Origin of the sequence: Streptomyces sp. (assembly GCF_035645055.1) — a bacterium.
In the GTDB taxonomy this organism is placed as follows: domain Bacteria; phylum Actinomycetota; class Actinomycetes; order Streptomycetales; family Streptomycetaceae; genus Streptomyces.
Genome location: NZ_DASQNH010000049.1, coordinates 1 through 57,671 on the forward strand (window position 1 = coordinate 1; position 57,671 = coordinate 57,671).

The 57,671-nt window shown below is 72.3% G+C and carries 46 protein-coding genes (1 of these 46 running past the window's edge); 28 read left to right on the forward strand and 18 right to left on the reverse strand.

The features are described 5' to 3' along the window. A partial coding sequence (locus VE614_RS15995; protein WP_324936965.1) for an IS110 family transposase occupies window positions 1-732 on the reverse strand: 732 nt, incomplete at its 3' end. A gap of 262 nt (window positions 733-994) precedes the next feature. Continuing rightward, window positions 995-1,663 carry a DUF4097 family beta strand repeat-containing protein gene (locus tag VE614_RS16000; protein ID WP_324936967.1) on the reverse strand — a complete coding sequence of 223 codons (669 nt, stop codon included), beginning with the start codon at window positions 1,661-1,663 and terminating at the stop codon, window positions 995-997. Between the two features lie 259 nt (window positions 1,664-1,922). On the opposite strand from VE614_RS16000, the gene VE614_RS16005 reads away from it, so the two are divergent. Both VE614_RS16005 and VE614_RS16010 read left to right on the forward strand, forming a co-directional pair. Further along, window positions 1,923-2,723, forward strand: coding sequence for a GbsR/MarR family transcriptional regulator (locus VE614_RS16005; protein WP_324936968.1), 801 nt, complete (start codon window positions 1,923-1,925; stop codon window positions 2,721-2,723). A gap of 203 nt (window positions 2,724-2,926) precedes the next feature. Continuing rightward, entirely contained in the window at window positions 2,927-3,835 is a 909-nt protein-coding gene (locus VE614_RS16010; protein WP_324936970.1) for a DMT family transporter, read from the forward strand. Between the two features lie 181 nt (window positions 3,836-4,016). Here VE614_RS16010 and VE614_RS16015 read toward each other — a convergent pair whose 3' ends face one another. Further along, complete coding sequence (locus VE614_RS16015) at window positions 4,017-4,217, reverse strand: hypothetical protein (RefSeq protein ID WP_324936972.1); 201 nt, start codon at window positions 4,215-4,217, stop codon at window positions 4,017-4,019. A gap of 204 nt (window positions 4,218-4,421) precedes the next feature. Between VE614_RS16015 and VE614_RS16020 the strand changes: the two genes are divergently transcribed. From VE614_RS16020 to VE614_RS16030, 3 genes are all read left to right on the forward strand, one after another. Further along, window positions 4,422-5,687, forward strand: coding sequence for a sensor histidine kinase (locus tag VE614_RS16020; protein ID WP_324936973.1), 1,266 nt, complete (start codon window positions 4,422-4,424; stop codon window positions 5,685-5,687). Window positions 5,688-5,768: 81 nt separating this feature from the next. After that, complete coding sequence (locus VE614_RS16025) at window positions 5,769-6,467, forward strand: response regulator transcription factor (RefSeq protein ID WP_324936975.1); 699 nt, start codon at window positions 5,769-5,771, stop codon at window positions 6,465-6,467. A gap of 130 nt (window positions 6,468-6,597) precedes the next feature. Further along, complete coding sequence (locus VE614_RS16030; RefSeq protein ID WP_324936977.1) at window positions 6,598-7,779, forward strand: cytochrome P450; 1,182 nt, start codon at window positions 6,598-6,600, stop codon at window positions 7,777-7,779. A 613-nt stretch (window positions 7,780-8,392) separates the two neighbouring features. Here VE614_RS16030 and VE614_RS16035 read toward each other — a convergent pair. Then, window positions 8,393-9,415 (reverse strand): Gfo/Idh/MocA family protein, encoded by a 1,023-nt coding sequence (locus tag VE614_RS16035; protein WP_324936979.1) that lies wholly within the window; start codon window positions 9,413-9,415, stop codon window positions 8,393-8,395. Window positions 9,416-9,518: 103 nt separating this feature from the next. Here VE614_RS16035 and VE614_RS16040 point away from each other — a divergent pair, with 103 nt between their 5' ends. From VE614_RS16040 to VE614_RS16075, 8 genes are all read left to right on the forward strand, one after another. After that, window positions 9,519-10,283, forward strand: coding sequence for a GntR family transcriptional regulator (locus VE614_RS16040; RefSeq protein WP_324936981.1), 765 nt, complete (start codon window positions 9,519-9,521; stop codon window positions 10,281-10,283). 169 nt (window positions 10,284-10,452) lie between these two features. Continuing rightward, window positions 10,453-11,457, forward strand: coding sequence for a sugar ABC transporter substrate-binding protein (locus VE614_RS16045; RefSeq protein ID WP_324936983.1), 1,005 nt, complete (start codon window positions 10,453-10,455; stop codon window positions 11,455-11,457). After that, a complete protein-coding gene (locus tag VE614_RS16050) occupies window positions 11,454-12,485 on the forward strand; it encodes an ABC transporter permease (protein ID WP_324936985.1) in 1,032 nt (343 codons plus the stop codon). The genes VE614_RS16045 and VE614_RS16050 overlap by 4 nt, the downstream gene beginning before the upstream one ends. Continuing rightward, a complete protein-coding gene (locus VE614_RS16055; RefSeq protein WP_324936987.1) occupies window positions 12,482-13,282 on the forward strand; it encodes an ATP-binding cassette domain-containing protein in 801 nt (266 codons plus the stop codon). Before VE614_RS16050 ends, VE614_RS16055 begins: the two co-directional genes overlap by 4 nt. Before the next feature lie 106 nt (window positions 13,283-13,388). Next, entirely contained in the window at window positions 13,389-14,534 is a 1,146-nt protein-coding gene (locus VE614_RS16060) for an ROK family glucokinase (RefSeq protein WP_324936989.1), read from the forward strand. Then, window positions 14,531-15,127: a sugar kinase gene (locus VE614_RS16065; RefSeq protein ID WP_324936991.1), complete on the forward strand. Its 597-nt coding sequence runs from the start codon at window positions 14,531-14,533 to the stop codon at window positions 15,125-15,127. The genes VE614_RS16060 and VE614_RS16065 overlap by 4 nt, the downstream gene beginning before the upstream one ends. A 99-nt stretch (window positions 15,128-15,226) precedes the next feature. Then, on the forward strand, window positions 15,227-18,076 hold the full coding sequence (locus tag VE614_RS16070; protein ID WP_324936993.1) for a DEAD/DEAH box helicase: 2,850 nt from the start codon (window positions 15,227-15,229) through the stop codon (window positions 18,074-18,076). Next, window positions 18,073-20,112: an SWIM zinc finger family protein gene (locus tag VE614_RS16075; protein WP_324936996.1), complete on the forward strand. Its 2,040-nt coding sequence runs from the start codon at window positions 18,073-18,075 to the stop codon at window positions 20,110-20,112. The genes VE614_RS16070 and VE614_RS16075 overlap by 4 nt, the downstream gene beginning before the upstream one ends. Before the next feature lie 52 nt (window positions 20,113-20,164). Here VE614_RS16075 and VE614_RS16080 read toward each other — a convergent pair whose 3' ends face one another. From VE614_RS16080 to VE614_RS16110, 7 genes are all read right to left on the reverse strand, one after another. Then, window positions 20,165-20,695 carry a helix-turn-helix domain-containing protein gene (locus VE614_RS16080; protein WP_324936998.1) on the reverse strand — a complete coding sequence of 177 codons (531 nt, stop codon included), beginning with the start codon at window positions 20,693-20,695 and terminating at the stop codon, window positions 20,165-20,167. Between the two features lie 14 nt (window positions 20,696-20,709). Further along, the gene (locus tag VE614_RS16085) at window positions 20,710-20,859 is read right to left on the reverse strand and encodes a hypothetical protein (protein ID WP_324937000.1); all 150 of its coding nucleotides are present in this window, start codon (window positions 20,857-20,859) and stop codon (window positions 20,710-20,712) included. A gap of 22 nt (window positions 20,860-20,881) precedes the next feature. Further along, the gene (locus VE614_RS16090) at window positions 20,882-21,442 is read right to left on the reverse strand and encodes a flavin reductase family protein (protein ID WP_324937002.1); all 561 of its coding nucleotides are present in this window, start codon (window positions 21,440-21,442) and stop codon (window positions 20,882-20,884) included. 33 nt (window positions 21,443-21,475) lie between these two features. Further along, the gene (locus VE614_RS16095) at window positions 21,476-23,044 is read right to left on the reverse strand and encodes a tryptophan halogenase family protein (protein ID WP_324937005.1); all 1,569 of its coding nucleotides are present in this window, start codon (window positions 23,042-23,044) and stop codon (window positions 21,476-21,478) included. 64 nt (window positions 23,045-23,108) lie between these two features. After that, window positions 23,109-24,362: a pyridoxal phosphate-dependent aminotransferase gene (locus tag VE614_RS16100; RefSeq protein WP_324937007.1), complete on the reverse strand. Its 1,254-nt coding sequence runs from the start codon at window positions 24,360-24,362 to the stop codon at window positions 23,109-23,111. Between the two features lie 50 nt (window positions 24,363-24,412). Then, complete coding sequence (locus tag VE614_RS16105; protein WP_324937009.1) at window positions 24,413-25,159, reverse strand: SDR family oxidoreductase; 747 nt, start codon at window positions 25,157-25,159, stop codon at window positions 24,413-24,415. Continuing rightward, on the reverse strand, window positions 25,156-25,890 hold the full coding sequence (locus VE614_RS16110; RefSeq protein WP_324937011.1) for a thioesterase II family protein: 735 nt from the start codon (window positions 25,888-25,890) through the stop codon (window positions 25,156-25,158). The genes VE614_RS16105 and VE614_RS16110 overlap by 4 nt, the downstream gene beginning before the upstream one ends. Window positions 25,891-26,043: 153 nt before the next feature. On the opposite strand from VE614_RS16110, the gene VE614_RS16115 reads away from it, so the two are divergent. From VE614_RS16115 to VE614_RS16125, 3 genes are all read left to right on the forward strand, one after another. Further along, entirely contained in the window at window positions 26,044-27,678 is a 1,635-nt protein-coding gene (locus tag VE614_RS16115) for a (2,3-dihydroxybenzoyl)adenylate synthase (RefSeq protein WP_324937013.1), read from the forward strand. A 561-nt stretch (window positions 27,679-28,239) separates the two neighbouring features. Beyond that, window positions 28,240-28,452, forward strand: a complete 213-nt coding sequence (locus VE614_RS16120; RefSeq protein WP_324937015.1) for an MbtH family protein — start codon at window positions 28,240-28,242, stop codon at window positions 28,450-28,452. Window positions 28,453-28,656: 204 nt separating this feature from the next. Beyond that, window positions 28,657-29,058, forward strand: coding sequence for a winged helix-turn-helix domain-containing protein (locus VE614_RS16125; RefSeq protein ID WP_324937017.1), 402 nt, complete (start codon window positions 28,657-28,659; stop codon window positions 29,056-29,058). A 7-nt stretch (window positions 29,059-29,065) separates the two neighbouring features. Here the strand turns inward: VE614_RS16125 and VE614_RS16130 are convergent, their stop codons facing one another. Continuing rightward, the gene (locus VE614_RS16130; protein ID WP_414719577.1) at window positions 29,066-29,785 is read right to left on the reverse strand and encodes a tryptophan 2,3-dioxygenase family protein; all 720 of its coding nucleotides are present in this window, start codon (window positions 29,783-29,785) and stop codon (window positions 29,066-29,068) included. Between the two features lie 458 nt (window positions 29,786-30,243). Here VE614_RS16130 and VE614_RS16135 point away from each other — a divergent pair, with 458 nt between their 5' ends. The 12 genes from VE614_RS16135 (at window position 30,244) to VE614_RS16190 (ending at window position 52,755) form a co-directional block, all read left to right on the forward strand. After that, a complete protein-coding gene (locus VE614_RS16135; RefSeq protein WP_324937021.1) occupies window positions 30,244-32,025 on the forward strand; it encodes a non-ribosomal peptide synthetase in 1,782 nt (593 codons plus the stop codon). A gap of 100 nt (window positions 32,026-32,125) precedes the next feature. After that, window positions 32,126-36,745, forward strand: a complete 4,620-nt coding sequence (locus tag VE614_RS16140) for a non-ribosomal peptide synthetase (protein WP_324937023.1) — start codon at window positions 32,126-32,128, stop codon at window positions 36,743-36,745. After that, entirely contained in the window at window positions 36,742-41,100 is a 4,359-nt protein-coding gene (locus tag VE614_RS16145) for an amino acid adenylation domain-containing protein (protein WP_324937025.1), read from the forward strand. Before VE614_RS16140 ends, VE614_RS16145 begins: the two co-directional genes overlap by 4 nt. Beyond that, the gene (locus tag VE614_RS16150) at window positions 41,097-42,182 is read left to right on the forward strand and encodes a Gfo/Idh/MocA family oxidoreductase (RefSeq protein WP_324937027.1); all 1,086 of its coding nucleotides are present in this window, start codon (window positions 41,097-41,099) and stop codon (window positions 42,180-42,182) included. Before VE614_RS16145 ends, VE614_RS16150 begins: the two co-directional genes overlap by 4 nt. Before the next feature lie 200 nt (window positions 42,183-42,382). Continuing rightward, complete coding sequence (locus tag VE614_RS16155) at window positions 42,383-44,143, forward strand: ABC transporter ATP-binding protein (RefSeq protein WP_414719578.1); 1,761 nt, start codon at window positions 42,383-42,385, stop codon at window positions 44,141-44,143. Next, window positions 44,140-45,855 (forward strand): ABC transporter ATP-binding protein, encoded by a 1,716-nt coding sequence (locus tag VE614_RS16160; RefSeq protein ID WP_324937031.1) that lies wholly within the window; start codon window positions 44,140-44,142, stop codon window positions 45,853-45,855. Before VE614_RS16155 ends, VE614_RS16160 begins: the two co-directional genes overlap by 4 nt. A gap of 6 nt (window positions 45,856-45,861) precedes the next feature. Further along, window positions 45,862-46,659, forward strand: coding sequence for a thioesterase II family protein (locus VE614_RS16165; protein ID WP_324937033.1), 798 nt, complete (start codon window positions 45,862-45,864; stop codon window positions 46,657-46,659). Between the two features lie 144 nt (window positions 46,660-46,803). Next, window positions 46,804-47,418, forward strand: a complete 615-nt coding sequence (locus VE614_RS16170) for an MptD family putative ECF transporter S component (RefSeq protein ID WP_324937035.1) — start codon at window positions 46,804-46,806, stop codon at window positions 47,416-47,418. Beyond that, window positions 47,415-48,185 (forward strand): energy-coupling factor transporter transmembrane component T, encoded by a 771-nt coding sequence (locus VE614_RS16175; RefSeq protein ID WP_324937037.1) that lies wholly within the window; start codon window positions 47,415-47,417, stop codon window positions 48,183-48,185. The genes VE614_RS16170 and VE614_RS16175 overlap by 4 nt, the downstream gene beginning before the upstream one ends. Next, window positions 48,182-49,651, forward strand: coding sequence for an ABC transporter ATP-binding protein (locus tag VE614_RS16180; protein ID WP_324937039.1), 1,470 nt, complete (start codon window positions 48,182-48,184; stop codon window positions 49,649-49,651). The genes VE614_RS16175 and VE614_RS16180 overlap by 4 nt, the downstream gene beginning before the upstream one ends. A 253-nt stretch (window positions 49,652-49,904) precedes the next feature. Beyond that, complete coding sequence (gene asnB, locus VE614_RS16185; protein WP_324937042.1) at window positions 49,905-51,749, forward strand: asparagine synthase (glutamine-hydrolyzing); 1,845 nt, start codon at window positions 49,905-49,907, stop codon at window positions 51,747-51,749. 61 nt (window positions 51,750-51,810) lie between these two features. Continuing rightward, window positions 51,811-52,755: an alpha/beta hydrolase gene (locus tag VE614_RS16190; RefSeq protein ID WP_324937044.1), complete on the forward strand. Its 945-nt coding sequence runs from the start codon at window positions 51,811-51,813 to the stop codon at window positions 52,753-52,755. 34 nt (window positions 52,756-52,789) lie between these two features. Here the strand turns inward: VE614_RS16190 and VE614_RS16195 are convergent, their stop codons facing one another. The 6 genes in view from VE614_RS16195 to VE614_RS16220 are tightly spaced (at most 26 nt apart) and all read right to left on the reverse strand, a layout consistent with a single transcriptional unit that may run on beyond the window. Next, window positions 52,790-53,440: a LysR substrate-binding domain-containing protein gene (locus VE614_RS16195; RefSeq protein ID WP_324937046.1), complete on the reverse strand. Its 651-nt coding sequence runs from the start codon at window positions 53,438-53,440 to the stop codon at window positions 52,790-52,792. Beyond that, window positions 53,433-54,173 carry a DUF6182 family protein gene (locus VE614_RS16200; protein WP_324937048.1) on the reverse strand — a complete coding sequence of 247 codons (741 nt, stop codon included), beginning with the start codon at window positions 54,171-54,173 and terminating at the stop codon, window positions 53,433-53,435. Before VE614_RS16200 ends, VE614_RS16195 begins: the two co-directional genes overlap by 8 nt. Continuing rightward, window positions 54,173-55,333 (reverse strand): hypothetical protein, encoded by a 1,161-nt coding sequence (locus VE614_RS16205; RefSeq protein WP_324937109.1) that lies wholly within the window; start codon window positions 55,331-55,333, stop codon window positions 54,173-54,175. Before VE614_RS16205 ends, VE614_RS16200 begins: the two co-directional genes overlap by 1 nt. A 26-nt stretch (window positions 55,334-55,359) precedes the next feature. Beyond that, the gene (locus tag VE614_RS16210) at window positions 55,360-56,802 is read right to left on the reverse strand and encodes a hypothetical protein (protein ID WP_324937050.1); all 1,443 of its coding nucleotides are present in this window, start codon (window positions 56,800-56,802) and stop codon (window positions 55,360-55,362) included. Window position 56,803: 1 nt separating this feature from the next. Then, window positions 56,804-57,661 (reverse strand): SAM-dependent methyltransferase, encoded by an 858-nt coding sequence (locus VE614_RS16215; protein ID WP_324937052.1) that lies wholly within the window; start codon window positions 57,659-57,661, stop codon window positions 56,804-56,806. After that, window positions 57,658-57,671 carry the 3' end of a GH3 auxin-responsive promoter family protein gene (locus tag VE614_RS16220; protein WP_324937054.1) on the reverse strand. 1,687 nt of this gene lie beyond the right edge of the window, so 14 of the gene's 1,701 nt are visible here — the last part of the coding sequence; the start codon falls outside the window, past its right edge — the gene reads right to left on this strand; the stop codon is at window positions 57,658-57,660. Before VE614_RS16220 ends, VE614_RS16215 begins: the two co-directional genes overlap by 4 nt.

The following is a 57,671-nucleotide window of genomic DNA, read 5'->3' on the forward strand; positions in this document are numbered from 1 at the left end:
CGACGGGACGATCACGTCGAGCGTGCCGGTGCCCGGGACGACGACGGTCTGCTCGTCGAGCGCGTCGAAGATGTCGTCGACCAGCCGTTCGGCCATGCGCAGGGCCCTGGGGCGGACGACCTCGACGAGCCTTCGGCGGCCCGCCTTGCGCAGGGCCTGCGGGGATCCGTAACGCTCGAGGAGCCAGGTGACGGCCGGGTGGTCCAGGCGGGGACCGAGGACGCGTTCCAGGCTGGGGTGGAACTGGGTGAGCAGGCCCCGGACGCGGTTGGAGGTGCGGTTGGCCTCGCCGGCGAGGTCCCGGTCGAAGCCGACGAGCATGGTCAGCTCCGCGGTGACCTCGTCGGTGAGGTCAAGGGTGCGCAGGGTGTGGGGCATGGTGCGGGCGGCGTCCGCGATGACGGCTGCGTCTTTCGCGTCGGTCTTGGCCTCGCCGGGGTAGAGATCGGCGATCCGCCGCATCGCCAGTCCGGGCAGGTAGGCGACCTGGCAGCCGGCGTCCCGGGCGACCGTGAGTGGGAGGGCGCCGATGGAGGCGGGCTGGTCCACGATCACCAGGACGGTGCCGAACTTGGCCCTGAGTTTGTCGAAGACGGCCCGCAGTTTCGGTTCGCTGTTCGGCAGAGGCTTGTCGAAGACCGTCTTCCCGGCCGGGGTCAGGCCGTGGCCGTGATGCGTTGCCTTGCCGACGTCCAGGCCCAGGAAGACGCCCACCGCGTCGATGTCGACCATCGTGCCCCCACATGTGTCGATGCGTGCCAGCCTCGGCGGTCGGGGCCGTTCGCGCGCATCCGCGTTATGCAGACCTGCCGCCCGCGAGCGGCCGGGCATTGCGCCTGGCCAGGCGGTGGTCGGGCCTCTGATCAGAGTCTCCGAGGCACCCCTCGGACCCGGTGACACCACCCCCAGGTCATCCGATCGACAGGGGGCAACAGTCATTCCGGGCCCGGAGGCCAGCGGCCCTCTTGCAGGACCGCGAAGAAGATAACGGGGGCTACAGGCTGCGGGCGGAGATGTCGCCGTAGGCGGTGGTCGCCTGGATGGCCAGGCCGGCGGCGCCGTCGGAGTTCCTGAGCGCGTTGCTGATCCGGCCGTAGGCGGTGCCGGCGTCCAGTGAGGCGGCAACACCCCGGGCGGCGCCGACCGAGATGTCGCCGTGCTCGGTGCGCAGCGTGACCGTGCCGCCCACCGCCTCGGCGATGCGCAGGTCGCCCTTCTGCGTGCTGATCTCCGCCGGGCCGCCCAGACGGCCGACCGAGACGTCACCCGCGGCCAGGGTGAGGCGGGCGCTCGCGGTCTCGTCGAGCTTGACCGAGCCGTGCGCACCCTCGAAGACGACGTCGCCGAGCCGCCCGACACCCCGCAGCTCGCTGCTCGCGGCCTTGGCCTCGACACGGGAGCCGGCGGGCAACTGGACGGTCACCTCGACGGATCCCGAGTTGCCGAGGATCCGGTTCTTCGCCTCGGGGGCCTCGATCCGCAGGACGCCGTCGCCGTAGGTGACCTCGATCTGCTCGGCCGCCTTGACGTCGCGGCTCTTGGCGGCGTCGGCGGGCAGGATCTCGACCGTGGTGTCGGCGCGGTCCGCGGCGATGAACCGGATGTGCCCGGCAGGGATGTCCAGGACGGCCGAGACCGGGGCGGGGGTGTCGAACTTCTGCATGGCGTTCTCCTGGGGAAGTCTCGCGGGCCCTTTGCGGCCCGCTGCTTTCTGACAACGGAAACGCTACGTTGCGTTCGATGATCCGGCAACGAACTTGTTGCACGGGATCAATGTATAACCAGTTCAACGCAGGTAAATCGTTGCAACGGGTTTGAATTTAACGCAACGCTTTGCCTTCTGTTCGTTGCAATGAATTGAGGGTGAACGCTATGCTGGAGGTGCGCGAGCACTCAAGGACGACCCCCAAGGAGACACCCCCATGCCGGGAGGCAGGCTCACTCAGCAGGAACGCCAGCAGATCGGGCTGGGACTGGCCGACGGCCTCCCCTACGCGGAGATCGCCAGGCGCCTGGACCGCCCGACCTCGACCATCACGCGCGAGGTCATGCGCAACGGCGGCCCCACCGCCTATCGCGCCGAACTCGCCCATCGCGCCACCGAACGCCGCGCCCAACGGCGCAGGCGAAGTGCGCCCAGGGGGGCGAAGGCGCCCCTCCAGGCCTACGGGCGGGACCCCGAGGCCGTGCGTGAGTACCAGGAGGCGTTCACCACCGTCTTCATGGCGTCGGGCGCGCCCAAGATGATGTCCCGGGTGCTGGCCTGCCTCTACACCACCGACGAGGGCAGCCTCACCGCGGCCGAACTCGTCGAGCGCCTGGAGGTCAGCCCGGCCTCCGTCTCCAAAGCGATCGCGTTCCTCGAAGAACAGGGCCTCGTCCGCCGGGAACGCGACGAGCGCCGCCGCGAGCGCTATGTCGTCGACGACGACGTCTGGTACCAGTCGATGATGGCCAGCGTCGGCAGCACCGCCCAGGTCGCCGAGACCGCCCGGCAGGGCGTCGGCGTGTTCGGCCCGGGCACCCCCGCCGCGGTCCGGCTGGAGAACATCGCCCGCTTCCTCGACTTCGTCACCGAGAGCCTCGCCCGCGCCGCGGAACAGGCCCGCGACATCCTCTACGTGAAACCCGAGACGTCCCCGGGCCGCACCGCCGAGACGCCCTCGGGCCGCACCGCCGAGACGCCCCCGGGTGGCGCCGCCACGCCGGGCTCGGACGGCTGACGGCCGGTCGGCCGCACCGGGTCCGGGCCGCTGACGGGCGGCCGGGATGCGCCTTTCGGTCCACGCCGCCGCGCGGGCGGCGCCTGCCCCGCGCGCACCCGCGAAACACCTGGCCGAAGACCGCCCACGCCGGTACGGTGATCATCCCCGTGCGAGCCGCCGCCGTCTCCGCACTCCCCGCCGGAGACGAAAGCGCAGCCGCCATGTCCTCCTCGATCGCCGTACCCGGCGTCCTCGCGCCCCGCCGTGCCTGGCTCACGGATCTGCCCGTGCTGCTGGTGGCGGTGGTCTGGGGCGCCAGCTATCTCGCCGCCAAGGACATCACCACCGCCGAGACCGTGCTCGCGGTCCTGGTGCTCCGGTTCGCCGTGGTGCTGCCGGTGCTGGTCGTCGCCGGCCGCCGCGCGCTGCGCGCCCTCACCCCGGCCCAGTGGCGAGGAGCCGCGCTCCTCGGGCTGATCCTCAGCGGGATCTTCCTGCTGGAGACCTACGGGATCGTGCACACCTCGGCCACCAACGCGGGCCTCATCATCAGCCTCACCATGATCTTCACCCCGCTCGCCGAGTCCGCGGTGACCCGCACCCGGCCCTCGCGCGGTTTCCTCGCGGCGGCCGCGATCTCGCTGCTCGGCGTCGTCCTGCTCACCCAGGGCGGCGGCTTCACCCGGCCCTCGCTCGGCGATCTGCTGATGCTGCTCGCCGCCCTGGCCCGCACCGTGCACGTGCTCGCCATGTCCCGGGTGACGTCCGTCCAGGGCGCGCCCGCGCTGCCGCTGACCACCGTCCAGCTCGGCACCTCGGTCGTGGTGTTCGCGCTGCTGTCGGCCGGCGCCGGCGCCACCCCGTGGGGCACCGCGGCGACGTTCGGCGCGCGGGAGTGGGCGGGGCTGCTGTTCCTGTCCGCGTTCTGCACGCTGTTCGCCTTCTTCGTGCAGATGTGGGCCGTGCGCCGCACCTCCCCGTCCCGGGTCAGCCTGCTGCTGGGCACCGAACCGCTGTGGGCCGCCGCGGCCGGGATCGCGCTCGGCGGGGAACGGCTGGGGGCGGTCGGGCTCGCGGGCGGCGCGCTGGTGCTGGCGGGGACGGCGTGGGGGCGCCGGGCGGCAGGCTGACCTCCCGGGCAGGTCAACTTCCGGAAAACGAACGGGACTTCCGGCCACTACGCCTCGTGCGACCCCATCGACCACGACTGCTGAGTCGGCGTCGGCCACGGCTGCTCAGCAACCGCCGAAGCCGGCGGCCGGGTCACCGCCGAGACCGGCGGCCGGGTCACCGCCCACACCGGCCGCCGGCTCAGCGGGACTTCCGGCTCTCCGCCGCGGCGAACAGCGCGCACGCCAGCACCAGCAGCGCCACGCTCGCGAAGATCCCGTACTCGTTCAGGAAGGCGATCCGTGACACGAGCCCTCCGTCCCAGTCGGTGAACTCCCGCAGCAAGCCCATCACGCCCTGGACCAGGGCGATGAATCCGAGAAACTCCAGCACGCTCTTCATGGCCTGGACTCTCGCCCCGCGGACCCCCCACCCGCATCGGCCGCGGGGCGAGACACCTCCGACGGAAGTCGCCGACGCCCGCCGCCCGGCGGCGCCGGTCGTCGCGGACCGGTACGACTTCGGTCGGATGCCGCGCGACTTCCGTCCACTTCCGTCCACGACAGCGCGCACGGGCCCCGTCACCCGCCCCGCACCTGCGTAGATTTGCCGACCGTGAGGGACAACAGCACGGCACCGCAGGCGCCGGCGTTCACGGGACGCCGATGGCTGTTCCCGTCCGCCGTGATCCATGAACTCGACGCGGACGGCACGTCGCCCGGACGGACCGGACGGCCCCGGCGCACGGCACGGGACTGGGCCGTCGACTTCACCTGCTTCCTGCTCGCCGTCGCCCTCGGTATCGCGGGCGCCGACACCGTCGCCGACGACCACGCCATTCCCCACGGCCTGGCCGTCGCCGACCAGGTGCTCGGCGCCCTCGCCTGCGCCGCCGTCTGGCTGCGCCGCCGCTGGCCGGCCGGGCTCGCCGTCGCCCTGACCGTCCTCGGCCCCCTCTCCGTCACCTCCGGCGGAGCGGGCCTGCTCGCCCTGTTCACGGTCGCCGTGCACCGGCCCTTCCGCTACGTCGCCTGGATCGGCGGCGCCTCCCTCGCGGTGATCCCGTTCGTCCTCTGGCTGCGCCCGGAGCCCGGCATGCCGTACCTGGCGGCCGTCGTGCTCACCGCGCTGCTCACCGTCTCCACCATCGGCTGGGGCTTGTTCGTCCGGTCCAAACGGCAGCTCATGCTGAGCCTGCGGGACCGCGCCCGGCGGGCCGAGACCGAGGCCCGGCTGCGGGCCGAACAGGCCCAGCGGCTGGCCCGCGAGGCCATCGCGCGGGAGATGCACGACGTCCTCGCGCACCGGCTGACCCTGCTCAGCGTGCACGCCGGGGCGCTGGAGTTCCGGCCCGACGCCTCCCGCGAGGAGATCGCCCGCGCGGCCGGCGTGATCCGCGAGAGCGCCCACGAGGCACTGCAGGACCTGCGGGAGATCATCGGTGTGCTGCGGGCGGGCGAGCCCGACGACGCGGGCCGCCCGCAGCCCACGCTCCCCGCCCTCGGCACCCTCGTCGCCGAATGCCGCGCGGCCGGCATGAAGGTCACCCTCGTCCAGCGGGTCGCCGACCCGGCCGCCGTCCCCGCCTCCGTCGGCCGCACCGCCTTCCGCATCGCCCAGGAGGGCCTGACCAACGCCCGCAAGCACGCCCCCGGTGCCGAGGTCACCGTCCAGATCTCCGGCATCCCCGGCGAGGGCCTCGCCGTGCTGGTGGCCAACCCCGCCCCCGACGGCGACGTCCCGCCCGTCCCCGGATCCGGCCAGGGCCTCATCGGCCTCACCGAACGCGCGACGCTGGCCGGGGGACGCCTGGAGCACGGGCCGCGCGCGGACGGCGGGTTCGAGGTGCGGGCGTGGCTGCCGTGGGGGTGAGCACGCGGCCCCGCCGAGGACCGTGCGCGCGACCGGGTCCGGGCGTACCAGCGCACCGGGCAACCATGATTTCGTAACCCCATGACTGCGATCCGACTGCTCCTCGTCGACGACGACCCCCTCGTGCGGGCCGGCCTGTCCTTCATGCTGGGCGGCGCCGACGACATCGAGATCGTCGGCGAGGCCGCCGACGGCGACGAGGCCGAGACGCTGGTGGCGCGCACCCGCCCGGACGTCGTGCTCATGGACATCCGGATGCCGGCCGTGGACGGACTCACCGCCACCGAGCGGCTGCGTTCCCGCGCGGACGCCCCGCAGATCGTGGTGCTCACCACCTTCCACGCCGACGAGCAGGTGCTGCGCGCCCTGCGCGCGGGCGCCGCCGGGTTCGTCCTCAAGGACACCCCGCCCGCCGAGATCCTCGACGCCGTGCGCAAGGTCGCGGCCGGCGACCCCGTCCTGTCGCCCGCCGTCACCCGGCAGTTGATGGCCCACGCGGCCGGCACGGCCGCCGACACCCGGCGTACGCGCGCACGCGCACGCGTCACCGTTCTCGGCGAGCGGGAGCGCGAGGTCGCCGTCGCGGTCGGACGCGGCCTGTCCAACGCCGAGATCGCCGCCCGGCTGTTCATGAGCGTGCCCACCGTGAAGACCCATGTCTCGCGCATCCTCGCCAAGCTGGACCTCAACAACCGCGTGCAGATCGCGCTGCTGGCCTACGACGCGGGACTCCTGGACGCGCCCGACGAGAACCCGGCGGCCGGGCCGGGCGGGCACTGACCGCCCGGCGCCGGCCGCGGGCACTCACCGCGGGCACCCACACCGGTGCTCACAACGGGCACTGACGGGACCGCTCGTCCGTTGACCGACCGACGGGGTGAGCACGGTGACCAGGAGGGGGCACATACGCATGGGGGACATCATCGACCTGGGCGACTACGGCGACGGGTTCCGCACCGACCCGCACCCCGTCTACGCCGCACTGCGCGCCCGCGGGCCGGTGCACCGGGTGCGGATGCCCTCGCCCGCCGACTACGAGAGCTGGCTGGTCGTCGGCTACGAGGAGGCGCGCGCGGCGCTCGCCGATCCGAGACTGGCCAAGGACGGCAGCCGGGTCGGCCTCACGCCGCTCGACGAGGAACTGATAGGACCGTATCTGCTGGTCGCCGACCCGCCCCGGCACACCCGGCTGCGCGGGCTCGTCACCCGCGCGTTCACCCCGCGCCGGGTGGAGCGGCTGCGGCCCCGCATCCAGCGGATCACCGATGAACTCCTCGACGCGATGCTGCCGCTCGGCCGCGCCGACCTCGTGGAGGCGCTGGCCTACCCGCTGCCCATCACCGTCATCTGCGAACTGCTCGGGGTGCCCGAACCGGACCGCGCGGAGTTCCGCCGGCTGTCCACCGAGACCGTCGCCCCGACGAGCGCGGACAGCGGGCAGGACGCCATCGCCCGGCTCGGCGCGTATCTGACCCGGCTGATCGAGGACAAGCGCCGCGCCGGACCCGGCGACGACCTGCTCAGCGCGCTGATCGAGACCACCACCGAGGACGGCGACCGGCTCTCCCCGGAGGAACTGCGCGGCATGGCCTACGTGCTGCTCATCGCAGGCCACGAGACGACGGTCAACCTCATCACCAACGGCGTGCACGCGCTGCTCACCCACCCCGCCCAACTCGCCGCCCTGCGCGCCGACATGACCCTGCTCGACGGCGCGGTGGAGGAGATGCTGCGCTACGAGGGCCCGGTGGAGAACGCCACCTTCCGGTACGCCGCCGAGCCACTGGAGATCGCCGGGACCCGGATCGAGGCGGGCGAAGCGGTCATGGTCGGCCTCGCCGCGGGCGACCGTGACGACACCCGCTATCCCGGCGCCGACCGCTTCGACATACGCCGCGATCCGCGCGCCCACCTCGCCTTCGGCCACGGTATCCACTACTGCCTCGGCGCCCCCCTGGCCCGTCTGGAGGCCCGCACGGCCATCGGCACCCTCCTCGACCGCGCCCCCGCCCTCACCCTCGACGGCCCACCCGGCGCGTGGCTGCCGGGAATGCTGATCCGGGGCATGCGAAGCCTGCCGGTCCGCTGGTGACGACGAACGCGGGGCGCTGACCGAGGGGGCGCGTCCGGTGGGCGGTCGGCCGCCCGAGCGAGGTCTCCGAGGGAGCCGGGCGCGCACCGGCAGGGGGCGGGTCGCCGACCGTCGGCTGAGGGCCTTGCCGTGGCGGGTGGTTGGCGGCATCACCGGGGGACAGGCGCGGAGCGGGCGGTCGTCCGGGCGCGGGGCGGGCGCCGGGAGCGGGGCGGTGTGCGGTCTGCGGTCTGCGGTTCTGCGGTGGTCGGCTGGCCGGTCGTCGGCTGGCCGGGCTAGGGGCTTTCTCGCCGATCAGGCCGGATCAGGGAGCGGTGCCGGACACCGCGAGCCCGGCGTGATCGGCGAGACGCCCGCTTGGGGCGATGGGCCGGTCGGGGCGCTGTCCTGGGCGGCGGAGTGCGGGCGCCCGCTGGGTATGGGCGGTCGCCGACCGGCCTGCGCCCGGCCTGCGGGAGCGTGCTCCGGTGCCGGCGGGCGGGCGCGGGGCCTGGGGGAAGGGTGGGGCTGGCGGCGGGCGCGGAGGTGAAGCTGAGGGCGTTGCCCCTGCCGTGGTCGGCGGTGCTCGACGGCGGACGCGGGCCCGGCTCGACGGAGCCGTGGGGGCCGGGGGTCAGCGGAACACCGCTTCCGCCCCGCCCGGGATCTCCGCCAGGCGGACCGGTCTGCGTTCGCGGCGGGAGCGTTCGCAGGCCTCGGCGATGCGCAGGGCCTGCAACGCCTCGCGGCCGTCGCAGGGGTTGGCCCGCTCGCCCCGGACCACCTCCACGAACGCGGCCAGTTCGGTCTCGTAGGCGGGCCCGAAGCGCTCCAGGAAGGTGGTCCACGGGCGGGACGCGGCCGGCGGCCCGGTCGGCTCGGTGGACGCGATCGGCGTCCGGTCGTCCAGCCCGACCACGATCTGGTCCCGCTCCCCGGCCAGCTCCATGCGCACGTCGTAACCCGCCCCGTTCAGCCGGGTGGCCGTCGCGGTGACCAGCGTGCCGTCGTCGAGGGTGAGCAGCGCCGCGCCGGTGTCGACGTCGCCCGCCGCCCGGAACATCGGGGGCCCGCCGTCGGATCCGGTGGCGTACACCTCCACCACCTCGCGGCCGGTCACCCAGCGCGCGATGTCGAAGTCGTGGATCAGGGTGTCCCGGAACAGCCCGCCGGACAGCGGGAGATACGCGGCGGGCGGCGGCGCCGGGTCGGAGGTCATCGCCCGTACGGAGTGCAGCCGTCCGAGCCGCCCGGAGCGGACCGCCTCGCGGGCGCCGGTGTAGCCGGCGTCGAAGCGGCGCTGGAAGCCCATCTGGAGGACCGTCCCGGCGGCCTCCACCTCGGCGAGCGCGCTGAGGGTGCCGGGCAGGTCGATCGCGATCGGCTTCTCGCAGAAGACGGGCAGTCCGGAGCGCGCGGCCCGGCCGATCAGGTCGGCGTGGGCCGAGGTCGTCGTGGTGATCACGACCGCGTCCACACCCCACCGGAAGATCTCGTCCACCCCGGGCGCCGCCGTCTCGCCCAGCCGGTGGGCCAGCTCCTGCGCCCGCGCGGGGTCCGCGTCGGTCAGGATCAGGGAGCCGACGTCCCGGTGACTGCTGAGCGTGTTGGCATGGATGGTGCCGATCCGGCCCGTACCGATGACCCCGATGCGCATGGAATCACGGTGGGGGTGGACCCGGCCCACTGTCAATGCGAATGTCCGGACAATCGGACTACACAACTTCCCGTCAACCGGTCGTGAAAGCTACGCTCGGCCCGTGCCGAAACCAGATGTCGACCCGACCGTCCAGCTCGACCTCAGCGTGGACCGGAGTTCTCCGGTGCCCCTGTACTTCCAGTTGTCCCAGCAGTTGGAGGCCGCGATCGAGCGGGGAGCGCTCACTCCGGGCAGCCTGCTGGGCAACGAGATCGAGCTGGCCGCCCGGCTCGGCCTGTCCCGGCCCACCGTCCGCCAGGCCATCCAGTCGCTGGTCGACAAGGGTCTGCTGGTGCGCCGCCGCGGGGTCGGGACCCAGGTCGTGCACAGCCAGGTCAAGCGCCCCCTGGAGCTGAGCAGCCTCTACGACGACCTGGAGGCGGCCGGCCAGCGCCCCGCCACGAAGGTGCTGGTCAACACCGTCGTCCCGGCGTCCGCCGAGGTCGCGGCGGCGCTCGGGGTGGCCGAGGACGGCGACGTCCACCGCGTGGAGCGGCTCCGGCTGGCGCACGGCGAACCGATGGCGTACCTGTGCAACTTCCTGCCGCCCGGACTGTTCGATCTGGACACCGCACAGCTGGAGACCACCGGCCTGTACCGGCTGATGCGGTCCGCGGGGATCACCCTGCACAGCGCCCGGCAGTCCATCGGCGCCCGCGCCGCGACCGCCGTCGAGGCCGAACGGCTCGGGGAGAGCGAGGGCGCCCCGCTGCTCACCATGCGGCGCACCACGTTCGACGACACCGGCCGCGCCGTCGAGTACGGCACCCACACCTACCGCCCGAGCCGCTACTCCTTCGAGTTCCAGCTCCTCGTGCGGCCCTGAGACGGGTCGCCGCCCGGACCCGGTTCGTCGCAATGTCCGGACAAGCCGGCCGACTCGCGCTCCCCGGTCACGGGGGGCACGAGCCCCGTGTTCGATACTGAGGCGTTTGGGGCCGGAGAGACGACCGGCCCCGGCGTACCGAAGAACACAGCAAGAAGGGCACGGCCTCGTGGCACGGTTTCGGACCTGGGTAGGCATCGCGGTGGCAGGGGCACTGACACTGTCCCTCGCGGGGTGCAGCAGCACCGGCGGCAAACGCGCCGAGGACGCCCGCAAGGCCGCGGCCGCCCGGGGCGAGGCGGCGGTGACCACACCCCGCTGGACCTTCGCCATGATCACCCACTCGGGTGACGGGGACACCTTCTGGGACATCGTCCAGAGCGGCGCCAAGGAGGCCGCCGCCAAGGACAACATCAACTTCCTGTACTCCCACGACGACGAGGCCCAGCAGCAGGCCCAGCTCGTCGACGCGGCCGTCGACAAGAAGGTCGACGGCATCATCGTCACCCTCGCCAAGCCCGACGCGATGAAGGCCGCCGTCGCCCGCGCCGTCAAGGCCGGCATCCCGGTGGTGACCGTGAACTCCGGCTCCGAGGAGTCCGAGGAGTTCGGCGCCCTCACCCACATCGGCCAGGACGAGACCATCGCCGGACAGGCCGTCGGCGAGGAGCTGAACGCGCGCGGCAAGAAGAAGGCGCTCTGCATCCTGCACGAGCAGGGCAACGTCGGCCACGAGCAGCGCTGCGCCGGCGTGAAGGAGACCTTCGACGGCACCGTGCAGAACCTCTACGTCACCGGCACCAGCATGCCGGACGTGCAGTCCGCCATCGAGGCCAAGCTCCAGGCCGACACGTCCGTCGACGCCGTCGTCACCCTCGGCGCGCCGTACGCCGACACCGCCGTGAAGGCCAAGCAGGGCGCGGGCAGCGACGCCGAGATCGACACCTTCGACCTGAACGCCAAGGTCGCCGCCGGCCTGAAGGACGGCACCCTCGGCTTCGCCGTCGACCAGCAGCCCTACCTCCAGGGCTACGAGGCGATCGACCTGCTGTGGCTGTACAAGTACAACGCCGACGTCCTCGGCGGCGGCAAGCCCGTGCTCACCGGCCCGCAGATCATCACCAAGGACCAGGCCGCCGCCCTGGAGGAGTACACGAAGCGGGGCACCCGATGAGCGCGGCCACCACCGACGAGCGCCTGCTGCGCACCTCCCCGCTGCGCGCCCTCCTCAGCCGGCCCGAGCTGGGCTCGGTGGTCGGCGCGCTCGCCGTCTTCGTCTTCTTCGCGTTCGCCGCCGACAGCTTCCTGCGCGCCGCCAGCCTGAGCACCGTCCTGTACGCGTCCTCCACCATCGGCATCATGGCCGTCCCGGTCGCGCTGCTGATGATCGGCGGCGAGTTCGACCTGTCCGCCGGTGTCCTGGTGACGTCGTCCGCGCTGATCTCGTCGATGTTCAGCTACCAGATGACCGCCAACGTCTGGGTCGGCGTCGGCGTCTCCCTGCTGGCCACGCTCGCCATCGGCGCCTTCAACGGCTTCATGCTCAGCCGCACCGAACTGCCCAGTTTCATCATCACGCTCGGCACCTTCCTGATGCTGACCGGCATGAACCTCGGCTTCACCAAGCTGATCTCCGGCACCGTCTCCACCAAGACCATCGCCGACATGGAGGGCTTCCCCAGCGCCCGCGACGTCTTCGCCTCCACCCTCACCATCGGCGGCGTCGACTTCAAGATCACCATCCTGTGGTGGTTCGCCCTGGTCGCGGTGGCCTCCTGGATCCTGCTGCGCACCCGCGCGGGCAACTGGATCTTCGCGGTCGGCGGCAACAAGGACGCAGCCCGCGCGGTGGGCGTCCCCGTGACGGCCACCAAGATCGGCCTCTACATGGGCGTCGCCTTCGGCGCCTGGATCGCCGGCCAGCACCTGCTCTTCTCGTACGACGTCGTCCAGTCCGGCGAGGGCGTCGGCAACGAGCTGATCTACATCATCGCCGCCGTCATCGGCGGCTGCCTGATCACCGGCGGCTACGGCAGCGCGGTCGGCTCGGCGGTCGGCGCCTTCATCTTCGGCATGACCAGCAAGGGCATCGTCTTCGCCGAGTGGAACCCGGACTGGTTCAAGTTCTTCCTCGGAGCGATGCTGCTCCTCGCGACCCTGCTCAACGCCTGGGTCCGCAAGCGCGCGGAGGCCACCAAGTGACGACCGAGACCGCGACCGCGACCCGCACGGCGCTCGTCGAACTGTCCGACGTCAGCAAGCGCTACGGCAACGTCCGCGCCCTGGAAGGCGTCTCCCTGGAGGTCCACCCGGGTGAGATCACCTGCGTCCTGGGCGACAACGGCGCCGGCAAGTCCACCCTCATCAAGATCATCGCGGGCCTGCACCAGCACGACGCGGGCACCTTCCGTATCGAGGGAGAGGAGACCCGCCTCGGCTCCCCGCGTGAGGCCCTGGACCGCGGCATCGCCACCGTCTACCAGGACCTGGCCGTCGTTCCCCTCATGCCGGTCTGGCGGAACTTCTTCCTCGGCTCCGAGCCCCGCAAGGGCGTCGGCCCCTTCAAGCGCATGGACGTCGACCACATGCGCCGCACCACCCACGCGGAACTCCTCCGCATGGGCATCGACCTGCGCGACGTCGACCAGCCCATCGGCACCCTCTCCGGCGGCGAACGCCAGTGCGTGGCGATCGCGCGGGCGGTCCACTTCGGGGCGAAGGTCCTCATCCTCGACGAGCCCACCGCGGCGCTCGGCGTGAAGCAGTCCGGCGTCGTCCTGAAGTATGTGGCGGCGGCCCGCGACGAGGGCCTGGGCGTTGTCTTCATCACCCACAACCCGCACCACGCGTACATGGTGGGGGACAGATTCGTACTGCTGCGGCGGGGCGCCATGGTCGGGAATCACACCCGGGACGAGACAACCCTGGACGAGCTGACGGACCAGATGGCAGGCGGAACCGACCTCGCAGACCTGCGCCGGGAACTGAAGCGTCTTTGAGGGGCGCCGGGAACTGCGCGCCCGGCCACGGCGGCGCCGCACCCGGCAGACAACCGGAACCGCCCCGTTCCGCACCCCGCACCCCCGTGAGGCAGAATCGGCGACGATGAGCACCTACGGCACCTTCAGCGCCCCCATCGGCTCCCGGCGTGCCCCCGCCCTCAGAACGATCGGCACCCGGGAACGCCGCTCGCACCTGACCGCACCGCGCGTGCCCACGGTCGGCATCGACATCGGCGGCACGAAGGTGATGGCGGGCGTCGTCGACGCCGACGGCAACATCCTGGAGAAGCTGCGCACGGAGACCCCGGACAAGTCCAAGAGCCCGAAGGTCGTCGAGGACACCATCGTCGAGCTGGTGCTGGACCTGTCCGACCGGCACGACGTGCACGCCGTCGGCATCGGCGCGGCCGGCTGGGTCGACGCCGACCGCAACCGGGTGCTGTTCGCCCCCCACCTGTCGTGGCGCAACGAACCCCTGCGCGACCGCATCGCCGACCGGCTCGCGGTCCCCGTGCTCGTCGACAACGACGCCAACACCGCCGCCTGGGCGGAGTGGCGGTTCGGCGCGGGCCGCGGCGAGGACCACCTGGTCATGATCACCCTCGGTACCGGGATCGGCGGCGCCATCCTGGAGGACGGCCAGGTCAAGCGGGGCAAGTTCGGGGTGGCCGGCGAGTTCGGCCATATGCAGGTGGTGCCCGGCGGCCATCGCTGCCCCTGCGGCAACCGCGGCTGCTGGGAGCAGTACAGCTCCGGGAACGCGCTGGTCCGCGAGGCCCGGGAGCTGGCCGCCGCCGACTCCCCGGTGGCGTACGGGATCATCGAGCACGTCAAGGGGCAGATCGGCGACATCACCGGCCCGATGATCACCGAGCTGGCCCGTGACGGCGACGCGATGTGCGTCGAACTGCTCCAGGACATCGGCCAGTGGCTCGGCGTCGGCATCGCCAACCTGGCCGCCGCCCTGGACCCCTCCTGCTTCGTCATCGGCGGCGGTGTCTCGGCCGCCGACGACCTGCTGATCGGCCCCGCGCGGGACGCCTTCAAGCGGCATCTGACCGGCCGCGGCTACCGCCCCGAGGCCCGGATCGTCCGCGCCCAGCTCGGCCCCGAGGCCGGCATGGTCGGCGCCGCCGACCTCGCCCGGCTGGTCGCCCGCCGCTTCCGCCGCGCCAAGCGCCGCCGGGTGGAGCGGCACGAGCGCTACGAGCGGTACACGCAGGCCCGTCGCGCCGAGGGGGCGCCGTGACGTCGGGGACCCTGCCGCATCAGGCCGGACCGCCGGACGAGCCGCAGCGCCCCGTCGAGGACCGCCGCCACATGATCCGCCGGCGCGCGCTGACCCTGCTGATCATCGTGCTGCTCATCGGCGTTCCGGCCGGCTATCTGGTGATCTCCGCCAACCAGAGCCGCGACAGCGGCAAGGACAAGGAGAAGAAGTACTCCGCGACCGGCCTCACCCAGGGCTGGCCGTCGAAGGTGCAGCGCCGTCTGTACCAGGTTCCGGTGCCGCACCCGGCGAACCAGGTCGCCTGGTACGAGACGAACAACTGGAAGACCAGCCGCCTGTACGTCCAGTTCCAGACCACGCACGACGGCCTGGACGCCTTCCTGGAGGAGATGGGCCTCGACCGGCACGACCTGGTCAAGGACGACCTGCCCATCGGCTCCCGCGACCGGGACGTCACCGGCTGGAAGTTCTCCGGCCCCGGCGCCCGGCCCGGCCCGAACTACGGCGTCGTGCGCGAGCAGAAGAACCCGAAGCCGACGCAGGACATGGTCGTGAACTTCGGCGATCCGACGTACCCGATGGTGTACGTCGTCTCCCGCACGGTTCCCTGACCGGACCGGCCCCGGACGGTCGCCGGGGCCGATTGTCAGACCCGGCCCGTAGAGTCGAAGACGACTGATCGGACGAGCGGGCGGGAGGTGACCGGACGTATGCGCGACACGGCGACGGCCGAGCGCGCGGCACCGCGCGTCCCCGCGGCACTCGCCGCCGTCTTCCTCCCCGCGCCCCTCCCGCGCGACGGCCGGATCGCCTTCTGGGACCCCGACGGCGGCACCCCCGCGGACCTGCCCGCCGCCGAGCCCGCGGAGCTGACCGTCGTACGCCCCCATGGCTCCGGAGTACGCAGCAGGCCGGCCCCCGCGCTGAGCATGCCCCTCGACCAGGCCCTGCCGCTGCTCGTGCGGGCCCGGCACGATCCGGCCGCCCACCCCGCCACCGCCTGCTGGGGAGCGGCCGCCCTGCACGCCCTGCGGCTCGCCGCCCGCGGCCGCCTCCTGCCCGGACTGACACCCACCGGCCACGACGCCTGGCGGGCCGGCCCGCTCGACCCCGACGACCTCGCCCACCTGCGCGCCATCGCCGCAGCCCTGCCGTCCGAGGGCCACGCGGTGCCGCTGCCCGGCGGCGGCCCGCTGCGGCTGCCCGAGCCGGAAGCCCTGATGCGCTCCTTCCTGGACGCCGTCGCGGACACCCTGCCCCGCACCCCCGCCGCACCCCACGCCTGCGGACGCCCCTTCGCCGACCGCCGCCCGCAGCGCCTGCCCGCCGCCCAGGACTGGGCCGCCGAGGTCGCCGCCGGCATGGACGCGGGCGTGCGCATCTCCCTGCGTGTGGACCTGGCGGCGTACGACCTGTTCGACACCGGGCAGCAGAGCGAGGGCGGCGAACGGCTGCGCCGCGCGGGCGCCGCGATCGTCCAGGTGCACAGCCTCGCCGACCCCACCCTCGTCACCGACGCGGCGGCGCTGTGGGCGGGCGAGGCGGACACCGAGTTCGGCCCCCGCGCACGCGTGGACGCCGCCCTCGCCGTCCGCCGCGCGGCCCGCGTCTGGCCCCCGCTGGACCGGCTCGCCGAGCAGGACGTCCCCGACGTCCTCGCGCTCTCCGAGGAGGAGCTGGGCGACCTGCTGGGCGTCGCCGCCACCCGGCTCGCCGCCGCCGGAGTCGCCGTCCACTGGCCGCGCGACCTCGCCCGCGACCTCACCGCCGCCGCCGTGGTCCGCCCCGCGCCGGGCTCCGCGACCGACGGCACCGGCTTCTTCGAGAGTGAGGAACTGCTCCAGTTCCGCTGGCAGCTCGCCCTCGGCGGCGAGCCGCTCAGCGAGGCCGAGATGGACACCCTCGCCGAGGCCCACCGGCCCGTCGTGCGGCTGCGTGACCAGTGGGTGCTGGTCGACCCGGCCCTCGTCCGCAAGGCCCGCAAACGGGAACTCGGGCTGCTCGACCCCGTCGACGCGCTCTCCGTCGCCCTCACCGGCAGCGCCGAGGTCGACGGCGAGACCGTCGAGGCCGTGCCGGCCGGCGCGCTCGCCGCCCTGCGTGACCGCCTCACCGCCGGGATCGGCCCGGCCGAACCCCCCGCCGGGCTGCGCGCCACCCTCCGCGACTACCAGCTGCGCGGCCTGGCCTGGCTCGACCTCATGACCTCCCTCGGCCTCGGCGGCTGCCTCGCCGACGACATGGGCCTCGGGAAGACCATCACCGTCATCGCCCTGCACCTGAAACGGGCCCGCCCCGAACCGACCCTCGTGGTCTGCCCCGCCTCCCTGCTCGGCAACTGGCAGCGCGAGATCGAACGGTTCGCCCCCGGCGTGCCCGTCCGCCGCTACCACGGCACCGGCCGCACCCTCGACGACCTCGACGGCGGATTCGTCCTCACCACCTACGGCACCATGCGCTCGGCCGCCCCGGTCCTCGCCGAACAGCGGTGGGGCATGGTCGTCGCCGACGAGGCACAGCACGTCAAGAACCCGTACTCGGCCACCGCCAAGGCCCTGCGGACGATCCCCACCCCGGCGCGCGTGGCCCTCACCGGCACCCCCGTCGAGAACAACCTCTCCGAACTCTGGGCCCTGCTCGACTGGACGACACCCGGACTGCTCGGCCCTCTGAAGTCCTTCCGCGCCCGGCACGCCCGCGCGGTGGAGAACGGCGAGGACGCGGAGGCGGTGACCCGGCTCGCCCGCCTCGTCCGCCCCTTCCTGCTGCGCCGCAAGAAGTCCGACCCCGGCATCGTCCCCGAGCTGCCGCCCAAGACCGAGACCGACCACCCCGTCCCCCTCACCCGTGAACAGGCCGCGCTCTACGAGGCGGTGGTGCGCGAATCGCTGCTCGCCATCGAGACGGCCGAGGGCATCGCGCGCCGGGGCCTGGTCCTGAAGCTGCTGACCTCCCTGAAGCAGATCTGCGACCACCCCGCGCTCTACCTCAAGGAAGAGCCCGCACAGCGCGGCGCCGACCGGCTCGCCGCCCGCTCCGGCAAACTCGCGCTGCTGGACGAGCTGCTCGACACCCTCCTCGCCGAGGACGGCTCGGCACTGGTCTTCACCCAGTACGTGGGCATGGCCCGCCTCATCACCGCCCACCTCGCCGCCCGCGCGGTCCCCGTCGACCTGCTGCACGGCGGTACGCCGGTGCCCGAGCGCGAGCGGATGGTCGACCGCTTCCAGAGCGGGGCCATCCCGGTCCTCGTCCTCTCCCTCAAGGCCGCCGGCACGGGCCTGAACCTCACCCGCGCGGGCCACGTCGTCCACTTCGACCGCTGGTGGAACCCGGCCGTCGAGGAACAGGCCACCGACCGCGCGTACCGGATCGGCCAGACCCAGCCCGTCCAGGTCCACCGCCTCGTCACCGAGGGCACGGTGGAGGACCGCATCGCCGAGATGCTGGCCGCCAAGCGGGCTCTGGCCGACGCCGTCCTCGGCTCCGGTGAGGCGGCCCTCACCGAGCTGACGGACCGTGAACTGTCCGACCTGGTCTCGCTCAGGAGGTCGTCATGAGCGAAGAGACGGGCCTCGAGGGGACCGGCTTCGAGGAGCCCGGGACCGGTGGGGAGCGTGCCGGGGAGGCGCCGTCCGAGAGTCCCGCGGATGCCGCCCGCCGGGCGCTGCGGGCCGCGCGTGCGGTGCGCGGAGCGGCGGACGACGCGTCACCCCCCGATGCTGTCGCGGATGCCGGGACGCCGCCCGCGGAGGAGCGTGACTCCGGGGCGGCGAAGGGCGCGTTCGGCGGGCCTCGCGAAGCCGGCGGGACCCGCGAGGGCCGTACGGGCCGCGAACTCCGGCCCGGCGACGCCGCCCGCGCGGCACTGCGCCGGGCGGCCGCCGCCCGTCGAGGTGCGGGGGAGAGCGCGACGGAGGAGACGGGAGAGACCGGCGCGGGGCCGGGCGAGGACCCTGACGACACGTCCGCCGGTGCGGAGCGGGCGCGGGACACCCGTCCCGCCGATCTGGCCCGCGACGCGCTGCGCACCGCCCGCAGGCAACGGGAGAGGGAACGCGCGGCACAGGCACGCGAGGGCTCCAGCACCCCGCGCACCACGCCGAGGCGTCCGGCACCCCCCGCGTCCTCCCGCGGAACCGAGGCGACCAGAGAGGTGGCCGCCTTCCTGGCGAACGCCTTCCGCATGCCGCCCGATACGGACGGCCCGGACGAGGCTGCTCCCCTCGGCGGGACGTCCGGTCCCGGTGAGACGTCCGGTCCTGTCCACCAGGAAGCCCGGGACCCCGCCACCGGCCCGGTGGACGGGCCTTCCCGCACCCCCGCCGCCATGGGTTCGCCCCACCGCGACAGTGACCTTCGCCGTACGTTCCCCGCGCTTGCGCCCCAGCCCCCGGCGGGGGACGGGCGGTTCGCGGAGACCTGGTGGGGCAACGCCTGGATCACCGCGCTGGAGGAGGGCGCGCTGGACGTCAAGCGGCTGGCGCGCGGGCGGGGTTACGCCGAGCAGGGACACGTCGACGCCATCACGGTGACCCCCGGGCAGGTACTGGCGTACGTGCACGGCAGCCGCCCCAGGCCGTACCGCGTGCAGATCCGGCTGCGCACGCTGGACGACCCCGACTGGGAGCGGTTCCTGGACGCCGCGGCGGAGCGGCCCGGGCACATCGCCGCGCTGCTGGACAAGGAGATGCCGCACGCCCTCGCGGAAGGCGATGTCCGGCTGCTCCCCGGCCCCGGCGACCTGGAGCCCCGCTGCAGCTGCCCCGACCGCGGCCACCCCTGCAAGCACGCCGCCGCCCTCTGCTACCAGACGGCCCGGCTGCTCGACGCCGACCCCTTCGTGCTGCTCCTGCTGCGCGGGCGCGGGGAGCGTGAACTCCTCGACGCGCTGTCCCGGCTGAGCGCCACGCGGGCCGCCCGCGCCGCCCAGGAACGGGACCCGGCGCCGCTGCCCGGCGTACGCGCCACCGACGCCCTCGCCCCACGTCGGCTCCCGCCGCTTCCGGCCCCGTTGCGGACGCCCGCGCACCCCGAGCAGCCCCCGGCGTATCCGGCGGCGCCCGGCGGACCGGACCCGCTCGCGCTGGACCAGCTCGCCACCGACGCCGCCGCCCGCGCCCACGCCCTGCTGGCCACCGGCCACGACCCGGTCGCCGGGCTGACCCTGTGGGAGGACGCGGTACGGCTCGCCGCGGCCCGTCCGGGTGCCGGACTCACCGCCGCCACCCGCGGTCTGTACGCCTCGCTCGCGTCCGCCGCCGGCCGCACCCCCGCCGAGCTGGCACGCGCGGTCGCCGCCTGGCGGCAGGGCGGCCCGGACGGGCTCGCCGCGCTGGAGCAGCCCTGGGATCCGCCGGCCGGCCGTTTCGACCGGGCTCGCCCGCTCCTCCTGGCCGCCGACTTCCCCCCGTTCCGCCCCTCGCGCAACCGCCTCACCCACCCCCGCGGCCACCTCCAGCTCCGCCTCGGCCGCGACGGTCTGTGGTACGCCTACGAGTCCGACCCGGGCGCGGACGACTGGTGGCCGCGCGGCACCCCGGACCTCGATCCGGTAGGCGCCCTCACCGGTCTGGGCGGCGCCGCGGACGCTTGAGAGAGGTCCTCACCGGCCGCGCCGCGCACGCTTCCCGCGGCCGGTGGGGCCGTCATGGCCGCCGCGGGATCTCCGGGTAGCGGGCGACGATCAGCTCGCTCGCCTTCGGGCCAGGGGCGAAGACGTGATCGGCGGTGTCGACCGGCTGCCCGGTCAGCCGGTCCACCACGACCGGGTCCACGGCCACGCCCGTGCGGACGTCGACCAGAACCAGACTGCGGTCCTCAGGAGCCAGCCGGTGATTCCCCCACGCGGCCATGACGAGGATGAGCGGGCGCAGCGCACGGCCCAGGTCGGTGGCCCGGTACTCCGGGTCGCCGGATTCCGGCGAGGCCTCCTCGGCTTCGAGGAGGCCCCTCGCGGTCAGGTCGGCGATCCGGTCCGCCAGGACGTCGGCGGGCGTCGCCAGGTTCCGGCGGATCGCCTCGAACCGGCCGCGGCCCTCGAAGACCTCGTGCAGGATCTCCAAGGTCCACCAGGGGCCGATGGCCTGGACCGTGCGGGCCAGCGGGCAGTCGGGAATGCGCGGCGTGGGGCCCGCGGAACGCACCGGCTCGGTCCGCCCACCGTCCTGGGTGCTCATGAGATCGCTCCTCATCATCCGTTCCTCTCGCGGTCGGCACCGTCTGGTGCGGAGTCTGTGTCGTCGCCGTCGCCGTCGCCGTCGCCGTCGCCGTCGCCGTCGCCGACCCGGCGGGCCTGCGGAAGGAATGCGGAGAGCCCCGGGCGGCCGGTCGCACCGGTCACCCGGGACTCTCCGATCCCGCGGTCAGCCGTCCGCCCAGGTCCTTCCGGGACCGGGAGGCGAGGGTCGCAACGACCCGTACTGCCGCATTCCGTACAGCAGCGGACTCCACTGCCGGTCCAGCTGTTTCCGCACGTTGAGCACTTCCCCGAACACCACGACGTGGTCCCCCACGGGAAGTGTCTCGCTGACCCGGCAGTCCGCGACCGTGTGCGCGTCCTCGACCAGGTGGGGCAGACCCAGATCCGGTCCCCGGTCCCACGCGACCCGCTCGAACCGGTCCGCGGAGCCCGAGGCGAAGAGGTCGGCCGCCGGCTGGGCCCGGTCGTGCAGGAGGTTGACCGCGAAGGCCGACACCTCGAGCAGCGCCGCCAGCGTCGGGCTCTGCGCGCGCAGGCAGACCAGCAGTGTCGGCGGTTGCAGGGTGACGCTGCACACCGACGAGCAGGTCATCCCCCACGGCCTGCCGTCCGGTGCGGTGGTCGTCACGATGGCGACTCCGGCCGGATGCGTCGTCATGAGAGAACGGAACTCCGCCGGGTCGACCGGGGCTCGCTCGACGGTGCCGGTTACCGGATCCGGCATGGTGCGCCACCTCCCCGTCGGTCGGCCAGCCGACTACGCACGCGTCTCCTTCAGCCGGTGCACGTGATCCACGTAGTCCCAGTGGCTCGGCAGGGTGTCGACCAGGGAGGCGGCCTGGTCACGGACCAGACGCAGCTCCTTGTTCGCGGCGACGTCGTCCATCAGCGCCAGGCCGGGCAGCGGGCGTAGGTCAAGACCGCCGAGGCCCAGGATCATCGCGGTGTACGAGTAGGGCTCGAACCCGTGGTAGTAGGGGAAAACGGTGTCCTCGTCGGGCAGCTTCACCTTCCACTGCTCGATGCGCTCGGCCAACGAGTCCGGCATGGTGCGGGTCTTGGCGTCCCGCCAGTAGTCGTTGTCGTTGCGCTTGGCGGCCACGTAGTGCAGCACGAGGAACTCGCGCACGCCGTCCATGACGTTGGCGACCTGCCGGTTGTAGGACTTGCGCAGCTGATCGTCGTCCCGCCCGCCGGGGAAGTGCTTCACGAGCTGCTCGATGGCGTTCTGGATGAAGAAGATCCCCGTCGACTCCAGCGGCTCGACGAATCCGCTGGACAGCCCGATCGCGACGCAGTTGTTCACCCAGGAGTTCTCACTGCGGCCGATCCGCATCCGGATGTGGTTGGCGGTCAGGTCGTCCGCGGCCGGCCCCCAGAACTCGCGCAGCGTGCGCTCGGCCTCCTCCGGGGTGCAGTAGTCGCTGGCGTAGACGTAACCCGTGCCGATCCGGCCGTACAGCGGGATCGTCCAGATCCAGCCGGCGGCCTGTGCGGACGCCCTGGTGTACGGACCCATCCCCTGGTCGGCCATCTCCATGGGCACGCGCAGGGCGACCGCGCTGTCGTTGGGCAAGGTGTCCTGGTAGGACTGGAACGGCACTCCGAGCGCCTTGTTGAGCAGCATGCCGCGGAACCCGGTGCAGTCGATGAAGAGGTCGCCCTTCAGGTCGCCGCTCTCCTTCGTGCGGACGTGCGTGATGTAGCCACGCTCGTCGACACCGGTGTCGATCACGTCGTCCAGCACGTGCCGGACACCGCGGTCGGTGCCGTACCCGGTGAGCAGCCGGGCCAGCAGCGTCGCGTCGAACTGGTACGCGTAGGGGAACTGGGTGTTCTGTTCGGCCATGGTGGACTTGGACATGCCGTCGGGTTCGCGCTCGCCGAGGTCGAGCGCCAGCAGACTGCCCTCCAGCTGGCGAGGCGAGCGCTTGGCGTCGCAGAGGGCGGCGATCACCGAGCAGTCCCTGTCGTAGTCCTCACTGGGCCGCTTGTGCAGCCACCAGTCGGCGAGGGAGACGCCCTCCACCACCCGCGGCCGTTCGAAGGGGTGGTAGAAGTGATGCCCTTCGGCTCGCCAGTTGTCGTACCGGATCGCCAGCTTGTAGGTGGCGTGACATTCCGGCATCCAGTCGGTCTCTTTGAGGCCGAGATAGGCGAAGAAGTGACGGATCGTGCTGAAGGAAGCCTCACCGACACCGATCGTGGGAACGTTCCTGGACTCGACGAGCGTCACGGAGAGACGGTCACCGAACGCCGCCTTGAGATACGAAGCGGTCATCCAGCCCGCGGTTCCACCGCCGACGATGACAACACTCTTGGCCATTACATCCTCGTTTCCTTCGCACTGATCGGGATGATCTCGAGAGAACTGCACACCGCCGGCCGGACTATCCGGCCGAAGCGAGCCCCGCCTCGCATTCGTCGACGAACTCGATGAGTCCGCGCACCCCGGTCTCCAGCGTCACGGGATCGACACAGAACGCGATCCGGACCAGATGGCGGGCCCAGGGCGCGTAGTCGTGGGAGCGGACACGGCCCTGGTCGTCGAGTTCGGGTCGCATGGCGAAGCCGTTGCCCGGTACGACCGCGATCCCCTTGCGGTCGAGCAGCCGTGTCGCGAACGTCTCGGCGTCCAGCCCGCTCCGGGTCACGTCGACCATGGCGTACCAGCCGCCGGCGGGCAGTTCGCGCAGCAACCCGGCCCGGACCAGCGGGGGCAGGGCCACGTCCCGATTGCGCTGCACCAGCTTGAGGTTGGTCGCCGACGCGTCGAACCGGCTGTTCAGCGCGGCGATGCCCGCGTACTGGACGGGCGTGGAGGTGCCGATGATGTTGGCCTCCTGGGCGACCTTCATGACGTCGGCGGCGCGGTCGTTGGCCAGCGCCACGTAGCCCAGCCGGTAACCGGTCATCGCGAAGCTCTTGGAGAAGCTGAAGACGCTGTGCACGATGCGCTCGTCGACCGGGACATCGCGTTCCAGGGAGGCCACCGAGATGTGCTCACGCTCGTAGAGGAAGTGCTCGTATGCCTCGTCGCTGATGACGTGCCAGCCGCGGTCGCGGGCCAGCTCCAGCAGGGCCGTGAGCTCGCCGCGGTCCAGGACGACACCGGTCGGGTTGGCCGGCGAGTTGATCAGCAGCACCCGGGTGCGCGGCGACGCGGCGGCCGCGATCACCTCGGGGTCGGGCCGCAGATCGGCGCCGAGCGGATACAGCACCGGGCGGAAACCGGCGAGCAGGCTCTGCTGGAGGTGGACCGGCCAGTGCAGTTCGGGCAGCAGGATCTCGGCGCCCGGCTCGGCCAGCGACTGGAGCAGGGCGGCCAGACCCTGGCACGAGCCCGGCGAGATCAGCAGCCGGGAGACCGCGCTGTCCACCCCGTTGTCCGAGCGGAGCTTCTCCACCACCGCCGCGCGCAGCTCGGGCAGGCCCTCCACGCCGGTGTACTTGGTCTCGCCCCGCCGCACGGCGTCGATGAACGCCTCGGCGACGTCCTCGGACGGGTGGAAGAACGGGTCACCGACATGCAGCTTCACCACCTCGGCGCCGGACTCCTTCTCTTTCGTCTCCGCCGCCCGGAAGATGCGGTGCAGGCATGACGAAGGAATGGATCCAGCGGCGGACAAGATCTCTGAACTCACGCTCGAACCACCTTTGTTCCGTTGAGATTTCTTCGGACTTGCGGCACTCGTCATGCCGTACGGCCGCCGTCGACGGGAATCACCGCTCCGGTGACCCAGCCCGACGCCTCCGAGTCGAGCAGCATGCACACCCACCGGCCGATCTCCGCCTCGTCGCCGAACCGGCCCATCGGAGTCGACGACAGGAGGTCGACGCGCAACTGCTCGGTGCCCGCCCCGTCCAGACCGGTCTCGTTCCACATCGGCGTCTCCACGGGGCCGGGCATGATGGCGTTCACCCGTACCTGAGGGGCGAGTTCCCTCGCCAGCGAACGCGTCAGGCTGTTGAGAGCCGCCTTGGTCGCACCGTAGAAGGCCCGCCCCGGCATGGACAGCGCGCCGCCGACCGACGAGATGTTGACCACGCTGCCGCGGCGGGCCCGCAGGAGCGGCAGCGCGCACCGGATCAGTTCGGCCGGCGCACGGACGTTGACGGCGAACATCGCGTCGAACTGGGCGGGGTCGGTCTCCTCAAGCCGGCCGAACCGGGCGAGTCCGGCGTTGTTGACCACCGCGTCGACCCCGCCGAAGCGGTCGGCCGCCGCCGCGACGATCTCTGCCGCCGCGCCGGGTGCGCTGATGTCCCGGGCCACCACCGTGACGGCGTCGCCATACCGGTCCGCCAGCTCCCGCAGTGGTTCCTCACGGCGCCCGACGGCCGTCACACCGGCGCCGGACTTCAGGACGGACTCGGTGATGCCACGGCCGATGCCGGTGGCCGCGCCGGTGATCACGACCGACTTTCCCGTCAGCGTCATCGCACGGCCTCGCTCTCGGTGAGAGCCGCGACGATGTCACCGAGCAGGTCGGCCGGATCCGACAGCAGCCGGAAATGCCCGCCCGGCAGGGCCCGTACCCGGAAGGAGGCGGTGGTCACCGCCGCCCAGGCGTCGAGCCGGGCGGGATCCACCAGCGGGTCCTCGGCGTTGTAGTAGCAGCGCACCGGGCAGCGCAGCGGTTCCGGGTTCGGCGCGGGCCGGTAGGTCTCGTTGAGCGTGATGTCCGAGCGGAGCACCGGCAGCAGCAGATCCCGCAGCTCGGTGTTCTGCGCGACCTCGGGCTCGATCCCGCTGAGGCCGCGCAGCTCGTTCCAGAGCTCCTCGTCACCGGCCCGGTGTGTGGTCCCGCCGCCGGCCTGCCACGGCGCGGGCGAACCCGATACGAACAGCCAGCCCACCGGGCGTCCGCTCTCCTGCAGCGCTCTGGCGGTCTCGTACGCGACCAGCGCGCCCAGACTGTGGCCGAACAGCGCGCAGGGTCGCGAGTCCAGCTCCAGCAGTTCCGCGGCGACGGAGCGTCCCATCTCGGCGACACTGGCCGCGGGCGGTTCGGCCATCCGGTCGGCGTGCCCGGGGTACTGCACGGCGAGCAGCTGAGTGCCGGCAGGCAGCACCGACGACCAGGGACGATAGGTCGCCGCCGAGCCACCGGAATGCGGTGCGCAGACCAGCCGGCCCACCGGGCGCTCCACGTCGTTGAGGGCCCTCACCCAACCTCGGTCACGCGTTCGTATGCCATTCACGCTACCGAGCTTTACCGAGTTCGCCGGACCACCCGATGCAATCTGTCAGAGCTCTGTCGGGCCGCGCGCGGCTCCTGGGGTCCTGTCCGAACCTGATGTCGTCGCACTTGAGGAGGACACATGCTGGACGGGTTCGTGCCCTGGCCATCCGACTACGCCGACCGATACCGCCGCGCCGGCTACTGGCGGGGCGTCTCGCTGCGGCAACTGGTGGCTGACAGCGCCGGCCGCCTCCCGGAGAAGATCGCCGCTGTGGACGCGACACGCAGGCTCAGCTACGCGCAACTGACAGAGGAGGCCGACCGGATCGCGTCCGGCCTGCTCGACCTCGGCATCGGCAGCCGCGACCGGGTGGTGGTCCACCTGCCGAACAGGATCACCTTCCTGTCCACGGTCCTCGCCCTCTTCGGCATCGGCGCGATCCCCGTGCTGGCGCTGCCCGGTCACCGCCGCGACGAGATCCTCCACCTGGCGCGCTCCTCGGACGCCGTGGCCTATGTCGGTCCGGACCGGTTCCAGGGCTTCGACTACCGCAACCTGGCCCGCGAGGTCCGCCGTGCGGCACCGGGACTGCGGCACGTCGTGATCGCGGGTGAGGCCGAGGAGTTCACTCCGCTGTCCGAGCTCGAGCGCTCCGCGCCGCGTGAGCTGGCGCCGGTCGACTCCTCCGAGGTGGCGCTGCTGCTGCTGTCGGGCGGGACCACCGGTGTGCCGAAGCTGATTCCCAGGACCCACGACGACTACGCGTACAACATCTTCGCCTGCGCCCGCGTGGTGGAGTTCGACGACAGCGGCGTCTACCTGGCGGCGAACCCCGTGCCGCACAACGCCGCCCTGGGCTGCCCGGGGGCGCTGGGCGCGCTGCTTCTCGGCGGAAAGGCGGTACTGGCCGCCAACCCCAGCCCCGATCATGTCTTCCCGCTGATCGAACAGGAGGGCGTCACCCTCACGACACTGGTGCCGGCGCTGGCCCTGCTGTGGGCCGAAGCGGCGCACGGCACCCCGGTCGACATGAGCGGCATGACCATTCAGGTCGGCAGCTCGAAGTTCGGGCCCGCCGCGGCGGAGCGGGTGAGCACGAGTCTGGGATGCCGCATCCTGAACGTGTACGGCATCGGCGAAGGACTGATCACCCACACCCGCCTCGACGACCCGCCGGAGGTCGTCTTCGGCACGGAGGGCAAACCGGTCTGCCCGGACGACGAGATCAGGATCGTCGACACCGACGACAAGGACGTCCCTGTCGGTGAGACCGGCGAGCTGCTCACCCGCGGTCCGTACACGATCCGCGGCTACTTCGCCGCGCCGGAGCACAATCGCCGGTCGTTCACGGAGGACGGCTTCTACCGCACCGGTGACCTGGCCCGGATGACCGAGGACGGCAACGTCGTCATCGAGGGACGCCTGAAGGACATCATCCACCACTTGGGGGAGAAGGTCTCGGCCGAGGAGGTCGAAGCCCATGTGCTGACCCACCCGATGGTCCGCGACTGCGCGGTGGTCGGCATCCCGGACGACGAACTCGACGAGCGGGTCTGCGTGTTCGTCGTCCTCAGCGGCACGGCGGACACCGCGCAGGCGCCGGTCTCGCTGCGCACGGTCCGGGACCACATGCGCCGGCGCGGCCTGGCTGCCTACAAGCTGCCGGACGAGGTGATCGTCGTTCCCGACCTGCCGCGCACCCCGGTGGGCAAGATAGACAAGAAGGCTCTGAAGCTTTCGTACCCCGAGCGCCGGGCGGTCCCGACGGCCTGAGAGAGAGGCGAGGCGGCCGGCCCGTCGGCCGCCTCGCCGGCACACCGGTTCCACGACTGGAACACGATGACGACGCGGGCGCCGAGCGCGCCGAGCCGCGGTCACCGGCTCGTCCGCGCCCCGCCCGACCTTCTCGACGCTGTCGCCCGGCTCTCAGGCGACCCGGGAACGGTCGCGAGCCCACGCCCCCGCGCCCTCTTCAGCACGACGGTGACCTCCGCGCACGCGCTTCCGGTGCTGGGCACCAGGGGGGAGCGGCGTCTGCCGCGCCCGAAGAGGCGACGTGACGCCTGTCAAGATGCAAAACGCACACCAACGAATGCGCGGTTCATCTTCCTTGTCTTGATCTCTGATTGCTAATGTCGACATCGATTTCAGGGGTCGGGCGGTGCCCGCCGGTCAACGGCTGCAAACGCATTCTGGGGGAGCGACAAGCCGCATCAGTCGACGTGTGACAGGCAATCGCGACCCTGCTTCCCTTGTCCAATGGGCGGCCGGCACACGCCGGTTCGTCCTGTCGGCAGGTCTCAGTGGTTCTATCCGGTGGAGGGGATTGTAAACATGCCCGATCTGTTCGAGGACGACAAACGCGAATATCTGGCCCTGTGCAATACGGAAGAGCAGTACTCGCTCTGGCCGGAGGGTCTCGACGTACCCGACGGCTGGCGGGTCGTGTACGGCCCGGGGAGTCGGCCGAACGTCATCGAGTACATCGACCGGACCTGGACGGATATGCGGCCGAAGAGCCTGCGGGACGTGATGCCCGCGCGGTAGCCGTACGGAAGCTGATCCGAAGGCGTCTCGATGGGTGGCCGACCGAAGGCGCGGTCACAATCCTGCTTCTCGATTTCAACAGATCAAGGTCGATGGGGGATACCTGTGAAGGTTGATGTGAAGAATCGGGTCAAATTCGTTCGATGGCCTGCGGAAAGGGATGTCCGAGAGCAATGCAGAGCCCGAGGACATCTCTGTCTGCTCGTGGTCGAGCACGGCGCGCCTCCCCCGGAGCAACTGAGTCTCTACGAGGACTGGGTGCGCCCGCCCATCGTACAGGAAGACCTCCAGGCCCGACTCCGCCAGCTGGAACACCGGGCCGCTCTCAAGTCGAAGCCTGTGGTGGACCCCACCGGGATCCTGTATTTCGAGGATTCTTCCGTCACGCTCTCCGTGACGCAGTGTGAGATGCTGACGCCTCTGGTGGCCCGGTACGGTCAGATCATCTACCGCAGTGAATTGCGGGAGATTCTTGAGCGTTCCGGTTCCAGTTCTTCCAGCAACGCGCTGGATCTGCATGTGATGCGACTGCGCCGACGCCTCCAGATCGTCGGGCTCGCGATGCGCAACGTATGGGGACGCGGCTTCGTCCTGGAACCCGTCTAGGCGGCGGTCACGACGTCGCGACGGTGAGACCGACGTGCACCTGACTGCGCAGCTCGCGCAGCTCCGCGAAGGGGAGCGTGCAACGGCTGAGCAAGTACTCGGCTCCGGACGTGCCGGCGGTCCCGGCCTGGTTGCCCATGACCTTCGTGATCACACTGACATGACTCACCTGCCAGCGCCAGTAGCCGTTTCCGAAGTCGAGCAGTGCCTCGATGATGCGGTAGTGGACGCCTGCCTCGACGCCCTGGCGGGCCAGTTCGGGAACGGTGCTGCCCGACCGGGTCACCCACGCGGCGAACGATTCGTACAGCGGGCCGTCGTGCTTGCCGTGGCCGACGAGGCGGGCCAGCCGGTGGAACTGCTCGGACTGCGCGCCGCTCGCCGTTCCGAGGAACTGCCGGAACCTGGCGAAGTCGCGCAGCGGCAGCCGATCGAGAGCGGTCAACTGGGTGTGCAGCACGCGCATGAGTTCCCCGGCACGCTGCAGGAGATCGGCGATCCATTCCGCGTTGGATGTGTCGTCACTCGTCGTGAACGCGTCGATGACGGCTTCCAGGTCGGCGATTATCTGCTTGAGCCACAGTTCGCTCGCCTGGTGCGCAATGATAAAGAACTGCTCTGACAGCACACTCGAGGCCTGGGCCGTGGATTCGGCGGTACGGGGCTTCTGGAGGGACAGCAGGGAAGCCAATTCCAGGTAGTCACGATAGTTCAGTTCATCGGTCACGTTCATTCCCTCTCTACGTGATCAACTCGAGCCGTGTGGCGCCGCGAGACCGGCACGGAAAGCCGTATGCAGAAGACGACGGTCGGATTCGCGAAGTCGCTCGATCACCCGGCTCCGGGGGCGCCCGTGACGGCTGCGCCGAACCAGGCGGGCGCGAACCAGCGTTGTCGGGCCCGCCTCATCATGGACGGACCGACGGCCATGCGACCCGGCCGAGAAAGAGTTCTTTCACGGCCCGGTTGGCCGGCAGAGCGCCGTGCCATCGTCGATGACGGTTACCCAGCGCTACAGGCTGTCTCGACGGCCGGTGATGCGGGGGACCGGGAGGCCGGTATACGCGGCCGGAGGAAAGTTCGGTGGGTTGACAGGCTCGTGACCCATGGTTCTCACAATTGATGCTGGAACTCTGTGTCGGAGGCGAAGCGGAGTTGAAGACTGTTCCGGAACTATTCGAGTCCGTGGTTGCCGAGTCGGGTGATGCGCCGTCGGTCGTTTTCGGCGAGACCGTCGCCGGTTATTCCGAGTTGAACGAGGCCGCCAACCGGCTCGCCAGGCGGCTGATCGCTTCCGGCGTGGGGCCCGATTCCCTCGTCGCGATCGCGGTGCCCCGGTCCACCCGGCTGATCGTGGCGGTGCTGGCCGTGCTGAAGGCCGGCGGCGCCTACCTGCCGCTGGACCCCACCTACCCGGCCGAGCGGCTGACCCACATGGTCGTGGACGCGCGGCCGGTCCTGCTGCTGCGGACGGAGGACGTCGCCTCCCTGGACCTGGGCGTGCCGGAGGCCGTACTCGACGACCCGCTCTTCGAGGCCGCCTGTGAGCGGGAGTCCGGCGCGAACATCGCCGCCGACGAGCGGTCGGCACCGCTGATGCCCGCCCACCTGATGTACGTCATCTACACCTCCGGTTCGACCGGGGTGCCCAAGGGCGTCGCGGTCAGCCACACCGGCGTGGCCGACCTGGCCTCCACCCAGGCGCGGCTCTACGGGGTGGGCCCCGGTGACCGCGTACTGCAGTGGGCGTCCTTCAGCTTCGACGCCTGGTTCTGGGACTTCACGCTGGCCCTGCTGCACGGCGCGACCCTGGTGATGGCCGAGCAGCACGAGCTGATGCCGGGCGAGTCGCTGCGCGAGACGATGCTGCGGCACAAGGTCGACCACGCGGTCCTGCCGCCGGTGGCGCTGGGCATCACCGAGAGCGAGGGACTGCTGGCCGACGGCACGATCACCTCCACCGGCGATGTCTGCACCCGGTCCCTGGCCGAGGAGTGGTCCAAGGGCAGGCGGCTCTACAACGCCTACGGCCCGACCGAGGTGACCGTCGGCGCGTCGATCGGCGGACCGATCGAAGGCCTCCAGGAGGAGGTGACCATCGGCACGCCGTGGGACGGCGGCGCGGTGTACGTGCTCGACGACCGGCTGCGGGACCTGCGCGACGGCCGGGAGGGCGAGCTGTTCCTGGCGGGCTCCGGGGTCGCCCGCGGTTATCTGAACCGCCCGGGCCTGACCGCCGCCCGGTTCGTCGCCGACCCCTACGGGCCGCCCGGCAGCAGGATGTACCGGTCGGGCGACTGCGGCCGGCGCGGTCCCGACGGCGAGCTGTACTTCACCGGCCGGGTCGACAACCAGGTGAAGGTCCGCGGCTTCCGCATCGAACTCGGCGAGATCGAGGCACGCCTGGAGAGCCACCCGGCCGTGGAGATCGCCGTCGCCGTCGTCGGCGGTGAGGACGTCGCCACCGAGCACATCGTCACCTACGTCAAGACGTCGGCCCGCCAGGTGGTCTCCGAGGCGGAACTGCGCGAGTACGCCCGCCGCGCCCTCCCCGAGCACATGGTTCCGTCGAGCGTCGTCATGCTCGAGCGGTTCCCCACCCTGCTGAACGGGAAGCTCGACCGCAAGGCCCTCGCCGAGCGGGCGGCGCGCTCCACCGCCGACCTCCCGCCGGCGCCCGCCGTGCCCGACGCGGACGGCACGGAGTCCTTCGAGCAGATCCTGTGCGCCATGGTGCGGGAGACGCTGAAGGTCCCCGAGGCCTCGCCGCACGACAACTTCTTCGATCTGGGCGGCCATTCGGTGTTCGCCGCGAAGCTGGCCAGCCGGATGCGCAAGGAGCTGGGCGTGATCGTGCCGATGCGGTCGATCTTCGAGGCCAAGACCCTGGGCGAGCTGGCGCGGACCGCGGAGCGGGCCCGGCAGGCCCAGCAGGCCGCCCGGCCCCACGAGGCCAAGCAGGCCTGACGGCGCGGCCGTTCCGTGCCTTCCCCGAGCGGCGGGAAGCCTCGGGAATCTTCGTTCACCAAGACGCTGCGGAGTCGAAAGCGTGCAAGGGAGCTTGGAAATGTCATCGGACCATGTTGACCGCGGCGCGGGGGCTCCCGCCGCCACGTCCGCCGGGATGGACCCGGACACCTTGCGCGCCATGGTGTCCGAGCTGCTGGGCATCGAGCTGACCGAGGAGGACGACGACAGCAACCTCTTCGAACTCGGACTCCAGTCGCTGGAGATGATGCGTCTGGCGAACCGTCTCAGCCGGGCCGGCGCCGAGGTCCAGTTCGCCCAGCTGTCCGACGACCCGCGGCTGGCGGCGTGGTTCGCCCTGCTCGGTGCGGGCGCCGGCACGGTGCCCGCACCGCAGCCGCAAATCCCCGAGCCGGAGCACGACGACCGCGCGGACCGGCCCTTCCCGCTGACGGCCGTGCAGCAGGCGTATCTGATCGGCCGTGCCGACGACCAGCCGCTGGGCGGGGTCAGCTGCCACGCCTACCTGGAATTCGACGCGGAGCGGGTCGACCCGGAGCGTCTCGAACGGGCCGTGCGCGCCCTGATCGAACGGCATCCCATGCTGCGCGTGGCGTTCGCCGACGACGCCACCCAGCGCGTCATGCCGCGGTCTCCGTGGCCGGGCGTCACCGTCCACGACCTGCGTGAGCAGGCCGCCGACGAGGCGGTGAAGGCGGCCCAGGCCCTTCGGGACCGGCTGTCGCACCGGCGCCTGGACGTCGACCGCGGCGAGGTCATCGACGTCCAGCTCACCCTGCTCCCCGACGCGGTGGACCGGCTCCACTTCAATGTCGACCTGCTCGCCGCCGACCTCGCCAGCATCCGGGTCCTGCTCGCCGATCTGGCCGCCCTCTACGACGACCCGGGCGCCCTCGACGGCCTCACCTACACGTTCGGCCAGTATCTCGCCCACCAGGACACGGTGCGCGTCGCGGAGCGCGAGCGGGCCCGCGCGTACTGGCAGCAGCGGCTGCCGTCGCTGCCGGGCGGGCCGAAGCTGCCGCTGGCGGTCGACCCGGAAGCGGTCGTCGTACCGCGGTTCGTCCGCCGCTCCTGCGGGCTCACGGCGGACGAGTGGCGCCTCATGGAACGGCGGGCGAGCGAGGCGGGCCTGACCCCGTCGGTGGTGCTGGCCACCGCGTTCGCCATGGTCCTGGGGCGGTGGAGCGGCGAGGAGCGGTTCCTGCTCAACCTGCCGCTGTTCGACCGCGACCTCGACGCGCATCCGCAGATCAACCAGGTCGTCGCCGACTTCACCGGCCTGGTGCTGGTCGAGGTCGACCTCTCCGGCGAGAGCTTCGCCGACCGCGCCCGCACCCTGCAGAAGCAGATGCACGAGGACATCGGCCACGCCGCCTACTCCGGCGTCGACGTGCTGCGCGACTTCGTCCGCACCGACGTGGACGCGCCGCGCACGGCACCCGTCGTCTTCGCCTGCGACCTGTCCGCGCCGCTGGTCCCGGACGCCTTCCAGGCCCGCTTCGGCGAGGCGTCCTGGATGATCTCCCAGACGCCGCAGATCTGGCTCGACCACCAGGTCTACCGCACCCGCGACGGCGGTGTGCTGCTGGTGTGGGACGCCGTCGACGAACTGTTCCCGGACGGTGTGCTGGACGCGATGATGGCCGCCTACGAAGCGGTGGTCCGCGGCCTGCTGACCGGCGGGTGGGACACCGCGACACCGGAGATCCCGCTCCCCGCCGAGCAGCGCGCGCGCCGCGAGACGGTCAACGCGCGGACCCGCCCGCTGACCGGGAACCTCCTGCACACGGCGTTCTTCGAGCGGGCCGGCGACCGGGCCGGTCGGCCCGCCCTGCTGTGGGGCGAGCGGGACGAGCTGGCGCACGACGAACTGGCGCGGCACGCCCTCGCCATCGCCGGGGCGCTGGCGGAGCGCGGTGTCGGCCGGGGGTCGTACGTCGCCGTGGTCGCCCCGAAGGGCGCGCGGCAGATCGCGGCCGTGCTGGGCGTGCTGGCCGCCGGTGCCGCGTATGTGCCCATCGGCGTCGACCAGCCGGCCGAGCGGCGGGCCCGCATCCTCGAACTCAGCGGTGCCCGGGTGATCCTGGACGGCAGCGGGCAGCTGGAGTCCGCCGGGACCGGTGCCGACGTCCTGGCGATCGACGAGGCGCTGCTCGCGTCCCCGCTGAGCGCGCCGGTGCCCGCCGACCCCGGTGACCCCGCCTACGTCATCTTCACCTCGGGCTCGACGGGCCTGCCCAAGGGCGTCGAGGTCAGTCATCGCGCCGCGGTCAACACCGTCGAGGACGTCAACGAGCGGTTCGGCATCGGGTCCGGCGACCGGGTGCTGGCGGTGTCCGCGCTGGACTTCGACCTCTCGGTGTGGGACGTGTTCGGATTCCTGGCGGTGGGCGGCGCCGCCGTCCTGGTGCCGGAGTCCGGCCGGCGGGACGCCAACGAGTGGCTGGCGCTGTGCCGGCGGCACGGGGTGACCGTCTGGAACACCGTCCCCGCCCTGCTCGACATGCTGCTGACCGCCGCCGACGAGGCTCCGCTCCCCGACACCATGCGCCTGGCCCTGCTGTCCGGCGACTGGATCGGGCTCGATCTGCCCGACCGGCTGGCCCGCGCCTCCGGCGGGCGATGTCGGCTGATCGCGCTCGGTGGCGCCACCGAGGCCGCCATCTGGTCGAACGCGTACGAGGTCGGCGCGGTCCCGGACGGCTGGCGGTCGATCCCGTACGGAAAGCCGCTGCGCAACCAGAAGTTCCGCGTGGTGGACGGCCGCGGCCGGGACTGCCCCGACTGGGTGCCCGGCGAGCTGTGGATCGGCGGCACCGGTGTCGCGCTCGGCTACCGGGGCGATCCGGAGCTGACCGCGGCCCGCTTCCCCGAGCGGGACGGCGAGCGCTGGTACCGCACCGGCGACCTCGGGCGCTACTGGCCCGACGGCAACCTGGAGTTCCTGGGGCGCCTCGACCACCAGGTGAAGATCAACGGTTTCCGGGTCGAGCTGGGCGAGATCGAGGCCTGTCTCCAGGCACACCCCGAGGTCGCGCAGGCCGTGGCCGTACCGTTCACCGAGGGCCGCAGGGAACTGGTCGCCGCCCTGGTCGAGCGGTCCTCGGCCCCGGACCGTGACCGCGCCCGGGAGGACGCGGACCGTGCCGCCGGGGAAGAGCGGCCGGGCAACGGCTTCCTGCCGCCCGCGGCCGACGTCACGGACCAGTCCGATCCGCACCTGCACGAGCACCGGCTGGTCGAGGTCCTGCTGGCGGGCGTCGTCGCACCGCTCGTCGGACCCGACGGCGCCACGGCGCGCCTCACGTCCGTCTGCGCCGGGCAGCGCCCGGTGGTCGACATCTGGCTGGAGTACCTCACCCGGCGCTCCGTGCTGGTCCGGACCACCGACGCGACGTACGAGCACGGCCCCCGGTGGGACGACGTCACGGACGCGGGCTCGATCAAGCAGGTGCGCGAAGCCACGCACGGGACGCGTCTCGAAACCGTCGCCACCGCACTGGAGTGGGCCGGACCGCTGCTCACGGCCATCCTCTCCGGCGAGGCCGACGCCACCGCGCTCCTGGACGACCCGGTCCTGGCCCCGGAGGCCCTCAACGATCTGACGCCGGGGACGGCCGACTGCCTCGGGGCCGTCGCGGACGACCTGCGGGCGCGGACGACCGGCGCCGCCGCGCCGCCCGCCGTGGCGGAGTGGGACGTGGCCGGTGGCCGCGGCGCCGCCAGGCTGCTCACCGAACTCGCGCCGCACGCACCGAAGTTCACTCTCCTCGGTGCCTCCCAGCCGGCGCTCGCCCAGGCCCGGGCGCTGCTGCGTGAGCGCGGGCACGAGACGGACACGGCGGTGCAGGGTCCCGCCGCGATCTCCGCGCAGCACCTCCACGTGTTCGACGCGGTGGTGGCCAACAACGTCCTGCACCGGATGCCCGACCCGGAGACGGCCGTGGCCACCATGGCCCTGCTGCTCGCCCCGGGCGGCCGCCTCTACCTGCTCGAACGCGCGTACCCCACCCCCCTCGCGCTGGTCACCGCGCTGCCGCTGGAGGCCCGCGCGGGACGGTTCGAGGACGGCCGGCCGGCCGGCGACTGGCTGTACGGCCGCGAGCGGTGGGCGCGGGCCTGCGCCGAGGCCGGACTGGGCGAGGTGCGGGTGCTGCGCGCCGAGGCCACCGGCGAGATCCTGCTCAGCGCCGACCGGCCCGGGACCGCTCGCGGCATCGACGCGGAGCAGGTGCGCCGCTGGGCCGCGGACCGGCTGCCCGACCACATGGTCCCGGCGCAGCTGGCCGTACTGCCCGCCCTGCCGCTCAGCGCCAACGGAAAGGTCGACCGGCGACAGATCCGGACCGTGCTCGAACACTCCGTCGACCGGCCCCGGGACGTGGGCGACCCGCCGCGGGGCGCCACCGAGACGTTCGTCGCCGAACGCTGGACCAAGCTGCTCGGCCTGGACTCGGTCGGCCGCGACGAGAACTTCTTCCGGCTCGGCGGCGACAGCCTGCTCGCGACGCGCTTCGTCGCCGAGGTACGGGAGGCATGGGGCGTCGAGCTGCCCATGCGCGAGGTGATGCGCACCCCGACCGTCGCGGGACTGGGTGCGCTGATCGACCAGCTCGCCCCGCCCGGCGCCCGGGGGCAGGCCGACGGCGCCGACGGCTGGGACAGCGGGGACGACTGCGAAGAGGGTGCGGTGTGAACGCCAACGATCTGCTCGACGACTTCCGGGACGCCGGCATCCGGCTGTGGCGCGAAGGGGAGCAGCTCCGCTTCCGCGCCCCCCGCGGCGCCATGACCGACGAGCGGCTGGCGGAACTGCGCCGCCGCAAGGCGGAACTGCTGGCCGTCATGGCCGACACCGCCGCGCCCCCGGACACGGGCCGGCCACGGAGCGGCGAGCAGGTGTGGCAGGACCGGCCGGAGGAACGCGAGGCGCCCTTCCCGCTGACCGACATCCAGTCGGCCTACCTCTTCGGCCGCAACCCGGCCTTCGACTACGGCGGCGTCTCCTGTCACATCTACCTGGAGTTCGAGTACCCGGCGGATCTCGACCCGGAGCGCCTCCAGCAGGCCTGGGACGGCCTGGTGCGACGTCACGACACCCTGCGCACGGTCATCTCCGAGGACGGCACCCAGCGGGTCCTGCCCGAGCTGCGGGACACCGCCATCGCCGTCGCCGACCTGCGCGGAGCACCCGACGACACGGTCGCCAAGGCGATCGCCACAGTGCGCGACGAGCTGTCCCACAAGGTGCACCCCGCGGGCGAGCGCCCCATGCACGAGCTGCGTCTGACCCTGGCCACCGAGCGCAGCGTGCTGCACGTGTCGGTGGACTTCATGGCGCTGGACTGGCTCAGCATGCAGCAGGTGCTGTCCGAGCTGGACCACCGCTACCGGCAGCCGGACTGCGCACTGCCCCCGGTGGACGCCACGTTCCGGGACTACGTCCTCGCCGAGCGCCGGCTGCGGGAGACCGAACGCTACGAACGCGACCGCGCCTACTGGCTGAACCGCATCGACGAACTGCCCGGCGCCCCGGCGCTGCCGCTGCGCGACGACCACGATCCGGCGACCACCCCGCCGCGCTTCCGGCGCCTGACGGCGACCGTGGACCAGCGCGTGTGGCAGGCGCTGAAGGCGCGCGCCGCCGCCCACGGCATCACACCGGCCAACGCGGTGCTGGCGGCGTACGCGGAGACGATCGGCCGCTGGAGCAGTGCCGAACGCTTCTCCCTGGGGCTGCCCGTGCTCAACCGGATGCCGCTGCACCCGCATGTGGACCGGCTGCTGGGCGACTTCACCTCGCTGAGCCTGCTGGCCGTCGACCGCGAGGGCAGGAACAGCTTCGCCGACCGGGCCCGCGCGCTGGGCGAGCGGATCTTCGACGACCTCGACCACCGGCTGTACAGCGGTGTGGAGGTGCTGCGCGAGCTGGCCCGGCGCCGCGGGCGGGAGGCGGCCGCGCTGCCGGTGGTCTTCACCGGCAGCATCGGGGTCGGCGGCACCACGGTGTCCCCGGCCGGCCGCGACCCGCGGCCGGTGTACGGCATCAGCCAGACCCCGCAGGTGTGGATCGACTGCCAGGTGGGCGACCAGTTCGGCGGCCTGGACATGAACTGGGACGTGCGTGAGGGCGTCTTCCCCGACGGCATGGTGGACGACATGTTCGCCGCGTTCGAGGGGCTGCTGCACCGGCTGGCCGAACGGGACGAGCCGTGGGCGGCGGTGGATCCGCAGCCGCTGCCGGAGCGGCAGCGCGCCACGCGGACCGCGGTGAACGCCACCGGGGCGCCCGCGCCGGACTGCCTGCTGCACGAACCGCTCGTCGCCTACGCCCGCCGCCACCCGGACCGGGTCGCGGTGATCGACCCCGCCGGGTCGCTGACCTACAGGGAGTGGCTGGGGCGCGCCGCCGGGGTGGCCGAGCGGTTGCGGGCCGCGGGCTGCCGCCCCGGCGACTTCGTCGGCGTCCTCATCGACAAATGCCGGGACCAGGCCGTCGGCGTGCTCGGTGTGCTCCTCGTGGGCGGTGTCTACGTCCCGGTCGACCTGGGCCAGCCCAGGAGCCGCCGCGACCGGATCCTCACCGACAGCGGTACCCGCTTCGCGGTCGTCACCGGCGCCGCGACCGGTGAGCTGCCGCCCGGTGTCCGCGCGGTGGACGTGGCCGGCGTGCGGCCGGTCCCGGTGGCGGAGGTCCCCGACGAGCGTCCGGTGGCCCCCGGCGAGCTGGCCTACGTCATGCACACCTCCGGCTCGACCGGTGTGCCCAAGGGCGTGATGATCAGCCACCTCGCCGCCGCCAACACCGTCCACGACATCAACGAGCGCTTCGGCGTCGGCGACTCCGACCGGGTGCTGGGCCTGGCGGCGCTGAGCTTCGACCTGTCCGTGTACGACCTGTTCGGCCCGCCGGCCCTCGGCGCCCCCCTGGTGCTGCCGGACCCGGCCCGCCGCGGCGACCCCTCGCACTGGGCCGCGATGGTGGCCGAGCACGGCGTGACGCTGTGGAACTCCGTCCCCGCGCAGCTCCAGATGCTGATGCACTACCTGGACGTCGAGCCCACCGGACTCGCCACTCTGCGACTGGCGCTGCTGTCGGGCGACTGGATCCCGCTGTCGCTGCCCGCCCACGCGGGACGGCATCTGCCCGGCACGGAACTGATCAGTCTGGGCGGGGCGACGGAGGCGGCAATCTGGTCGATCCACCACCGCATCGACACCGTCGAACCGCACTGGCGCAGCATCCCGTACGGCAGCCCGCTGGCGAACCAGCGCTTCCACGTGCTCGACAGCGCGCTGCGCGACCGGCCCGACCTGGTCACCGGCGAGCTGTACATCGCGGGCATCGGCCTGGCCACGGGCTATCTCAACGACCCCGAGCGCACCGCGGAGCGGTTCCTCCGGCACCCGGAGACGGGCGAGCGGCTCTACCGCACCGGTGACCTCGGCCGTTACCTGCCCGACGGCGAGATCGAGTTCCTCGGCAGGGCGGACCAGCAGGTCAAGATCCGCGGCCACCGCATCGAACTCGGCGAGATCGAGGCGGTGCTCGGCGAACACCCGTCGGTGGGCACCCCGGTGGTGCTGGCGGCGGGCAGCGACGCGTTCGAACGGGCCCTGGTCGCGTTCGTGATACCGGCGCAGGAGAGCGGATCCGCCGATCCCGTGGAGCTCATCGGCTGGGTGGCCGAACGGCTGCCGTCGCACATGGTTCCGGCGCGGGTGCGGATCGTCGAGACGCTGCCCCTGACCGCGAACGGCAAGGTCGACCGCAAGCGGCTGCTGGAGTCGGCGCCGACGCCCGGCGCGCCGCGGACCGAGAGTTCCGAGCCGCCGCGGCCCGGCCTCGAACAGCGGCTCGCCCAGCTCTGGGCCGAGGTGCTCGGCGGCGAACCGTCCAGCCGCGACCGGGGGTTCTTCGACGCCGGCGGCAACTCCCTGCTCGCCGCCCAGTTCGTCGGGCAGGTGCGCGAACGTGTCGCCGAGGCCGCGCACGTCACGTTCGACGTCCTGCTGCGCGCGCTGCTCGACACGCCGACGGTCGCCGGACTGGCCCAGTGGCTGGAGTCCACCGCGGCCCCGGCACGGGCCCGGGAGACGCCGGCGGCCACGGCCCCGCAGCCGTCGCTGCTCCCGCTGGGCGGCGCCGGGCGAGGTCCGGTGCGGCTGCTCGTACCCGACGGCACCGGCACCCTGGCCCCGCACCGGGCGCTCATCGCGGAACTCGCCGCGGACGGGCCGCTGTTCGGGCTCGCCGTGCCCGGTGCCGACCCGTACCCCGGCCTCCCCGCCTCCGGCCTCGTCGAGGAACGGGCCGTCGGCTACGCCCGCGAGGTGCAGGCCGCCGGACTCGACGAGGTCGAGATCATCGGCTACTGCCTCGGTGGTCCCGTCGCCCTCGAACTGGCCCGGGCGCTGAGCGAGGCGAACGTGACGGTGCGCCGGCTGACCCTCGTGTCCAGCCACCGCGTCCCGTACCTGCTGCACGACGACCTCATGGTGGACTACGCGTTCACCCGGGCGATGGGCGTCGATCCGGGAGCCATCGGCTGGCCGGAGGACGGGACGGCCGTCGGCCGGGCCCTCGCCGCCGCGCTGGCCGGCTCGCCGGACGCGCTCGCGGAGGGCGCCCTCGGGCGGGTGACCGGAGACGAGCGACTGGAGTCGGTCGCCGAGCGGTTCCGGGCCCTCGGGCAGCGGGACACCGCCGAACGGCGCGCCGAACTGCACCGCGCCCTGGCCGCCGCCGCCCCGGCGCACGGCGACCACGAGCGGATCGCGGCGCTGCACACCGTCTTCACCCGGACCGTGGAGGCGGTGACGCGCTACGAGCCGGAACCGTACGCGGGGGACATCACCTTCCTCCGCCCGGCCGAGCCCGGGCACCTGCTGCCCGGTCCGCAGGACGACACGACCGGTTTCTGGCGCGATGTGTGCCTGGGCGACCTGACGGTGGTCGACATCCCGGGCGACCACTTCGGCTGCCTCCGGCCGCCGCACGTGACGGCGACGACGGCCGCGATCACGACGCCCGAGGCGGGCGGCCGATGACGCGCGGGAAGCCGGGCCCGATGCGGGTCGTGGTGTGCGGCACACGGTTCGGCCAGGTGTATCTCTCGGCCCTGGCCCGGGCCGCGCCCGAGCGCTACCAGCTGGCCGGCATCGTCGCCCGGGGCAGCGACCGCTCGGTGGCCCTGGCCAAGGAGTACGGCGTTCCGCTGTACGGCGCGGTCGAGGAGCTGCCCGACGACATCGACGCGGCCTGTGTCGTGGTGTCGACCGCGGTCGGCGGCGGCCGGGGTGCCGAGCTGGCCCGGGCCCTGCTCGAACGCGGCGTGCACGTGCTCCAGGAGCATCCGCTGCACCCGACCGAGCTGGCGGACTGTCTGCGGGTGGCGCGCCGGACCGGGACCCAGTACATGGTGAACACCTTCTACCCGCACCTCGAACCGGTCCGGCGGTTCATCTCGTCCGCTCGCCGGCTCGTCGAGCTGCGCAAACCGGTGTTCGTCGACGCCCTGTGCGCGGTGCAGGTCTCGTTCGACCTGCTCGACATCCTGGCGGAGATCTTCGACGGGCTGCGGCCCTGGTCGCTGTCCCCGCCGGCCGGCGGGGCCGGCCGTCCGCTGGTCGGTGTGGACGGGCAGATCGCGGGTGTCCCGCTGACGCTGCGCGTGGAGAACCGGATGCAGGCGGGGGACGACAGCTCCAGCCTGCTGCTGCACCGGATCACCGTCGGCACCGACGCGGGCAATCTGATGCTGGCCAACACCCATGGCCCGGTGATCTGGAGTCCGGTGCTGCGCATGCCGTCCGACGCGGCGGGGCACTTCCTCCCGGGCCCCTCGGACGCGGGGGAGCGGTGGCCGGACGGGCTGAACGTCACGGGCGCCTATGTAGGGGCGGCCGAGACGCCGACCTGGGCGGGCGCGCTGCACGGAGTCTGGGGGGAGGGTGTGCTGACCGCTCTGGACCGGCTGCGCGAGCGCGCCGAGGCGGGCGCCGACCCGTTGCGGGGCGGTCAGCGCCATCTGGCCGTCGCCCGCGCCTGGCAGGAGCTGACCGAGTCCCTTGGCTATCCGGAGGTGGCGGCCCCCGAGCCCGGAGACCCGCTGACGGTCGCCGATCTGTAGGCCGGCGAGCCTCCGGACAGTGGCGGGCGCTGTCCGGAAGCCGCGTCTCCCTCCCGGTGGCCCATCGAGCCGGTCCGCGCTACAGTAATATCGGAACACGTTTTAAAATCGATGGGAGACCGATGAGCGCGAGCGACCCCACTGCGACGAGGGAGCGGTCCAAGCCGTTATCGGACGCCGACTCCGCAGCGAAAGTGAGCATGGGACGTCTGCTGCGCCCGTTCGCCGGGAGCTTCGCGGCGGTCGTGATCTTTCAGGTGATAGGCGCTCTCGCGGGCCTGGCACCGTTGCTGGCGGTCGTCGAGCTGGGGCGCACATTGCTGGCGCCCGGCCCGGTCGATCGCGATCATGTCTGGTTCGTCGTGACCGCCGGTGCGATCGGCTTGTTCGTCCGGCTGGTGTTCACGGCCGCGTCCTCCGGCATCGGGCACATCCTCGACGGCAAGGCGCAGCTGACGTTCCGCCGGCGGCTGGCCGAGCAACTGGGCCGGGTGCCGATCGGCTGGTTCTCCCGGCGCAGGACCGGTGAACTGGCCAAGGTGGTCGGGGAGGACGTCAGCGCGGTGCACCCGTTCATCGCCCACACCCCGGGCGAACTGGTGTCCGCCTTCGTGGTTCCGCTGGCGTCGCTGATCTACCTGTTCACCATCGACTGGAAGCTCACGCTGATCACACTGATCCCGGTGGTGATGGCGATCGCGCTGGTCCCCCTGATGATGACCCCGACCCGCCTGCGCGAGCAGGAGGAGTTCGACACGGCCATGGGGCGGATCTCCAGCTCCGTCGTCGAGTTCGTCCAGGGCATCGCCGTGGTCAAGGCGTTCGGCGCGTCCGGCCGTGCCCACCGCAAGTTCATCTCGGCCGCGGACGAGTTCGTCGGCACCTTCAACCGCTGGGTGCACGGCATCTCCACGATCGCCGCGGGAATGCAGCTCGTGCTGTCGCCGCCCTTTGTGCTGCTGGTCGTCCTGATCGGCGGCACGGGGCTCATCACCAACGGCGACCTGGCCCCGGCCGACCTGCTGCCGTTCCTGCTGCTCGGCCTGGGCCTGACCGCTCCGGTGGCGGCCCTCGGGCACGGCTTCGACGAGATGCAGAGCGCGGGGCGGGCGGTCGGCCGGATCCGGGAGGTGCTGGAGGTGCAGCCGCTGCCGGAACCCGCGCACCCCGCCCTCCCGCAGGGGCACCGGGTGGAACTGCGCGACGTGCGCTTCGGCTACGAGGCCGACCGAGAGGTGCTGCGCGGAATCGACCTCGTGCTGGAACCGGGGACGGTCACCGCGATCGTCGGTCCGTCCGGCAGCGGCAAGTCCACACTGGTCCAGCTGCTGCCGCGGTTCTTCGACCCGACCCACGGCTCGGTCGTCCTGGGCGGCGTCGACCTGCGCGAGCTGGGCAGCCGCGAGCTGTACCAGACGGTCTCCTTCGTCTTCCAGGACGTACGGCTGCTGCGCGCGTCCGTCGCGGACAACATCGCGCTGGCGGTGCCGCACGCCGACCTCGACGCCGTGACGCGCGCAGCCCGGCTGGCCAACATCCACGACCGGATCCTCGAACTGCCCCGCGGCTACGACTCGGTGATCGGGGAGGACGCCGGCCTGTCGGGTGGCGAGGCGCAGCGCATCGCGCTCGCCCGCGCCCTGCTCGCCGACGCCCCGGTCCTGGTCCTCGACGAGGCGACCGCCTTCGCGGATCCGCAGACCGAACAGGCGGTGCGCCGTGCCCTGGCGACGCTGGGGGGCGACCGGACCACCCTGGTCATCGCCCACCGCCTGGAGACGATCGCCGACGCCGACACCGTCGTGATGCTGGAAGAGGGCGAGATCGTCGAGCGTGGCACCCCCGCCGAACTGCTGGCGCGGGGCGGGAAGTTCGCCGCGTTCTGGCAATCCCACCGGTCGGCGGTCGCCGATGAGTCAGACATCCCCGGTGGCGCACTGCAAGGAGAAGAGTCCCGATGATCCGAATGCTGCTGCGCGTGCTGGGACGCGAGTACGCCCAGCCACTGCGCCGCACCGTGGCCCTGATGACGCTGACCGCGGTGGCCGAGGGCCTGTCCTACGCCTTGGTGGTTCCCGTGCTGAGGGAACTGTTCGGGGACACACCCGAGGACGCCTGGCCGTGGGTGATCGCGTTCGGCGTGGCGTTCGCCGTCTACGCCGCGCTGCGTTACACCAGTGATCTGTTCGGTTTCCGCGTCGGCACCACCATGCTGCGGGGCATGTACCACCGCCTCGGCGACCACCTGGCCCGGCTGCCCATCGGCTGGTACAACTCCGGTCGCCTCGGCGAGGTGTCCGTCCTGGCCAGCCGCGGCGTCCTGGACGCCATGAGCGTCATCGCGCACCTGCTGGCCCCGTTCATCTCCGCCTGTGTGACCCCTCTGACGATCGTCGTCGTCATGCTGGTCTTCAACTGGCAGCTCGGGCTCGCCGCTCTGGTCGCCGCACCGATCGTGGCGGGGATCCAGATCCGTTCCGCACGCGCGACCGCCGCTCAGGACGCGGAGCGCGAGGAACGCGACCACGAGGCCACCGGACGGGTCATCGAATACCTCCAGGCCCAGCCGGTGCTGCGGGCCGGCGGCCGGACGACCGAGCGCTTCCGGCTGCTCGACGACTCGCTGAAGGAAGTGGAGCGCGCCTCCCGCCGTTCCGCGCTGTCGGCGCTCCCCGGCGTGGTCGGTCTGACGCTCACCGTGCAGGCGATGTTCACCGGGCTGCTGGTCCTGGGCGCCTACCTCGCGCTCGAGGGCGACATCGGTGTGGCCGAGGTGCTCACCATCCTGGTGCTCGCCGCCCGCAGCGCCGATCCGCTGCTGTCGCTGACGGACATCGCCGGCAAGCTCCGCGGCGCCCGCAGCGTTCTGGCGCGACTCGACGGGGTCCTCAGCACCGAGCCGCTGCCGGAGCCCGCCGACCCCGTCCGGCCGGCCCGCCACGACCTGGAGTTCGACTCCGTCGTCTTCCGCCAGGGCGACCGCACGGTCATCGACCAGGCATCGCTGTCCGTTCCCGAGGGACAGCGACTCGCCGTCGTCGGACCGTCAGGTGCGGGCAAGAGCACCCTGCTGCAACTGCTCGCGCGGTTCTACGACGTGGACGCGGGCACGGTGCGCGTGGGCGGTGTGGACGTACGCGACATCGACCCCGAGGTGCTGATGGCGCAGATCGCCATCGTGTTCCAGAACGTGTACCTCTTCGACGGCACGATCGAGGAGAACGTACGGCTCGGCCGCCCCGACGCCACCGACGCCGAGGTGCGGGCGGCGGCGACCGCCGCCCGGCTGGACGAGGTGATCGAGCGCCTGCCCGGCGGCTGGGAGGCCAACGTCGGCGAGGGCGGCGCCCTGCTGTCGGGCGGTGAGCGCCAGCGCGTCTCGATCGCGCGAGCCCTGCTGAAGGACGCGCCCATCGTCCTGCTGGACGAGGTGACCTCCGCACTCGACCCCGTCAACGAGGCCGCCGTCCACGAGGGCATCGAGCGCCTGATGGCGGGCCGCACGGTGGTGATGGTCGCGCACCGGATGAAGACGGTCCGACGCGCCGACCGGGTCGTCTTCCTGGAGAGCGGCCAGGTCGTGGAGGAGGGCAGCCACGACGAGCTGCTGCGCCGCGGTGGCCGCTACGCCGACTTCTGGAGTATCGCCATGGCGCCGGTAGCGAGGGACTGAGCCGAGATGTTCGAAGCCTTGTCGCCCGACCGTCACCTCGGCGCGTTCCGCCGCCTCACACCACGACCGTACGCCCGGGCCCGGGTGCTGCTGTTCCCGCACGGCGGCGGCAGCGCGAGCTACTACCGGTCGTGGGCCGCGGCGGCACCCTGGGACGTCGAATTCCTCGCCGCTCAGTATCCGGGCCGGGAGGACCGGTACGGCGATCCGGTGCCGTCGGATCTGCAATCCGTCGCCGCCGGGCTGGCGGCCGACCTGACGAACGACGGGCCACCGCTGCCGACCGTGCTGTTCGGGCACAGCATGGGAGCCGTCGTCGCCTACGAGACCGCCCGCCGCCTGGCCGCGGCGGGCGAACCGCCCACGGCGCTGGTCGTGTCGGGGCACCCGGCCCCGCAGCTGACCCGGCCGGGCCGGGTGCATCTCGGCAGCGACGAGGAGCTGATCGAGGAACTGCGCCGCACGGAGGCGACACACCTCGACATCCTCGACAACGCCTCGCTCATCCAGGCGTTCCTCCCCGTCATCCGCGGCGACTACCGGCTGAGCGAGACCTACCGGCCGGTCCCGGGCGAGCGGCTGCGCCTGCCGGTCACGGTGCTGTACGGCGACCGGGATCCCGAGATCGACCGGCTGGAGGCCGAGGGCTGGCGGGAGGTCACCGACGGCACCTGCCAACTGCGCACCTTCGAGGGCGGTCACTTCTATCTCGACACGCACCGCGAATCGGTCATCGAACTCCTCACGGCCCACGCGCGCGTGGCGTCGGAGGATTCGGTGATCCCGTGGCCGTCGGCCCCCTGATCGTCCGCCGACTGGACAAGTCGGCGGCACCGGCCGGCGGGGCTCGTAATCCCCCGCCGGCCACGGAGCTGCCGTTCGGTGTATTCCCCCGGCCGAACGGCAGCTCCGGCACCATTCCCACAGCCGAGGTGAGGACAGGACACTGTGAGCGTCGAAGTCACCGATCACCGTATTGACGTCCGGATGAGCCCGAGAGATCTCATCAATGTCGGGGTCTTCGGAGCCCTTTACATCGTGACGGTGGGGCTTTTCAACCTGCTCGAATTCATCAGCCCGGTGATGACACTGGTCACGAGCGCGGCCAGCATCGTCGCGGGGGGCATCCCGTTCATGCTGTTCCTCACCCGCGTGCGGCATGCCGGGATGGTCACCCTGCTCGCCGTCATCGTGACCGGTTTCATGCTGCTCATCGGAAGCCCGCCGGTCACGCTCGTCGTCGGCGTGGTGGCCGCGCTGATCGCCGAGGCTCTGCTGTGGGCGGGCCGGTACCGTTCGCGACAGTTGAGCGTGCTCGCCTACGCCGCGTTCAGCACCTGGTTCGTGGGACTGTTCCTGCCGATGTTCTATGCCCGGGAGGACTTCCTCACCAGCCCGTACATGGCGGAGATGGACCCGGACTACGTCGAGCGGCTCGACTCGCTGCTGTCCCCGGGCGTGCTGATCGGCTTCGACCTGTCCACGCTGGTGTTCGGTCTGATCGGCGGCGTGCTCGGGCTGCGCCTGCTGGACAAGCACTTCCGGAAAGCCGGGCTGGTGTGACCGGCGCCAGTTCCCGGCTCGGCGCGCCGGCCCTGGCCCCGACGGTTCCCGCCGCGCCGCAGGAGGCCGTCTCGCGACGGGCGCTGGACCCGCGTACCGCGGTGGCGATCCTGCTGGCCGCGAGCATCACCATCATGGCGCCCGGCGGGCTGCTGTTCGTTCCGGCGGCCCTGGTCGCCGGCGTGCTGCTGGCGATCTCCGAGCGAGCCTGGCGGCGCGTCGTCGGACTGCCGCTGGCCGCGGGGGCCGCGGTGGCGGTGGCCTATCTGCTGCCGCTGGCCGCTCCGTGGCCGATCCTCGGCGTCATCGGTGTCATGGGCGGGTTCTCGCTCCGGCTGGTGGCGGTGGCGGGCATCGCCGTCCACCTGATCGAGACCATCCCGCCGACCCGGTTCACCGCCGCGCTGCGGTCGATGCGGGTACCGGCGGCGTTCACCGTGTCCGGCTCGGTGCTGCTGCGGTTCGTCCCCACCATCGTCGCGGAGGCCCGGGCGGTGCGGGACGCCATGCGGCTGCGCGGGCTCGGCGGCCCGCTGGCGATGCTGCGCCATCCCGTGCGCAGCCTCGAGTACTTCACCGTGCCGCTCATCGCGTCGAGTCTGCGCTCGGCGGAGGACCTCTCGGCGTCGGCGCTGCTGCGCGGGCTGGGCTCCCAGCCGCGGCCGACGACCATGTACCCGCCGCGGTTCGGCCCCGCCGACGCGGTCGCCGTGGTCGTCGTGCTGCTGCTGGTGGCCGCGACGCTGCTGTGGAGGGCCGGACGGTGATCCAGCTGAAGAACGTCCGGTGGGTGTACCAGGGCGGGGACACGGCCGTACTCGACGGCCTCGACCTGCACATCCGGCGAGGCGAGACCGTGGTGGTCTGCGGGCCGAGCGGATCGGGCAAGAGCTCGGCGCTGCGGCTGATGAACGGACTCATCCCGCACTTCCACGACGGCACCCTCGAAGGAGAGGTCCGCGTCGACGGGGCGGCGATCACCGATCTCGCGCAGGTCGGGCGGGTGACGGGCACGGTGCTCCAGCATCCGCGCCGCCAGTTCTTCACCGACACCATCGACACCGAACTGGCCTTCGCCCTGGAGAACTTCGGCACACCGCCGCAGCGCATCCGCGAACGGGTCGGTGAGGTCGTCGACGACTTCGGCATGAACGAACTCGAAGGGCGACTGCGGGAGCTGTCGGGCGGTCAGCAGCAGCGGGTGGCGTGCGCGGCGGCCGTCACCCACGGCCCGCCGGTCCTGCTGCTCGACGAACCCACCTCCAACCTCTCCCCCCAGGGCATCGCGGACCTCACCGCGATCCTGCGCCGCCTGAGGGAGCGGGGCACGACCCTCGTGATCGCCGAGCACCGCCTGCACTACCTGCGTGAACTCGCCGACCGTATCGTCGTGATGCAGGACGGCGCCGTCGCCAAGGAGTGGTCCCGGGCCGAAGTCGCCGGGCTGACCGACGAGATGATGCGCCAGGAGGGCCTGCGCAGCCTCGACGCCCCGGAACGCACCGAGGTGCCACCGGCCCACGCGTTCGGTCCCAGCGTCGAGCCGGGCGGGACCGGCTCCCTGGACACGGCGCCGGATCCCGGGCCGGCCACACCGGACCCCGGACCGGATGGCGGGGGAGTCGTCCTGCGCGGCATCCGCTGCGGGTTCCGCGGGCGCACCGTCCTCGACATCGCGGAAGCACGGCTGCCCGCCGGTGTCATCACCGCCGTCACCGGCCCCAACGGCGCGGGCAAGACCACCCTCGCGCGCATCCTCGCCGGGCTTCAGCGCCATGCCGGCCAGGTGCTCCTCGACGGCCGCCCGCTGTCCCGCGCGCGGCGGCAGCGCGAGACGGCCATCGTGATGCAGGACGTGCAGCGGCAGCTGTTCACCGACAGCGTCACCGCCGAACTCCGCCTCGGCGCGGTCCCGCAGGAGGCGGGGCACGCCGCCACCGTGCTCGCCGATCTCGACCTGGCCGGCTTCGGTGACCGGCACCCGCTGTCCCTGTCCGGCGGCCAGCAGCAGCGCCTCGTCGTCGCCACCGCACGGCTGAGCGGCCGGCGCGTCGTCATCTTCGACGAGCCCAGCTCCGGTGTCGACCGCCGTCACCTGCGCTCGATGACGCGCTCCATGCGCGACGTCGCCGCGGGGGGTGCGGTGGTCGTCCTCATCAGCCATGACGCCGACCTGCTCGCCCTCGCCGCGGACCGGGAACTGCGCCTGCGCCCGCCGGCCGACCGGTCCTGAACGGTCCCGGCCGTGTTCTCCGTTACGTGAGAAACGCACGGGGGCCCGGGTGGAATGAACATTGTGACGCGAAGGGGCGGATCGGTAGTCTGCCGATATTGATGCGGACTGATTCTTTTGCGCGATCCGTTACGGCTCGCGTCTCTTTCCGGGGTCCCCGAATGCCTCTGCTTTCGAGAGCGGGAGAACCGATCACCCTCACGGTCCGGCTCTTCGAGAAATGCATGGAAACCAGTGGAAACGGAGTTGTCTGATGTGCGGGATTGCCGGTTGGGTCTCGTTCGACGCTGATCTGACGCAGCGTGGCGAAATGCTCGACGCGATGACCGAGACGATGGCCTGCCGGGGGCCGGACGGCCGAGGCACGTATCTGCGCACCCATGCGGGGCTGGGGCACAGGCGTCTCGCCGTGATCGACCTGCCCGGCGGGACGCAGCCGATGAGCGTGGACACGCCGGCCGGCGAAGTCGCCATGGTGTACTCCGGGGAGGCCTACAACTTCCAGGAACTGCGGGATCAGCTGAAGTCGCGGGGGCACGCGTTCCGGACCGACAGCGACACGGAGGTCGTGCTCCGCAGTTACCTCGAGTGGGGCGAGGCCGTCGTGGACCACCTCGACGGTATGTACGCGTTCGCGGTCTGGGACGAGCGCGAGCAGCGGCTGCTGCTCGTGCGCGACCGCATGGGGATCAAGCCGCTCTTCTACTACCCGACGCCGGACGGGGTGCTGTTCGGCTCCGAACCCAAGGCGATCCTGGCGAACCCGCTGGTGCGCAAGGTGGTCGACACGGAGGGACTGCGGGAGCTGTTCGCGCAGACCAAGACTCCGGGCTGGGCCCTCTACAAGGGCATGCACGAGATGCTGCCCGGCACGCTGATCAGCGTCGACCGTGGCGGACTCCGGCAGCGCACCTACTGGCGCCTGCGGGCGATCGAGCACACGGACAGCCGTGAGGACACCGTGGCGCGGGTGCGGGAGATGCTCACCGGGATCGTCGACCGGCAGCTGATCTCGGACGTGCCGCAGTGCGTGCTGCTCTCGGGCGGGCTGGACTCCAGCGCGATCACCGGACTGGCGGCCGAGCGGCTGGCCCTGCGGGGCGAGCAGGTGCGCACGTTCTCGGTGGATTTCGCCGGCCAGGAGGAGAACTTCGTCCCCGACGAGATGCGCGACACGCCTGACTCGCCGTTCGTGCGCGATGTCGTGGCGCATGTGCGGTCCGCGCACCACGACGTGATGCTGAACCCGGCCGACATATCGGATCCCGCGGTGCGGCGCGCGACCGTGGGCGCCCGGGACATCCCGAACGGTTTCGGTGATCTCGACAACTCGCTCTACCTGCTGTTCAAGGCCATCCGGGAACGCTCGACGGTGGCATTGTCGGGGGAGTCGGCCGACGAGGTGTTCGGCGGGTACCCCTGGTTCCACAACGACGCGCTGACCCGCGTCCAGACCTTCCCATGGATGGCGGTCATCCCCCCGCTGAGCCTCGCGGCCCGCACCGACCACATCGAGCCCGGCCTGCGCAAGCGCCTCGACGTGGAGACCTACACCGCCGACCAGTACGCGACGGCCCTCGCCGAGGTCGAGCACCTCGACGGCGCGTCCGAGCCGGAGCGGCGCATGCGTTCCGTGTTCCACCTGCACCTGACGCGTTTCGTACGCAACATGCTGGACCGCAAGGACCGCCTGTCGATGGCGGTCGGGCTCGAGGTGCGCGTGCCCTTCTGCAACCACGAACTCGTCCAGTACGTCTACAACACGCCCTGGTCGATGAAGACGTTCGACGGCCGGGAGAAGAGCCTGCTGCGGCACGCCGCGGCTCATGTGATGCCGCAGTCGGTGGTGGAGCGGGTCAAGAGCCCGTACCCGTCGCCGCAGGACCCCGGATACGCGTCGATCCTCCAGCAGCAGGTGAAGGAGCTCGTCGCGGTCCCGGACACCCCGGTGTTCGCGCTGGTCGACCGCGGCTGGGCACAGCAGGTCGTGGCGCAGGACCCGGCGGGCATGACGGTGGCCGTACGGGCCGGCCTCGAGCGGGTGCTCGACCTGCACACCTGGCTGGAGCAGCACTCGCCCGAACTCCAGCTGGACTGATCACACCGGCGCAGGGGCGCCCGGCGGCGGCCCTGGCCGTCCTTCGACGGGAGGAACCCGCATGTCGTACGCGTACGACCCCGAACTCGCCCCGTGGGCACCGCAGCTGATGCCCTCCGACTACACCGATGTGGCCACGGTGCGGGCCGAGCTGGCCGAGCTGGTCGCGCAGTTGCCGGTGTACCGGCCGGCCGAACCGGTCGACGTGGCGGACCGTACGGTCCCAGGGCCGCCCGGCGCCCCCGACGTGCCCGTGCGGGTCTACCGGCCGCACGGGGTCACCGAACCGCTCCCGGCCCTGCTGTACACCCACTGGGGCGGGCTGATCAGCGGCGACCTGGACACCAATCACTCGGCGGTGCTGCGCATCGCCGAGCAGGCCCGGGTCATGGTGTTCTCGGTGGACTACCGGCTGGCCCCGGAACACCCCTTCCCGGACGGGCTGTACGACTGTCACGCCGTACTCGAGTGGGTCGTGGCGCACGGGCCCGAGCTGGGTGTGGACACCGACCGGCTCGGCGTGGCCGGGGACAGCGCGGGCGGCGCGCTGGCCGCCGGGCTGGCCCTGCTGGCGCGTGAGCGCGGTCCGCGTCTGCGGATGCAGTGCCTGAGCTTCCCCGCACTGGACGACCGGCTGGACTCCGCGTCCGCCCTCGCCTTCGTCGACACACCGGTGCTGGACCGGAACAGCCTGCTGCTGAGCTGGCACCACTACCTGGGCGGCAAGGACGCGGCCGAACGGACCGACGTCTCACCCTACGCGGCTCCGGGCCGGGCCGGGGAGCTGGCGGGGCTGCCCACCACGTTCATCTCGGCCTGCGAGTTCGATCCGCTGCGCGACCAGGACCTCGACTTCGCCCGCCGCCTCATCGAGGCCGGCGTGCCGACGGAACTGCACCACTACGACGGCACCTTCCACGCGTGCACCGGGATCACCGGAGCAGCGGTGTCGGAGCGGATGGTGCGCGACCAGATCGACGCCATCCGCCGGGTCCTGCACGGCTGACCCGGGTCCCGCGGCGGCCGCGCGGGACCCGGTCTCACCGCTCGCGTGCCGCCGCGCCGACGGCCTCCGCGGCGGCTATGAAGCGTGCCACTCGCTCCGGCAGTTCCACCTCACGGCGCCAGGCCAGGCAGACCGGGGTGGGCGGCAGGTCGTGGACGGGGACGACCCGAACGGCCGGCGGCGCGATGTCGGCCAGCGACGCCACCGAGAGGTGCACCGCGTCGCTGCCGACCACCAGGGCCATCATCTCGGCGATGGTGTCCACCCGGTGGCGTCGCCGGATCTCGCGGCCCCCGGGGGTACGGGGCGGCACGATCTCGTCCCACAGGTACGCGGGGAAGTCGCCGGGGCGGTCGAAGGCGTCATAGCCGGCGACCTCCTCCACGGACACGCTGTCCCGGCCGGCGAGCGGATGGCCCGCGCCCACGACGACCGCGCGGGACTCGAAGTGCAGTACGTCGCTCGTGGCGAGATCGGCCTCCCGGGGACCGAACTTCACCAGGATCACGTCCAGCTCCCCCTTGCGCAGCGCGGAGAACGGGTCGGTGAGATCGTAGGGGGCGAGCACGGCGCCGTCCTCGCCCAGCCCGGCGCCGGCGAGGACGTCGAGGGCCGTGCGCGGGGAGCTGGGGTAGCCCAGGCGGATCGGGCGGTCCGCCGGGCGGGTGGTCGTCCGGTCAGTCATCGTGGGTTTCCTCGGTGAGAGCGGCGTAGACACGCAACTCCGTGGGTCGGTTGGGCGAGTCGGTGATCCGCAGGGCCGCGAAGGGACCGGGCAGGCCGGACAGCCAGGGGACCTGACGGACGGTGAGCCGGTCGCCGGGGCCGATGAGTCCGTCCAGGACGGCCTCGGCCAGCAGATGGTTGAGGTGCACCAGGCAATCGGCGGTGGTCACCCCGGCGGTGGCCACATACAGGTCGCGTCCGACCGGGGTGCGTCCCTCGCCGGCCCGGCCCTCTCCCACGCGTACCACGGCCGGGGGAGAGGCGGGCAGTTCCGCCGACCCGTCGAAGAGCTTCAGCAGACGGCGCAGAGTGGCGCTGTCGCCGACGGGCGCCGGGCCCTGCCAGGCAGCCGACCCGTCCTCGGTGACATGGTCCAGGGCGAACCGGTCCACGAGGTTGGACGGGTTCCCCGCCAGGAACACGGTGCGGGTGAAGTCACGACGCCACTCGGCCGCCGCGTCCGGGCCGATCTGGCCGGCGAACTCACAGGTGGCACGCACCCACGTCGGCAGGTCGAAGGAGCGCAGCACGCAGATCGCCAGCACCTTGGCGTCCTGCGCCGCCTGGAGGATCTCCCGCCGCGCGGCCAGCAGCCCGTCGGGGGACGACAGATCCAGTCGCGCGGCCAGTTCCGGCCGTGCGGCGGCGATCCGCTGAGCCAGCTCTTCCCGGAGCATTTCCTGGGAGATCATCACAGGTAGACCGCCGACAGCAGACGGTGAGCCGGCGCCGGCCGGTGCTTGGCGAGCAGGCTGGACGTGAGCCGGTACGGATTGACGTACAGGTGGGCGCCGCGGTGCCGGGCCATCACCTCGGGCAGCGGGGCCGGATCGGTGACCCGGCCGCCGGACAGCAGCCGGGCGGCGCGCGTCAGACTCTGCCGCAGCACATCGTGGCCGAACGACTGCTGCTGGCCGGGTCCCAGCACGGCGATGAAGTACAGCCGCATCCCCAGGCGCAGCACCGCGTCGTCGTACTCGGCCGCGGCCTTGCCCAGCAGGGCCCGGGCGGTGTGGTCGTGCCAGTCGCCGTGCCGCGCGGAGCGGATCCTGCCGTCGATCGGCACCCGGCCGAGAGGGACCCGGCGGACGGTCGCACCGAACGCGGACAAGGTGCGCTCCAGCAACAGGTAGTCGGGTTCGAGCTCCCGGTCGTAGAGCAGCACCGTCTCGTCGAACTCCGGTGCGAGCGGCAGGAGTTCCCTGAGCGCACAGGCGAGATAGTTGGGCCGGCCCTGCGCGTCGACGATCTGGCGCAGGGGAAGCCCGTGCCGGGTGGCGTCCAGGTAGACCGGACTGCCGTGGGCGCGCTGGTCGAGACACATGCCCAGGGCGCCGAGACGGTCGAGGACCTCCTCCAGGCCCAGCCCGGGCGGCTGGTGGGCGAGCAGTCCGGGGTCGTGCATACCGAGCTGCCGATAGTGCCCCGCCCACAGTTCGAGCACGCGGGCACTCGCCGGATGGACCCAGCCCTGCTGCTCGACCGCTTCGGCGTACGGCCGCAGGGCGGCGGCGCCGGCCCGTCGTTCCTCGTGCCGGTAGCCGACGTACATCTCCCCGATGCGTTCCTCGGAGAGGCCCGAGTAGTCGGTGTCGCCGAAGGTGCGGTCGAGGTACTCCCAGAAGCCGAGGGTCTGTTCGGTGAGGTGATAGGTGGTCGGGCTGTACCGGTAGGTCACGTCCGCCAGCTGCGCGGTGGCCCGGTACATGACGTCGGTCCACAGCAGCCCCTTGAGATGGCTCGGCGTGAGGGGCTTGGAGGGGGTGACGGTGACCGGGGCCAGCAGCACCCGCCGCCCGAGGGACCGCGGGGACCCCGCCCCGGCCTCTTCGGGCCGGTGGCTGTCGCGCACCGAGGTCTCGTGGAGAGCCGGCACCGCTACGCTCCTTCCGCCTTCGAGATGACGCGGACGAACTCGTCCCGGCTGGGCGCCTGCGGCAGCAGCGCCGGGTCGATCGGGGGCGCCTGGTCCACCCGGGCCAGGAACTTCTCGTCGCCGAACGCCTCGGCGGGGGTGGTCAGGCCCATGATCACGCGGATCAGCGAGCGCCAGACCAGCCCGTCGGTCAGCGCCGCGTCCCGTACCCGCTCGGCCCTCGTCCGCTCCGCGGGCCGGTCCGGCCGGGACCTCGGGGGCCGGCCGTCACCGACCGCCGTGTTCCACCGGTCGGTGCGCTCCTGGTCCTCCTGGGCGGAGAACTCGTACCAGGGCGTGAACAACCGCTCGGCCAGCCGGGCCGCGGCCCCGCTCAGGTCCTGGTCCACCCGGGCGTCGGCGAGGAGGTCGGCGAGCCGGAAGGCCTGATCCAGAGCCAGCGACATCCCGCGCCCGTACAGCGGATTGGTGACACAGGCCGCGTCGCCGACCGCGAACAGGCCGGCCACCGCCCGCTGCCGGGTCGTGACCGTGCCGCGCAGCACGTTCGGCGGGCAGGCGATCACGTTGACCGGGGTGAGGGGCTCGCTGACACCCGGCTCGAGCCAGGCGCCGATGCCGGGTGTCGCGCGGGCCGCGGCGGTGAACCCGCCCGGCGTGCGCAGGCCGTCCGTCGCCCGGTCGCCGGGGGGCACCATGACCGCGACGGCGAAGGTCCGGCTGTCCGCTGGATGCAGTGCCGCCGCGTAGTGGTCGAAGATCCCTCCGACGGCGTTGCCGCGGTTGAGCGGTCCGGGCCGGCCGGAGCCGAGCAGCCGGTACTGGCGGCTGTACCCGGTGATGGCGCTCGGCTGGACCAGATCCTCCGCGACCGGCACCCCGGCCGCGGTCAGCCAGCCGCGCGACTCGGTGCGCCGGCCGGTGGCGTCGATCACGACCGCGGCCGGGATCACGTCACCGTTGTCGGTGCGCACCCCGCGCACCCGCTCGGACGCCGGGTCGAGGACCAGCCCGCGGACCAGCGTTCCGTGGTCGATGCGGACCTGCGGCAGGTCTCGCACGGCCCGGTACAGGAGCAGCTCGAGGACGGTGCGCCGGCAGGCCAGGTCCACCAGATCCTCGTCACCGACCTCCCGGGCCCGGTCCTCGACCGGCGAAGGCAGGGCCTCGACGAGGTCCAGCAGTTCCGCTCCGGCCTCCAGCGCCGCGGACAGCAGCCGCGGGGCCCGGTGGCGCAGCACCCGCACACCGACCGACGTCAGGGTGTGGGAGTGGACCGCCTGGGGGACCGTCGGCCGATGCCACCCGGGCACGGCCCGCCCCACCGGGCCCTCGGGCGGCGGGCCGGAGCGCTCCAGCACCCTGACCCGGTACCCGGAGCCGTGCAGTGCGAGGGCGGTGGCGAGGCCGGCGAAGCTTCCGCCGACGACCAGGGCGTCCGCCATCTCAGTCCCTTGTCCCGTGGACGAAGAACACCCGGCGCACCCCGGTCACGGACCGGTCCGGCACCGGGTCGGGCCACCTGCCGTAGTCGGCTTCCGGGTCGCCTGGCTGGGCGGCCTCCACGGTGAAGCCGTGCGCGGCGAACAGCTCTTCCGGCTCGTCGGTGCCGAACAGCCACGGGCAGCCCCAGCCGGCGAACACGTCCAGCAGGCCGCGCATGTCGGGCAGGGTCAGCGCGGCCGCGTTGACGATGTCCGCGGCGATCCTGCTGCCGGGGCTCATGATCTTCCCCACCCGTTCGATGACGCGGTGCGCGTCCTCGTCGGGGATGTAGTACAGCAGCCCCTCCAGCAGCCAGGTGGACGGGCGGCCGGGGTCGTAGCCGGCCGCGATCAGCTCGGCCTCCCAGTCCGGGGAGGTCAGGTCGACGGCGACCGAGTGGTGGTCGACCCGCGGCGGTATCCCGCGCAGCCGCTGTTCCTTGTAGGCCAGCACCGCGGGCCGGTCCACCTCGAAGTAGCGGATGCCGGAGGGCCAGTCCAGCCGGTAGGCGCGCGAGTCCATCCCGGCCGGCGCCAGGACGATCTGATCCGTCCGCGGATCCCGCGCCGCCCGCTGGAGGAACTCGTCGAAGAACCGGGTGCGGATGGCGTTGTAGTCGGGGGTGCTCGGCAGGGTGCGCGGGGCGTCCTTGGGGAACGTGGCCTCGCGGATCTCGGCGAGCAGCTCCGGGCCCGCGTCACCGGCCAGCCGGGCCGCGTAGGGGTCGTTGTAGAGCCGGTCGTCGCGGCTGCTCTCCGCCGCGCGCAGCGCCGCCGTGAGCAGCGCGGTCCGTTCGACGGCGTCCAGTGCCTCGGTCATGCTTGTCCTT

What these genes read in the sequence shown, in the direction of transcription:
- VE614_RS16120 (WP_324937015.1), top strand. Translation starts at nt 28,240, where the DNA reads ATGCCCGATCTGTTCGAGGACGACAAACGCGAATATCTGGCCCTGTGC.
- VE614_RS16195 (WP_324937046.1), bottom strand. Translation starts at nt 53,440, where the DNA reads ATGACTGACCGGACGACCACCCGCCCGGCGGACCGCCCGATCCGCCTG.
- asnB (WP_324937042.1), top strand. Translation starts at nt 49,905, where the DNA reads ATGTGCGGGATTGCCGGTTGGGTCTCGTTCGACGCTGATCTGACGCAG.
- VE614_RS16115 (WP_324937013.1), top strand. Translation starts at nt 26,044, where the DNA reads ATGCTGGACGGGTTCGTGCCCTGGCCATCCGACTACGCCGACCGATAC.
- VE614_RS16210 (WP_324937050.1), bottom strand. Translation starts at nt 56,802, where the DNA reads ATGGCGGACGCCCTGGTCGTCGGCGGAAGCTTCGCCGGCCTCGCCACC.
- VE614_RS16050 (WP_324936985.1), top strand. Translation starts at nt 11,454, where the DNA reads ATGAGCGCGGCCACCACCGACGAGCGCCTGCTGCGCACCTCCCCGCTG.
- VE614_RS16030 (WP_324936977.1), top strand. Translation starts at nt 6,598, where the DNA reads ATGGGGGACATCATCGACCTGGGCGACTACGGCGACGGGTTCCGCACC.
- VE614_RS16190 (WP_324937044.1), top strand. Translation starts at nt 51,811, where the DNA reads ATGTCGTACGCGTACGACCCCGAACTCGCCCCGTGGGCACCGCAGCTG.
- VE614_RS16060 (WP_324936989.1), top strand. Translation starts at nt 13,389, where the DNA reads ATGAGCACCTACGGCACCTTCAGCGCCCCCATCGGCTCCCGGCGTGCC.
- VE614_RS16035 (WP_324936979.1), bottom strand. Translation starts at nt 9,415, where the DNA reads ATGCGCATCGGGGTCATCGGTACGGGCCGGATCGGCACCATCCATGCC.
- VE614_RS16070 (WP_324936993.1), top strand. Translation starts at nt 15,227, where the DNA reads ATGCGCGACACGGCGACGGCCGAGCGCGCGGCACCGCGCGTCCCCGCG.
- VE614_RS16150 (WP_324937027.1), top strand. Translation starts at nt 41,097, where the DNA reads ATGACGCGCGGGAAGCCGGGCCCGATGCGGGTCGTGGTGTGCGGCACA.
- VE614_RS16025 (WP_324936975.1), top strand. Translation starts at nt 5,769, where the DNA reads ATGACTGCGATCCGACTGCTCCTCGTCGACGACGACCCCCTCGTGCGG.
- VE614_RS16080 (WP_324936998.1), bottom strand. Translation starts at nt 20,695, where the DNA reads ATGAGCACCCAGGACGGTGGGCGGACCGAGCCGGTGCGTTCCGCGGGC.
- VE614_RS16140 (WP_324937023.1), top strand. Translation starts at nt 32,126, where the DNA reads ATGTCATCGGACCATGTTGACCGCGGCGCGGGGGCTCCCGCCGCCACG.
- VE614_RS16015 (WP_324936972.1), bottom strand. Translation starts at nt 4,217, where the DNA reads ATGAAGAGCGTGCTGGAGTTTCTCGGATTCATCGCCCTGGTCCAGGGC.
- VE614_RS16105 (WP_324937009.1), bottom strand. Translation starts at nt 25,159, where the DNA reads ATGACGCTGACGGGAAAGTCGGTCGTGATCACCGGCGCGGCCACCGGC.
- VE614_RS16005 (WP_324936968.1), top strand. Translation starts at nt 1,923, where the DNA reads ATGCCGGGAGGCAGGCTCACTCAGCAGGAACGCCAGCAGATCGGGCTG.
- VE614_RS16160 (WP_324937031.1), top strand. Translation starts at nt 44,140, where the DNA reads ATGATCCGAATGCTGCTGCGCGTGCTGGGACGCGAGTACGCCCAGCCA.
- VE614_RS16200 (WP_324937048.1), bottom strand. Translation starts at nt 54,173, where the DNA reads ATGATCTCCCAGGAAATGCTCCGGGAAGAGCTGGCTCAGCGGATCGCC.
- VE614_RS16090 (WP_324937002.1), bottom strand. Translation starts at nt 21,442, where the DNA reads ATGCCGGATCCGGTAACCGGCACCGTCGAGCGAGCCCCGGTCGACCCG.
- VE614_RS16095 (WP_324937005.1), bottom strand. Translation starts at nt 23,044, where the DNA reads ATGGCCAAGAGTGTTGTCATCGTCGGCGGTGGAACCGCGGGCTGGATG.
- VE614_RS16155 (WP_414719578.1), top strand. Translation starts at nt 42,383, where the DNA reads ATGGGACGTCTGCTGCGCCCGTTCGCCGGGAGCTTCGCGGCGGTCGTG.
- VE614_RS16010 (WP_324936970.1), top strand. Translation starts at nt 2,927, where the DNA reads ATGTCCTCCTCGATCGCCGTACCCGGCGTCCTCGCGCCCCGCCGTGCC.
- VE614_RS16215 (WP_324937052.1), bottom strand. Translation starts at nt 57,661, where the DNA reads ATGACCGAGGCACTGGACGCCGTCGAACGGACCGCGCTGCTCACGGCG.
- VE614_RS16075 (WP_324936996.1), top strand. Translation starts at nt 18,073, where the DNA reads ATGAGCGAAGAGACGGGCCTCGAGGGGACCGGCTTCGAGGAGCCCGGG.
- VE614_RS16000 (WP_324936967.1), bottom strand. Translation starts at nt 1,663, where the DNA reads ATGCAGAAGTTCGACACCCCCGCCCCGGTCTCGGCCGTCCTGGACATC.
- VE614_RS16165 (WP_324937033.1), top strand. Translation starts at nt 45,862, where the DNA reads ATGTTCGAAGCCTTGTCGCCCGACCGTCACCTCGGCGCGTTCCGCCGC.